Source organism: Collimonas sp. OK307 (assembly GCF_900113705.1).
Taxonomy (GTDB): Bacteria; Pseudomonadota; Gammaproteobacteria; order Burkholderiales; family Burkholderiaceae_D; genus Collimonas.
In genome coordinates this window covers 1-57,671 of record NZ_FOQI01000009.1, presented here as the reverse complement: position 1 = coordinate 57,671, position 57,671 = coordinate 1, and the positions used below count along the sequence as shown (strand labels likewise).

56 protein-coding genes (1 of these 56 running past the window's edge) are annotated in these 57,671 nt (G+C 56.3%); 6 read left to right on the top strand and 50 right to left on the bottom strand.

The genetic code is table 11. The annotated features are described in order from the left end of the window. Both secA and BM205_RS13250 read right to left on the bottom strand, forming a co-directional pair. Window positions 1-1,643 carry the 5' portion of a preprotein translocase subunit SecA gene (gene secA, locus BM205_RS13255; protein ID WP_092415175.1) on the bottom strand. Its footprint begins 1,117 nt before the window's first position, so the window shows 1,643 of its 2,760 coding nt (coding positions 1-1,643); its start codon is at window positions 1,641-1,643; its stop codon lies beyond the left edge, outside the window. A 222-nt stretch (window positions 1,644-1,865) separates the two neighbouring features. Continuing rightward, window positions 1,866-2,819 (bottom strand): M23 family metallopeptidase, encoded by a 954-nt coding sequence (locus tag BM205_RS13250; RefSeq protein ID WP_092415173.1) that lies wholly within the window; start codon window positions 2,817-2,819, stop codon window positions 1,866-1,868. A gap of 153 nt (window positions 2,820-2,972) precedes the next feature. On the opposite strand from BM205_RS13250, the gene BM205_RS13245 reads away from it, so the two are divergent. Next, window positions 2,973-3,374: a DciA family protein gene (locus BM205_RS13245; RefSeq protein WP_254783880.1), complete on the top strand. Its 402-nt coding sequence runs from the start codon at window positions 2,973-2,975 to the stop codon at window positions 3,372-3,374. A gap of 75 nt (window positions 3,375-3,449) precedes the next feature. Here BM205_RS13245 and lpxC read toward each other — a convergent pair whose 3' ends face one another. The 26 genes from lpxC to tyrS all read right to left on the bottom strand — a co-directional run bounded on the left by lpxC (window position 3,450) and on the right by tyrS (window position 31,375). Then, window positions 3,450-4,385 carry a UDP-3-O-acyl-N-acetylglucosamine deacetylase gene (gene lpxC, locus BM205_RS13240; protein ID WP_092415169.1) on the bottom strand — a complete coding sequence of 312 codons (936 nt, stop codon included), beginning with the start codon at window positions 4,383-4,385 and terminating at the stop codon, window positions 3,450-3,452. Between the two features lie 162 nt (window positions 4,386-4,547). Further along, window positions 4,548-5,054, bottom strand: coding sequence for a peroxiredoxin (locus BM205_RS13235; RefSeq protein ID WP_092415458.1), 507 nt, complete (start codon window positions 5,052-5,054; stop codon window positions 4,548-4,550). Between the two features lie 251 nt (window positions 5,055-5,305). Then, entirely contained in the window at window positions 5,306-6,481 is a 1,176-nt protein-coding gene (gene ftsZ, locus BM205_RS13230; RefSeq protein WP_092355524.1) for a cell division protein FtsZ, read from the bottom strand. Window positions 6,482-6,627: 146 nt separating this feature from the next. Beyond that, window positions 6,628-7,860 (bottom strand): cell division protein FtsA, encoded by a 1,233-nt coding sequence (gene ftsA / locus BM205_RS13225; protein WP_092415167.1) that lies wholly within the window; start codon window positions 7,858-7,860, stop codon window positions 6,628-6,630. 10 nt (window positions 7,861-7,870) lie between these two features. Further along, window positions 7,871-8,638: a cell division protein FtsQ/DivIB gene (locus tag BM205_RS13220; protein ID WP_092415165.1), complete on the bottom strand. Its 768-nt coding sequence runs from the start codon at window positions 8,636-8,638 to the stop codon at window positions 7,871-7,873. A gap of 70 nt (window positions 8,639-8,708) precedes the next feature. Further along, window positions 8,709-9,695, bottom strand: coding sequence for a D-alanine--D-alanine ligase (locus BM205_RS13215; protein WP_092415163.1), 987 nt, complete (start codon window positions 9,693-9,695; stop codon window positions 8,709-8,711). A gap of 14 nt (window positions 9,696-9,709) precedes the next feature. After that, a complete protein-coding gene (gene murC / locus BM205_RS13210; protein ID WP_092415161.1) occupies window positions 9,710-11,116 on the bottom strand; it encodes a UDP-N-acetylmuramate--L-alanine ligase in 1,407 nt (468 codons plus the stop codon). Then, window positions 11,113-12,210 carry an undecaprenyldiphospho-muramoylpentapeptide beta-N-acetylglucosaminyltransferase gene (gene murG, locus BM205_RS13205; protein WP_092415159.1) on the bottom strand — a complete coding sequence of 366 codons (1,098 nt, stop codon included), beginning with the start codon at window positions 12,208-12,210 and terminating at the stop codon, window positions 11,113-11,115. The genes murC and murG overlap by 4 nt, the downstream gene beginning before the upstream one ends. Then, window positions 12,207-13,442 (bottom strand): putative lipid II flippase FtsW, encoded by a 1,236-nt coding sequence (ftsW, locus tag BM205_RS13200; protein ID WP_092415157.1) that lies wholly within the window; start codon window positions 13,440-13,442, stop codon window positions 12,207-12,209. Before ftsW ends, murG begins: the two co-directional genes overlap by 4 nt. After that, window positions 13,439-14,965 (bottom strand): UDP-N-acetylmuramoyl-L-alanine--D-glutamate ligase, encoded by a 1,527-nt coding sequence (gene murD / locus BM205_RS13195; RefSeq protein WP_092415156.1) that lies wholly within the window; start codon window positions 14,963-14,965, stop codon window positions 13,439-13,441. The genes ftsW and murD overlap by 4 nt, the downstream gene beginning before the upstream one ends. Window positions 14,966-14,989: 24 nt before the next feature. Further along, entirely contained in the window at window positions 14,990-16,159 is a 1,170-nt protein-coding gene (gene mraY / locus BM205_RS13190) for a phospho-N-acetylmuramoyl-pentapeptide-transferase (RefSeq protein WP_092415154.1), read from the bottom strand. A 1-nt stretch (window position 16,160) separates the two neighbouring features. Continuing rightward, on the bottom strand, window positions 16,161-17,567 hold the full coding sequence (murF, locus tag BM205_RS13185; protein WP_092415152.1) for a UDP-N-acetylmuramoyl-tripeptide--D-alanyl-D-alanine ligase: 1,407 nt from the start codon (window positions 17,565-17,567) through the stop codon (window positions 16,161-16,163). Continuing rightward, window positions 17,564-19,102, bottom strand: a complete 1,539-nt coding sequence (locus BM205_RS13180; RefSeq protein ID WP_092415150.1) for a UDP-N-acetylmuramoyl-L-alanyl-D-glutamate--2,6-diaminopimelate ligase — start codon at window positions 19,100-19,102, stop codon at window positions 17,564-17,566. The genes murF and BM205_RS13180 overlap by 4 nt, the downstream gene beginning before the upstream one ends. Next, window positions 19,102-20,883 (bottom strand): peptidoglycan D,D-transpeptidase FtsI family protein, encoded by a 1,782-nt coding sequence (locus tag BM205_RS13175; protein ID WP_092415148.1) that lies wholly within the window; start codon window positions 20,881-20,883, stop codon window positions 19,102-19,104. The genes BM205_RS13180 and BM205_RS13175 overlap by 1 nt, the downstream gene beginning before the upstream one ends. Then, the gene (gene ftsL, locus BM205_RS13170) at window positions 20,880-21,152 is read right to left on the bottom strand and encodes a cell division protein FtsL (protein WP_092415146.1); all 273 of its coding nucleotides are present in this window, start codon (window positions 21,150-21,152) and stop codon (window positions 20,880-20,882) included. Before ftsL ends, BM205_RS13175 begins: the two co-directional genes overlap by 4 nt. Continuing rightward, the gene (rsmH, locus tag BM205_RS13165; protein WP_092415144.1) at window positions 21,149-22,132 is read right to left on the bottom strand and encodes a 16S rRNA (cytosine(1402)-N(4))-methyltransferase RsmH; all 984 of its coding nucleotides are present in this window, start codon (window positions 22,130-22,132) and stop codon (window positions 21,149-21,151) included. The genes ftsL and rsmH overlap by 4 nt, the downstream gene beginning before the upstream one ends. A gap of 10 nt (window positions 22,133-22,142) precedes the next feature. Further along, window positions 22,143-22,571: a division/cell wall cluster transcriptional repressor MraZ gene (mraZ, locus tag BM205_RS13160; protein ID WP_061534628.1), complete on the bottom strand. Its 429-nt coding sequence runs from the start codon at window positions 22,569-22,571 to the stop codon at window positions 22,143-22,145. A gap of 511 nt (window positions 22,572-23,082) precedes the next feature. Continuing rightward, window positions 23,083-23,625, bottom strand: coding sequence for a crossover junction endodeoxyribonuclease RuvC (ruvC, locus tag BM205_RS13155; protein ID WP_092415142.1), 543 nt, complete (start codon window positions 23,623-23,625; stop codon window positions 23,083-23,085). A gap of 61 nt (window positions 23,626-23,686) precedes the next feature. Then, window positions 23,687-25,252, bottom strand: a complete 1,566-nt coding sequence (gene purH, locus BM205_RS13150) for a bifunctional phosphoribosylaminoimidazolecarboxamide formyltransferase/IMP cyclohydrolase (protein WP_092415456.1) — start codon at window positions 25,250-25,252, stop codon at window positions 23,687-23,689. A 202-nt stretch (window positions 25,253-25,454) separates the two neighbouring features. Then, entirely contained in the window at window positions 25,455-25,688 is a 234-nt protein-coding gene (locus BM205_RS13145) for a Fis family transcriptional regulator (protein ID WP_014007929.1), read from the bottom strand. A 102-nt stretch (window positions 25,689-25,790) separates the two neighbouring features. After that, complete coding sequence (gene dusB / locus BM205_RS13140; protein ID WP_092415140.1) at window positions 25,791-26,807, bottom strand: tRNA dihydrouridine synthase DusB; 1,017 nt, start codon at window positions 26,805-26,807, stop codon at window positions 25,791-25,793. An 86-nt stretch (window positions 26,808-26,893) separates the two neighbouring features. Beyond that, window positions 26,894-28,030, bottom strand: a complete 1,137-nt coding sequence (locus BM205_RS13135; RefSeq protein ID WP_092415138.1) for a GGDEF domain-containing protein — start codon at window positions 28,028-28,030, stop codon at window positions 26,894-26,896. Between the two features lie 232 nt (window positions 28,031-28,262). After that, on the bottom strand, window positions 28,263-28,940 hold the full coding sequence (locus tag BM205_RS13130) for a histidine phosphatase family protein (protein WP_092415137.1): 678 nt from the start codon (window positions 28,938-28,940) through the stop codon (window positions 28,263-28,265). A 26-nt stretch (window positions 28,941-28,966) separates the two neighbouring features. Continuing rightward, the gene (locus BM205_RS13125; RefSeq protein WP_092415135.1) at window positions 28,967-29,602 is read right to left on the bottom strand and encodes a YbhB/YbcL family Raf kinase inhibitor-like protein; all 636 of its coding nucleotides are present in this window, start codon (window positions 29,600-29,602) and stop codon (window positions 28,967-28,969) included. 46 nt (window positions 29,603-29,648) lie between these two features. Beyond that, the gene (dtd, locus tag BM205_RS13120) at window positions 29,649-30,107 is read right to left on the bottom strand and encodes a D-aminoacyl-tRNA deacylase (RefSeq protein ID WP_092415133.1); all 459 of its coding nucleotides are present in this window, start codon (window positions 30,105-30,107) and stop codon (window positions 29,649-29,651) included. Then, window positions 30,104-31,375, bottom strand: a complete 1,272-nt coding sequence (gene tyrS / locus BM205_RS13115; RefSeq protein WP_092415131.1) for a tyrosine--tRNA ligase — start codon at window positions 31,373-31,375, stop codon at window positions 30,104-30,106. The genes dtd and tyrS overlap by 4 nt, the downstream gene beginning before the upstream one ends. A 247-nt stretch (window positions 31,376-31,622) precedes the next feature. Here tyrS and BM205_RS13110 point away from each other — a divergent pair, with 247 nt between their 5' ends. Both BM205_RS13110 and BM205_RS13105 read left to right on the top strand, forming a co-directional pair. Continuing rightward, window positions 31,623-33,065, top strand: coding sequence for a M23 family metallopeptidase (locus tag BM205_RS13110; RefSeq protein ID WP_254783879.1), 1,443 nt, complete (start codon window positions 31,623-31,625; stop codon window positions 33,063-33,065). 94 nt (window positions 33,066-33,159) lie between these two features. Next, a complete protein-coding gene (locus BM205_RS13105; protein WP_092415129.1) occupies window positions 33,160-34,335 on the top strand; it encodes an anhydro-N-acetylmuramic acid kinase in 1,176 nt (391 codons plus the stop codon). A 129-nt stretch (window positions 34,336-34,464) separates the two neighbouring features. Here BM205_RS13105 and erpA read toward each other — a convergent pair whose 3' ends face one another. The 6 genes from erpA to rplM all read right to left on the bottom strand — a co-directional run bounded on the left by erpA (window position 34,465) and on the right by rplM (window position 38,348). Next, window positions 34,465-34,827 (bottom strand): iron-sulfur cluster insertion protein ErpA, encoded by a 363-nt coding sequence (gene erpA, locus BM205_RS13100; protein ID WP_014007938.1) that lies wholly within the window; start codon window positions 34,825-34,827, stop codon window positions 34,465-34,467. Window positions 34,828-34,920: 93 nt separating this feature from the next. Then, window positions 34,921-35,316, bottom strand: a complete 396-nt coding sequence (locus tag BM205_RS13095; RefSeq protein WP_092415128.1) for a bactofilin family protein — start codon at window positions 35,314-35,316, stop codon at window positions 34,921-34,923. 12 nt (window positions 35,317-35,328) lie between these two features. After that, a complete protein-coding gene (locus tag BM205_RS13090; RefSeq protein WP_175511262.1) occupies window positions 35,329-36,072 on the bottom strand; it encodes a DUF6776 family protein in 744 nt (247 codons plus the stop codon). A gap of 82 nt (window positions 36,073-36,154) precedes the next feature. Further along, window positions 36,155-37,192: an N-acetyl-gamma-glutamyl-phosphate reductase gene (gene argC / locus BM205_RS13085; protein WP_092415126.1), complete on the bottom strand. Its 1,038-nt coding sequence runs from the start codon at window positions 37,190-37,192 to the stop codon at window positions 36,155-36,157. 325 nt (window positions 37,193-37,517) lie between these two features. Continuing rightward, window positions 37,518-37,910: a 30S ribosomal protein S9 gene (gene rpsI, locus BM205_RS13080; RefSeq protein ID WP_038493344.1), complete on the bottom strand. Its 393-nt coding sequence runs from the start codon at window positions 37,908-37,910 to the stop codon at window positions 37,518-37,520. 9 nt (window positions 37,911-37,919) lie between these two features. Further along, window positions 37,920-38,348, bottom strand: a complete 429-nt coding sequence (gene rplM / locus BM205_RS13075) for a 50S ribosomal protein L13 (RefSeq protein ID WP_014007943.1) — start codon at window positions 38,346-38,348, stop codon at window positions 37,920-37,922. Between the two features lie 531 nt (window positions 38,349-38,879). On the opposite strand from rplM, the gene BM205_RS13070 reads away from it, so the two are divergent. Beyond that, on the top strand, window positions 38,880-39,326 hold the full coding sequence (locus BM205_RS13070) for an OsmC family protein (RefSeq protein ID WP_092415124.1): 447 nt from the start codon (window positions 38,880-38,882) through the stop codon (window positions 39,324-39,326). An 81-nt stretch (window positions 39,327-39,407) separates the two neighbouring features. On the opposite strand, the gene coq7 is transcribed toward BM205_RS13070, so the two are convergent. From coq7 to BM205_RS12990, 16 genes are all read right to left on the bottom strand, one after another. Further along, window positions 39,408-40,034 carry a 2-polyprenyl-3-methyl-6-methoxy-1,4-benzoquinone monooxygenase gene (gene coq7, locus BM205_RS13065; protein WP_092415122.1) on the bottom strand — a complete coding sequence of 209 codons (627 nt, stop codon included), beginning with the start codon at window positions 40,032-40,034 and terminating at the stop codon, window positions 39,408-39,410. 48 nt (window positions 40,035-40,082) lie between these two features. Continuing rightward, window positions 40,083-40,892, bottom strand: a complete 810-nt coding sequence (locus tag BM205_RS13060; RefSeq protein WP_092415120.1) for a DUF3025 domain-containing protein — start codon at window positions 40,890-40,892, stop codon at window positions 40,083-40,085. Window positions 40,893-40,922: 30 nt separating this feature from the next. Further along, window positions 40,923-41,711, bottom strand: a complete 789-nt coding sequence (gene cobA, locus BM205_RS13055) for a uroporphyrinogen-III C-methyltransferase (protein ID WP_092415118.1) — start codon at window positions 41,709-41,711, stop codon at window positions 40,923-40,925. Window positions 41,712-41,730: 19 nt separating this feature from the next. Continuing rightward, window positions 41,731-42,543, bottom strand: a complete 813-nt coding sequence (locus tag BM205_RS13050; RefSeq protein ID WP_092415117.1) for an ABC transporter ATP-binding protein — start codon at window positions 42,541-42,543, stop codon at window positions 41,731-41,733. A 42-nt stretch (window positions 42,544-42,585) separates the two neighbouring features. Beyond that, on the bottom strand, window positions 42,586-43,383 hold the full coding sequence (gene ntrB / locus BM205_RS13045) for a nitrate ABC transporter permease (RefSeq protein WP_371326494.1): 798 nt from the start codon (window positions 43,381-43,383) through the stop codon (window positions 42,586-42,588). A gap of 174 nt (window positions 43,384-43,557) precedes the next feature. Beyond that, window positions 43,558-44,808 (bottom strand): CmpA/NrtA family ABC transporter substrate-binding protein, encoded by a 1,251-nt coding sequence (locus tag BM205_RS13040; RefSeq protein ID WP_371326490.1) that lies wholly within the window; start codon window positions 44,806-44,808, stop codon window positions 43,558-43,560. A gap of 326 nt (window positions 44,809-45,134) precedes the next feature. Further along, on the bottom strand, window positions 45,135-45,755 hold the full coding sequence (locus BM205_RS13035) for an ANTAR domain-containing response regulator (RefSeq protein ID WP_092415112.1): 621 nt from the start codon (window positions 45,753-45,755) through the stop codon (window positions 45,135-45,137). Window positions 45,756-45,943: 188 nt separating this feature from the next. Next, entirely contained in the window at window positions 45,944-46,990 is a 1,047-nt protein-coding gene (gene pyrC, locus BM205_RS13030; protein ID WP_254783889.1) for a dihydroorotase, read from the bottom strand. A 274-nt stretch (window positions 46,991-47,264) separates the two neighbouring features. Next, entirely contained in the window at window positions 47,265-47,990 is a 726-nt protein-coding gene (locus BM205_RS13025) for an amino acid ABC transporter ATP-binding protein (RefSeq protein WP_014007953.1), read from the bottom strand. Window positions 47,991-48,075: 85 nt separating this feature from the next. Beyond that, on the bottom strand, window positions 48,076-48,771 hold the full coding sequence (locus tag BM205_RS13020) for an amino acid ABC transporter permease (protein ID WP_092415110.1): 696 nt from the start codon (window positions 48,769-48,771) through the stop codon (window positions 48,076-48,078). Window positions 48,772-48,773: 2 nt separating this feature from the next. Then, window positions 48,774-49,526 carry an amino acid ABC transporter permease gene (locus BM205_RS13015; RefSeq protein ID WP_092415108.1) on the bottom strand — a complete coding sequence of 251 codons (753 nt, stop codon included), beginning with the start codon at window positions 49,524-49,526 and terminating at the stop codon, window positions 48,774-48,776. Window positions 49,527-49,662: 136 nt separating this feature from the next. Further along, a complete protein-coding gene (locus BM205_RS13010; RefSeq protein ID WP_092415107.1) occupies window positions 49,663-50,610 on the bottom strand; it encodes an amino acid ABC transporter substrate-binding protein in 948 nt (315 codons plus the stop codon). Between the two features lie 157 nt (window positions 50,611-50,767). After that, on the bottom strand, window positions 50,768-51,643 hold the full coding sequence (locus BM205_RS13005; RefSeq protein ID WP_092415450.1) for an amino acid ABC transporter substrate-binding protein: 876 nt from the start codon (window positions 51,641-51,643) through the stop codon (window positions 50,768-50,770). Window positions 51,644-51,927: 284 nt separating this feature from the next. After that, window positions 51,928-53,214 carry a Glu/Leu/Phe/Val family dehydrogenase gene (locus BM205_RS13000; RefSeq protein WP_092415448.1) on the bottom strand — a complete coding sequence of 429 codons (1,287 nt, stop codon included), beginning with the start codon at window positions 53,212-53,214 and terminating at the stop codon, window positions 51,928-51,930. 240 nt (window positions 53,215-53,454) lie between these two features. Further along, a complete protein-coding gene (locus BM205_RS12995; protein ID WP_092415446.1) occupies window positions 53,455-54,447 on the bottom strand; it encodes a LysR family transcriptional regulator in 993 nt (330 codons plus the stop codon). An 83-nt stretch (window positions 54,448-54,530) separates the two neighbouring features. Beyond that, window positions 54,531-56,411 (bottom strand): ABCB family ABC transporter ATP-binding protein/permease, encoded by a 1,881-nt coding sequence (locus BM205_RS12990; protein ID WP_092415105.1) that lies wholly within the window; start codon window positions 56,409-56,411, stop codon window positions 54,531-54,533. A gap of 101 nt (window positions 56,412-56,512) precedes the next feature. On the opposite strand from BM205_RS12990, the gene BM205_RS12985 reads away from it, so the two are divergent. Then, window positions 56,513-56,920, top strand: a complete 408-nt coding sequence (locus tag BM205_RS12985) for an acyl-CoA thioesterase (protein ID WP_092415104.1) — start codon at window positions 56,513-56,515, stop codon at window positions 56,918-56,920. A 94-nt stretch (window positions 56,921-57,014) separates the two neighbouring features. Continuing rightward, a partial coding sequence (gene dgoD / locus BM205_RS12980; protein ID WP_092415102.1) for a galactonate dehydratase occupies window positions 57,015-57,671 on the top strand: 657 nt, incomplete at its 3' end.

Sequence of the window (57,671 nt, the reverse complement as noted above, 5' to 3'; positions counted from 1 at the left end):
TCGCGCAACTTGTCGGAGCGCAGTTGTTTTTCAGTTTCACTGAGCGCAGCGTCGGCTTCGATGAACTGGATTTGTTTCTCGACGTTTCCGCCCAATACGATGTCGGTACCACGACCCGCCATGTTGGTAGCGATGGTGATCGCTTGCGGACGGCCCGCCTGTGCAATGATTTCCGCTTCGCGCGCATGTTGCTTGGCGTTCAGCACATTGTGCGGCAGCTTGGCTTTTTCCAGAATGCCTGACAGCAATTCCGAATTTTCGATCGAGGTGGTACCTACCAGTACCGGCTGGCCACGCTCGTAGCAATCCTGAATATCCTTCAGCATTGCCATGTATTTTTCTTGCGAAGTCTTGTAGACCTGATCCTGCCGGTCCTTACGCTGATTCGGGCGGTTTTGCGGGATTACCACCGTTTCCAGACCGTAGATTTCCTGGAATTCGTACGCTTCGGTATCGGCGGTACCGGTCATGCCGGCCAGCTTGCCGTACATGCGGAAGTAATTCTGGAAGGTGATCGAGGCCAGGGTCTGATTTTCGTTCTGGATCTTGACGCCTTCCTTGGCTTCAACCGCCTGGTGCAAACCATCCGACCAGCGACGGCCAGTCATCATGCGGCCGGTGAATTCATCGACAATGACGATTTCGCCATTTTGGACCACGTAGTGCTGATCCTTGAAGTACAGGGAGTGGGCACGCAGCGCAGCGTAAAGGTGATGGATCAGGCTGATGTTAGCAGCGTCGTACAGCGACGCGCCCTCTGCCAGCAAGCCCATGTTGGTAAGGATCTGCTCAGCCTTTTCGTGGCCGGCTTCCGTCAGCAGGACCTGATGCGCTTTTTCATCCTTGGTATAGTCACCAGGTACTTCAACCTTGCCCTTGCCGTCCGGTGTTTCTTCACCGATTTGCTGGATCAGCATCGGCGGCACTTCATTGATCTTGTAATACAGATCGGTATGATTTTCAGCCTGGCCGGAAATGATCAGCGGGGTACGCGCTTCGTCGATCAGGATCGAGTCGACTTCATCGACGATAGCGAAATTCAAGGCACGCTGCACGCGGTCAGTGGCGTCGTACACCATGTTGTCGCGCAGATAGTCGAAACCGAATTCGTTGTTGGTGCCGTAGGTAATGTCGGCCGAATAAGCAACTTGCTTGGCATCGTGCTCAACCGACGACAGGTTGACGCCGGTAGTCAGGCCGAGCCAGCCATACAGGCGCCCCATCCACTCCGCATCGCGCTGCGCCAGGTAGTCATTGACGGTCACCACGTGCACGCCCTTGCCGGTCAGTGCATTCAGGTACGCTGGCAAGGTTGCCATCAGCGTCTTGCCTTCGCCGGTGCCCATTTCGGCAATTTTTCCGTAATGCAATACCATGCCGCCGATCAGCTGGACATCGAAGTGGCGCATTTTCAAGACCCGTTTGCCGGCTTCGCGGCAAACCGCAAATGCTTCCGGCAACAAAGCGTCGAGCTTCTCGCCGCCCGCAATGCGCTGCTTCAGCTCCGGCGTTTTAGCCTGCAACTCCGCATCGGACAGTTTTTCGAATGCCGGTTCAAGTGCATTAATTTGTCGGACGACTTTTTTATATTGTTTGAGCAGGCGCTGGTTGCGGCTACCGAAAATCTGGGTCAGTAATGACATGCTTGGATTCTAAAAAAAGCGCCGGCGGCATTCCGTGGCATCTTGTGAATGGACACGAAACCGGGCTGTGGCTAAATAAATAATCGGAGAATTTTATCATGCAGTCCCCGACACATTGGGGTTATGCGCCAGGAAACAATAGCAAGTTGCGCAAATTGTGCCGTATTGGCTGTCGCATTGACACTGCTTCCTGACAATACTGCTTGCATTACAACAACATCCTTACTTTCCTGCCAATATTGCCGCCTTTGCCAGATCGGTGCCGGCATTCAGAAACTTGCGTGGATCCTGCGCCACGCCTTTTATTCGTACCTCGAAATGCAAATGCGGCCCGGTGGAACGCCCGGTAGTGCCGATATCGGCAATATGCTGGCCGCGTTGCACAATGTCGCCCACTTTGACGAACAGTCTCGACGCATGCGCATAGCGGGTGATGATGTCGTTGCCGTGGTCGATATCGAGCATGTTGCCGTATTGCGGGTGATATTCGGCAGCAATCACCACCCCCGCAGCAGCAGCGACAATAGAGGTGCCGACCGATGCTGGAAAATCCAGCCCTTCATGAAATGCACTGCGACCGGTAAACGGATCGAGCCGCCAGCCAAAGCTTGATGAATTGTAGTTAACGTTAACCGGCTGGTTGGTTGGCAACAGCTTGGATTTGATGCGGTCACTCATCAGCACGGTTTCAACCACGTTCAGATAATCGGCACGGTAACCGACATCGCGCGACATCGCGTCCAGCGCCTGCTGGAACTCGCTCATGCTCATGTCGTGAGAGCGCCTGTCGTCCAGGTTGCTGGATTCGGCGCCGCCGCGGCCGGGCGCCTCCTTGAAATTGAACTCTTCCGGCTTGACGCCCGCTAAACCCTGGACCCGCTCGCCCAGCGCATCCAGGCGCATCAACTGCGCCTGCATTTCACCCAGTTTGATGGCCATCGCCGCCAGGTTTTCTTTCAGGTATTTGTCTTTATCCTGCAGTCCGGCCGCAGAGCTGCTGGCAGCCTTGCCGGCAAACGGTAAACCGATCGCGTAGCGGGCCGTGAGGAAATATAACAATCCAGTCGCCAGCAATACCGCCAATAGAAAAGCGGCGATCATCAATGAGATGTGCCTGGCGCCTAAAGTGATGGATTTTGCGCGATTAAAACGCGGGTGCAACAGAATTACCTGCATTGCAGCTCCGGTGACGCCCTTAGCGGGTCACAGGTGTGATAAGGTTTCACCATCATGCGTAGACTCTCACCTTCTTCTTACCGGCCAGCGACAACGAGTTCCAGGCCTCAGACTCAAAAAGCCGCTACCGATTTTTTACGGGGAAATGACAAGATGGCGGCATTGCTGCCCGCTGTCACACGCATGGCGGCGCTGCAAAAGCAAATTGCCGCCGAATTGCCTGCCATGTTCAGTACCTGCGAAGTATTGCAATGCGAAGCCGGGCAACTGGTACTATCCGCGCCCAACGCCGCACTTGCAAGCAAATTGAAGCAGCAACTGCCACGCTTGCAAAGCCAATTGCTAGCAGGAAATTGGCAGATTAATGCAATCCGAATCAAAGTGCAAGTAAGCCAAAATCTAATGAAAGCGCCTGCTGTCAAGCAAGCCCTGCTTTCATCCAAAGCGGTTTCGGCATTCTCTTCGTTGATGGAGGAACTGGAGCCATCAGCTGCAAACGAAGCACTGAAAAATGCTATCGCAGCGATGGTCAGACGCTATAGCGAGAAGAAATAAATCATCGAATCGCTACAGGCAAAGAATAACGCTATATTGCGAAAATGACATTATACACAAACACTTAGTAAAAACTCAATTCAACGCCCACTCTTGCCCGACCTGGCGTTGGTAGGCGCCCGGCGCTTCGGCTAGCTCATCGAAGCTGACCACATCATACGCATCCGGCTGAGCCAATAAAGCGCGCAACAACTGGTTATTCAATCCGTGGCCGGACTTGTGGGCAGTGTAACTGGCCAGCAGCGGATGGCCGATCAGGTACAGGTCACCGATGGCGTCCAGGATCTTGTGGCGAACGAACTCGTTTTCGTAGCGCAAGCCGTCGCTGTTGAGGATCCGGTATTCATCCATGACGATCGCATTTTCTAGCGAACCGCCGCGCGCCAGCCCCAGGCCGCGCATGGTTTCCACATCTTGCATAAAGCCGAAGGTACGCGCGCGCGCAATTTCTTTCACATACGACTGGATGCTGAAATCGACCTCGGCGGTCTGGCCGGTGCCATCCACTGCCGGGTGATTGAATTCGATAAAGAACTTGAGCTTGAAACCATTGCAAGGATCCAGCCGCGCCCATTTTTCGCGGTCGCCCTGGCCTTCGCGGACTTCAACGGATTTTTTGATGCGGACGAATTTCTTGGCGGCGTTCTGCTCTTCCAGTCCGGCCTGCTGTAGCAAGAACACGAACGACGATGCCGAGCCGTCCATGATGGGAATTTCTTCGGCAGTCACGTCGACATACAGATTATCAATGCCAAGCCCGGAGCAGGCAGACATCAAATGCTCGATGGTCGATACCCGCACTCCATCCTTGACCAGCACCGAGGCCATGCGCGTATCGCCGACTTCGGTTGCTTTCGCCGGGAAGTCGACGGCCGGGTCGATATCGACACGACGGAAAATGATCCCGGTGTCCACGGCTGCCGGACGCAGGGTCAGCTCGACCTTGGTGCCGGAGTGGACGCCAATGCCTGTCGTTTTGACAATTTTCTTGATGGTACGTTGTTTCAACATGATGACATTATAAATCTGACTGATAATTATTCTGTAACGATGTGTAGCTACTGTGGGGTAAAAAACACGGCTTCATGTTTCTGTCCGTACAATTAAAAAGCGGCGCCAGCCCTCAGGCCAGCGCCGCCTTGCCTACAGCCGATCTAGGAGCCTGTCGGCCGTTTAAGCCAGTTGCGCCAGCAGGGTTTCCGCATTGGACACTTCAAACTTGCCACCTTGCTCAACGTTCAGCTGCGTGACCACGCCGTCGTCGATCAGCGCCGAGAAACGCTGCGAACGCACGCCCATGCCGAACTTGCCGAAATCGGCGTCCAGACCCAGCGCCTTGACGAAATCGGCATTGCCGTCGGCCAGCAAACGCACGATGCCGGTGGCTTTCTGATCACGGCCCCAGGCGCCCATGACGAACGCGTCATTGACCGAAATCGCCCAGATCTCATCTACGCCCTTGGCCTTGAATTCCGCTGCGTGCTGGATATAGCCTGGCAGATGCTTGGCGGAACAAGTCGGCGTGAAAGCGCCAGGTACCGCGAACAAAGCGATTTTCTTGCCTTTGACCAGATCGCTGACATTGAACGTATTCGGTCCAAGTGCGCAACCTTCGGTTTCGGTTTCGATGAATTCTGCTAATTTGCCTTCTGGCAGGCGATCGCCGATCTTGATAGTCATGATGTAGTCCTTGTCTAGGTAATTGATGGCGCCCCTGAAACTCTCGGCACAACGGTAAATAGAACCGCTTTGCCACATTTCAGAAACGTCGAATGTCTGTGGATCCCACAAAAGAAAACGCCGCGCCTTTCGACGCGGCGTGGAACCCGCAGTATGCCTTGTTCCGCAAATTCATGCAGAACGCTGACGCTGATAGCGGGTATTCGAATTTGCCATTGCCCGCCATCAGCGCCCGTCAGAACAACCTGGATTTAATCGGCCTGCTTGCGCAAGAAAGCCGGGATGTCGTAGGTTTCCATACCGTTCTTTTCCAAAGCCCGCACCGTGTCGGAAGCCGATTCGCGACGCCATACTGCCGGCGCCTTCATGCCTTCGAACGAAGAGCTGCCATGTCCCACCGAAGCCTGGCCATGCATCATCGGCTCGTTGTGGGTACCGGTACGCATCATTGGCGCTTGCACCAGTTGCACCGACTTGCGTGCACGGCCCAGGCCGGTTGCCACCACGGTGACGCGGATATCGTCGCCCATGGTTTCGTCGTAGGCAATCCCTTGGGCAATCGATGCATCCGGCGCCGCAAAAGCACGCACGGTTGCCATCACTTCCTTGATTTCCTTACCCTTCAGGCTGCGGCTGGCAGTCACGTTGACCAACACCCCGCGGGCGCCGGACAAATCGATGCCATCCAACAACGGCGAGGCGACGGCCTGCTCCGCTGCCAGACGCGCGCGATCTACACCGTGCGCAGTAGCAGTACCCATCATTGCCTTGCCTTGTTCACCCATGATGGTCTTGACGTCATTGAAGTCGACGTTGATATGACCAGGCACGTTGATGATTTCGGCGATCCCGGCAACGGCATTGTTGAGTACGTCGTCGGCGTGTTGCAGCCACTCCATCATGCTGTCGTCTTCATAAATCTCTTCGAGCTTTTCGTTGAGAATGATGATCAGCGAATCGACATGCTGGGACAATGCTTCCAGACCTTCATCGGCGATATCCATGCACTTCTGGCCTTCGTAGGAGAACGGCTTCGACACCACCGCCACCGTCAGCGCGCCTTGCTCCTTGGCGATCTGCGCCACCACCGGTGCAGCACCGGTGCCGGTGCCGCCGCCCATGCCTGCGGCGATGAACACCATGTGCGCACCGCGCAGTGCATCTTCGATGCGGCTACGCGATTCTTCGGCCAGCTGGCGGCCAACCGACGGCTTCATACCGGCACCCAGGCCGGTCTCGCCGATCTGGATCACGTTATGCGCCTTCGATTGCTTGAGCGCCTGTGCATCAGTGTTAGCGGCAATGAACTCCACGCCGGACACACCCTTGTTGATCATATGTTGGACCGCATTACCGCCGGCGCCACCGACGCCGACGACTTTAATCACGGTGCCCAAAGTTGCATTGTCAAGCATATCGATTTCCATGATATTTCCTCATAAAGATGCAGCATTCAGTCAATAGGCATCACGCTGTGTGAGGCCTAGCAACTGACAACTGCGTGTTGCACAAACAACGTTAAAAACAAATCTCGTATTAAAAACCGTACTAAACAAATATATTGAAAAGCGTATTAAAAATTACCCAGGAACCATTCCTTCATGCGCTGCCAGATTGCCTTCGCCGAACCTTCCTGACGTGTCACGATGTAGCCACGCAGGTACTGCTTTTTCGCTTCCAGCAACAAACCCAACACAGTCGAATAACGCGGGCTGCGGACGACGTCAGCCAACTGGCCGTGATACTCCGGCGTGCCCAGGCGCGCAGGCTTGAGGAAAATATCCTCCGCCAGTTCGATCATGCCGGGCATCATTGCCGAGCCGCCGGTCAACACCACACCGCTCGACAACACCTCTTCATATCCAGACTCGCGCACCACCTGGTGCACCAACGCAAACAACTCTTCGACGCGCGGTTCGATCACTGCCGCCAAAGCCTGACGCGACAAGGTGCGTGGATTGCGATCGCCCAGGCCAGGCACTTCCAGCGTTTCGCCCGGATCGGCCAGAATCTGTTTGGCCACGCCGTAACGCAGCTTGATTTCCTCTGCTTCATTGGTCGGCGTACGCAGTGCCATCGCAATGTCGTTGGTAATCTGGTCGCCGGCAATCGGAATCACCGCGGTATGCCGGATCGCGCCTTCCGTGAACACTGCAACGTCGGTAGTCCCGCCACCGATATCAACCAGCACCACACCCAGCTCTTTCTCGTCAGATGTAAGTACCGCATCTGCCGATGCCAGCGGCTGCAAGGTCAGGTCCGACACTTCCAGTCCACAGCGCCGGATGCACTTGACGATGTTCTGTACCGCCGATACCGCGCCGGTGACGATGTGCACTTTCACTTCCAGTCGGATGCCGCTCATGCCGATTGGTTCACGTACATCTTCCTGGCTATCGACAATAAATTCCTGCGGCACGGTATGCAGCAATTGCTGGTCGGTAGGAATATTGACGGCCTTGGCCGTTTCTATAACGCGCGAGACATCGGCTGCGCTGACTTCCTTGTCCTTGATCGCCACCATGCCGCTGGAATTGAAGCTGCGGATATGGCTGCCTGCGATCCCGGTGTAGACATTGCGGATCTTGCAGTCGGCCATCAGTTCCGCTTCTTCCAACGCGCGCTGGATAGACTCGACGGTGGCTTCGATATTTACCACCACGCCTTTTTTCAGCCCCTTGGATTCAGCCTGGCCCAGGCCGATGACTTCATGGCGCCCGTCGGACAATACCTCGGCAACCACGGCAACCACTTTGGAGGTACCGATGTCGAGACCGACGATCAAATTTTTTGCGTCTTTTGTCATAGTGTTTCGCTTATTTTTTCTTGCTTCCCAATCCGCCCGACATGCCGCTCGCCTTCAGCGCCAAGCCATTCGGATACCGCATATCTACACTTTCAATCCGGTTCTGCAAACGCGACAGCAGTTGCGGATAGATCTGCACCAGTCGTGCCACGCGGTCTTTCAGCGTGTTCTTGTTCTGCTCTCGCCCCAGCTCTACCGTCATGCCGTTATCCAGTTTCACGGTCCATGCATAACGCGTCGACAACTCCACTCCCACCGGGTTCAGCTTCAGCGGCGCAAACCATGAGCGGAAATCGGCCAGGCGCGCCGTTACATCTTTCTCGCTGCCTTTCGGGCCGGACATGCGCAACAACTCGCCGTCTTCTTCCGCTTCGTCCAGGTTGGCGGTAAACAAATCGCCATACACAGACAGCAGGCGGCCGTCATCGTCCCAGGTCGCCAGCGGCTGATGCTCTTCGATCGTCACGATCAGCGTGTTCGGCCATTCACGTTGCACCGCTGCCTTGCGCACCCATGGCACCGATTCAAAAGCGGTACGCACCGTGTCCAGGTTGGCGGTAAAAAAATTACCCTTGATGCGAGGTAGTGCGCTGGCCCGGATGATCAATGGATTGACGCGCCGCAGTTCACTCTGCCCGGCAGCTTCAATCCGAATCGTCTTCAGTGTAAACATTGGCCGCTGCGCCAGCCACCAGACGCCAGACGCCAGCAATGCGAGCGCAGCCAGTCCCAGCAAGGCGCCGGAGACCGCGTTCAACATTTTGATGTCTTGCCACATGGTTATCGACTTTATCGCTTGGATCGTTAGTTAATTCTTAAAAATATTCAACTTTCTTTCTGAACCGGGATCAATCCGGCTTCCAGTCTTTCGACGGCTTCAAATCAAGCGAGGCCGATTTCAGTATTTCGACGCACAAATCTTCGTAACTGACACCGTTCGCCTTGGCCGCGATCGGCACCAGCGAATGGCCGGTCATCCCTGGCGAAGTGTTTATCTCCAGCAGGAACGGTTCGTTATCCGATGAGCGCAACATGAAATCGACCCGAGCCCAGCCTTCGCATCCGAGAGCATTGAATGCCTGCACCGCCAGCGACTGTATGCGCTGGGTCAAGGCCTCGTCCAACGGCGCCGGGCACAGATATTTGGTGTCGTCGGTAAAATATTTATGCTGATAATCGTAATTGCCATCAGGCGCGCGAATCTCGACGACAGGCAAGGCGCGGGCATTACGCCCGGCCCCCAACACCGGCACCGTCAACTCGCGTCCGGCGATGAACTCTTCAGCCAGCACCACTTCATCGAATTTGGCGCATAACGCAAAACCTTCGTTCATGTCGGAATAACCGGCGACCTTGCTGATGCCGATGGTCGATCCCTCATGCGGCGCTTTCAGCATCAGCGGCAAACCCAGCACATCCGGCACCTGACGCAATTCTTCGCGAGTGGCGCTATGGGCATCCAGGACGATAAAACGCGGTGTCGGCAATGCCATGCTTTGCCAGACACGCTTGGTCATGACCTTGTCCATCGCAATCGCAGATGCCATCACGCCCGGACCGGTGTACGGGATGCCGAGCTGTTCCAGCGCGCCTTGCATCGTACCGTCTTCGCCATAGCGGCCGTGTAAGGCGATAAAGACGCAATCAAATTTTTCCGCCGCCAGTTCCGCCAGGCTACGCTCGCCCGAATCAAACAGATGGGCGTCGATGCCACGGCTTTTCAAGGCCTGCAACACGCCTGTTCCAGACATGATGGAGACTTCGCGCTCGGCCGAACGCCCGCCGAACAGCACGCCGACTTTTCCGAATTGATGACCTGTCATTTTTTTGCTCATGTCTTTACTCTTGCCTATTGCTCTATCAGTTGCGCCAACTTGCCAGGTACTCCGCTAATCGAGCCTGCCCCCATGGTCATCACGACGTCGCCGTCGCGCGCGATGTTCAGAATCGACGCCGGCATATCGTTGATGTCTTCTACAAATACCAGCTCGGCCATGCCGGCAACCCGCAAGGCGTGCGCCAGAGCGCGACCATCGGCCGCCACGATCGGCGCTTCGCCGGCGGCATACACCTCCGCCAGCACCAGCACGTCAACCGTCGACAGTACTTTTACAAAATCTTCAAACAGATCGCGGGTACGGGTGTAACGATGCGGCTGGAATACCAGCACCAGACGGCGTCCCGGATAGGCGCCGCGCGCTGCGGAAATCGTCGCCGCGGTTTCTACCGGATGATGGCCGTAATCGTCGACCAGCGCGAATTCACCGTTTGGCTTGCCTGCGGCATCCTGTAGTTTGATCTCGCCGTAGCGCGTGAAGCGGCGGCCAACGCCGTTAAATTCTGTCAGCGCTTGCTGAATCGCTGTGTCTGCGACGCCAAGCTCGCGCGCAATCGCAATCGCCGCGCAAGCGTTCTGGACATTGTGCATGCCCGGCTGATTCAGGCTGATCGGCATTGCCGCAAAACCTTTTTGAATCACCGTGAATTGCATGTGGCCACCCACTGCCTTGGCATCGATCGCGCGCACATCAGCATCTTCATGGAATCCGTAGGTAGTAATCAGCTTGGAAATCTGCGGCATGATTTCGCGCACATTGGCATCATCCATGCACAACACCGCCACGCCATAAAATGGCAGGCGCTGGGTAAATTCGACAAAGGCCTGCTTCAGTTTGTTGAAATCGTGATCATAGGTATCCATATGATCCGCATCGATATTGGTGATGACCTCAATCACTGGCGACAGATTCAGGAACGAAGCGTCCGATTCATCGGCTTCGGCCACGATAAAGTCGCCGGAACCCAGTTTGGCGTTAGCACCGGCACTGGTGAGGCGGCCGCCGATCACAAAAGTCGGATCCAGGCCGCCTTGCGCCAGCACACTCGCCACCAGGCTGGTGGTGGTGGTCTTGCCGTGCGTCCCGGCAATCGCGATGCCGCGCTTGAGGCGCATCAACTCTGCCAGCATGACTGCGCGTGGCACGATGGGAATATGCTTTTCACGCGCAGCAACTACTTCCGGGTTATCCGCTTGCACCGCTGTCGAAGTGACAATCGCATGTGCCTGGTCGATATTTGCCGCCGCATGACCTTTGCTGATTTTGGCGCCCAGGCTTACCAATCGCCGGGTAGCCGCATTGCTGCCGAGATCGGAGCCAGAGATCGTATAACCGAGATTCAACAGCACCTCTGCGATGCCGCTCATGCCGCTGCCGCCGATACCTACAAAATGGATATTCTTAACTTTATGTTTCATACGTCACCTGCTAATTCTTCAAGAACCTGCGCGATCGCCTGATTGGCATCGCGCCGGCCGTTTTCATATGCTGCCTGCGCCATCGTTTGGCAGTCCTGACGCGAGATCCGCGTCAACAACGCGGCCAGGCGCTCTTTGCTTAAGTCGGTTTGCGGTAAATGAATCGCCGCTTTCTGTGTCGCCATCCAGCGTGCATTGTCACGCTGGTGCGAAGTGGTCGATGCCACCAGCGGCACCAGTACGCTGGCGACGCCGGCTGCGGTCAGTTCCGACACCGTGATCGCCCCGGCCCGGCAAATCACCAGATCGGCATCGGCATAACGGCGCGGCATATCGTCGATAAACGCCACGACCTCTGCCGTTACACCCGCCGCTGCGTAGGCGCTACGCAAGGCATCGATATGCTGTTTGCCGGATTGATGCGTGACGCTTGGCCGCAAATCGGCCGGTATCAAAGCCAGGGCTGCCGGCAAACAATCGTTGAGCGCCTTGGCGCCCAGGCTGCCGCCCACCACCAGCAGACGCAACGGGCCGATGCGGCCGCTATAACGTTCTGCCGGCAACGGCAACGCCAGGATTTCCTTGCGTACCGGATTGCCGGTGACCAGTGCTTTGCTCGCCGCACGTCCGAAATCTGCCGGAAAGCCGAACAACACACGTTGCGCCAGCGGCGTCAGGGTCTTGTTCGATAACAGCAAAGCCGCATCGGCATTCACCAGCACCAACGGCACGCCGCGCAGACGCGCCATTGCTCCGCCCGGCACTGTCACATAACCGCCCATGCCCAACACTACATCGGCCTGGCGCCGGCCCAGGATACGGAAGCATGCAGGAAAACTCAGCAACATGCGCCAGGCGCCGCCCAACGTATGCGCCAAACCTTTGCCGCGCAAGCCGGAAAAAGTAATCTTGTCCATCTCGATGCCATGCTGCGGCACCAGATCGCACTCCATGCCATGGGTGGTGCCTAGCCAACTCACTTGCCAGCCGCGCGCGCGCATGGTGTCGGCAATCGCCAGGCCTGGGAATATGTGACCGCCGGTTCCTGCCGCCATGATTAGCAAGCGTTTTGCGTTGTTTTTGCTGGAGTTCATGCCCGGCCTCCGCGCATCAGAACCCGATTCTCGTAATCGATACGCAGCAAGATCGCCAAACCGATGCAATTGATCAGCACCCCGGAACCACCATAGCTCATCAGCGGCAAGGTCAAGCCCTTGGTCGGCAGCAAGCCCAGATTGACGCCCATGTTGATGAAAGTCTGGACGCCGATCCAGATGCCGATGCCCTTGGCGGTCAGGCCGGCGAAAGTCTGATCCATGGCGATCGCCTGGCGGCCGATTTCAAACGCGCGCTTGATGATCCAGTAAAACAGCATGACCACCACCAGCACGCCGGCAAATCCCAGTTCTTCGCCAATCACGGCAAGCAAGAAGTCGGTATGCGCTTCCGGCAGATAGTGCAATTTTTCGACGCTGGCGCCCAAGCCGACGCCAAACAACTCGCCGCGCCCGAATGCAATCAGCGAATGCGACAACTGGTAAGCCTTGCCTAGGGCATTTTCTTCCGCCCATGGATTCAGATAAGCAAATATCCGCTCGCGCCGCCATGGCGACAACCAGATCACCAAAGTAAACATGCCGGCCAGCATGGCGCCTATGCCGCCGAACCAGATGCCGTTAATCCCGCCCAAAAACAAAATTCCCATGGCGATGCAAACGATCACACCAAGCGCGCCCAAATCCGGTTCCAGCATCAACAACAGACCGACCAGCCCGACTGCGGCAGTCATCGGCAAGAACCCTTTGGTCAGCTTGTGCATCACTTCCTGTTTGCGCACCGTGTAGTTGGCTGCGTACAAGACGATGAACAGCTTCATCAATTCCGACGGTTGCAAATTGAACACCCGGAACGACAGCCAGCGCTTGGCGCCGTTGACGCCGCGCCCCAATCCGGGCACCAGCACCATGGCCAGCAAGATCAGGGTAATCACGAACAGATACGGCGCCCAGCGCTGCCAGGTCGCAATCGGGATACGGAACGTCACCAATCCCGCAACCAGCGAGACGCAGATAAAGATCGCCTGCCGAATCAGGAAATGGGCATTCGTGTAATTCGCATACTTGGGCGAATCCGGCAGTGCGATCGAAGCCGAATACACCATCACCAACCCGAACAGCATCAGCAATACGACCACCCATACCAGCGGCTGGTCGTACTCCATCATTTTCGAACGCTGGACGCCAGGTTTCTGGCTGTCGAGCGTGCGCGCCCGCGACGGCGCACTGGCCGCAGGCTTGGCTGAAAATGATGGAAAGGCGAATTTCATAGTCCGACCTCACCGCGCGACAGAGCCAGTTCACGTACCGCATCGACGAATACCTGCGCCCGATGGGCGTAATTGCGGAACATGTCGAGACTGGCGCAGGCCGGCGACAGCAACACGGCATCGCCGGGATGCGCCAGCTCGGCAGCGCGCGTTACGGCCTCTTCCAGCGTGGTGCAGGTAATGATGTCGAGACCGGCAGCATGGCTTTCCACTGCGGCGCGAATTGCAGGTCCATCGCGACCGATCAACAGCAGTGCGCGGCCATAAGCGGCCAGCGGCGCGGCGAGCGGTGCGAAGTCCTGCCCTTTGCCATCGCCACCTGCGATCAGCAACAACCGGCTGGCATTACCGTCGCCATCGGAACCGCGCCCCAATCCGTTCAAGGCCGCCACCGTGGCGCCAACATTGGTGCCTTTGCTGTCGTCGTAATATTCAACGCCGCCAATCGTCGTCACCAACTCGACCCGATGCGGCTCGCCGTGGTACTCGCGCAAACCATGCAGCAATGGCGCAAATGGCAAGTCAATCGCGCGGCACAATGCCAATGCGGCCAGCGCGTTGGCCGCATTGTGGCGGCCACGAATCCGTAAGGCGTCAGCCGGCATCAAGCGTTTGACTGAAACCGGCAACAGGGCAAGTTGTTCTTTCTTGCTGCGCCGTTTCTCTACTCGTTCTTCTTCGTCGCCTGGCACAGCTACCGACAGCCATTGCATGCCGTTATCGCTGACCAGACCAAAACAATCGCCTTCAATCGGCTCGTCAAAACCAAAACTGATACTGTTACCAGTCTTGAATTGCATCGTCAGAGGATCGTCACGATTCAGCACTCGTACGGTATTGGCACTGAAAATGCGCGCCTTGTCGGCCACATAGGATTCCATGTCGCCGTGCCAGTCCAGGTGATCCTGGGTGATGTTCAGGATGGTCGCGGCATCAGCATGCAGGTTGCAGGTTGCATGCAATTGGAAACTGGACAGTTCCAGCACCCAGACTTGCGGCAAGACGTCTTTCTCCAGTGCACTGCGCAATACATCCAGCGCAGCCGGGCTGATGTTACCCGCCACCTGCACCGTCAAGCCGGCGCGTTCGCACAGCAAACCGGTCAGGCTGGTGACAGTGGTTTTGCCATTGGTACCGGTGATGGCAATCACTTTCGGTGTATAGGCGTGACTCTCACGCAATGTCGCCAGGGCTTGCGCAAACACTTCGATTTCGCCCCACACCGGAATGTCGCGGTCGGTCGACGCGGACTGGATATCTTTCAGCTCACGGTTCGGCGCCAGGCCCGGGCTGGTCACAACAAAGTCGATGCCATCGAGCAGGCTGGCAGCGAAACCGCCGCCCTCGCCAGAGGCGATGAATTCCACTGCCGGGATTGCCTGTTGCAACAACGGCAGCCGTTCCGGCGCACTGCGCGTATCGGCCACGCGCACGGTCGCACCGCAATGTGCCAGCCACAATGCGGATGCCAGGCCCGATTCTCCGAGCCCTAATACCAGAACATGTTTACCCGTATAGTCCATTACCGCTTACTTTCTTCCTAAACACTACCTGAGCTTCAGCGTTGAAAGTCCAAACAACACCAGCATCATCGAGATGATCCAGAAACGCACCACGACCTGCGTTTCTTTCCAGCCTTTTTGTTCATAGTGATGGTGCAACGGCGCCATCAGCAACACGCGGCGGCCAACGCCGAAACGCTTCTTCGTATACTTGAAGTAGATTACCTGCAACATGACCGATAAAGTTTCGACCACGAAAATACCACCCATAATGAACAGCACGATTTCCTGGCGCACGATCACCGCCACAGTACCGAGTGCGCCGCCCAAAGCCAGTGCGCCGACGTCGCCCATGAATACCTGGGCCGGATAGGCGTTGTACCAAAGGAAAGCGAGTCCGGCGCCGGCCATCGCGCCGCAGAAAATCAACAGTTCACCGGCGCCGGGAATATGCGGGATCAGCAGATATTTGGCAAACGTCACGTTACCGGTCAAATAAGCGAATAGTCCGAGCGCCGCTCCAACCATCACGGTCGGCATGATCGCCAGGCCATCCAGGCCATCGGTCAGGTTGACGGCGTTGCTGGTGCCGACGATGACGAAATAGGTCAACGCCATGAATCCCCAGACACCCAGCGGATAACTGACAGTCTTGAAAAACGGTACGATCAGGTCGGCCTTCGGCGGCAGATCCAGGCTGAAACCGGATTCGACCCAGGCCACGAACAAGTCCCAAACCTGGGTATTGTTCGGCGCCGATACCGAGAACGCCAGGTAAATCGCCGCCACCACGCCAATCACGGATTGCCAGAAATACTTCTCGCGCGAACGCATGCCGTTCGGATCCTTGTAGACCACCTTACGATAATCGTCGACCCAGCCGATGGTGCCGAAACCCAGCGTGACCACCAGTACGATCCAGACGAAACGGTTACTCAGGTCGCTCCACAGCAAAGTCGAAATGCCGATTGCAATCAGGATCAGCACGCCACCCATCGTCGGCGTGCCGGATTTGATCAAATGCGTTTGCGGGCCGTCGGTACGCACCGCTTGCCCGACTTTCAGGCGCGCCAGCATCCGGATCACGCCAGGCCCCGCGATCAAGCCGATCATCAACGCCGTCAACGTCGCGAACACCGCGCGGAAGGTGATGAAGTTGAAGACGCGCAGGAAACTGAAATCCTGCTGGAAATTTTGTGCCAGCCATAGCAGCATGTTAGTGAACCCCTTCAGAACTTGTACCGACCAGATGCTGAACAGCACGTTCCATTTTCATGAAACGCGACCCTTTGATCAGCACCGTGGTGTCCGGTGTCATGGTGGCATCGAGCGCGGCTAGCAACGCTGCGATGTCGTTGAAATGTTGTGCTTGCGGACCGAAGGCGACACTAGCGTCGACCGCCATGTCGCCCAGCGTGAATAAGCGGGTAATGCCGCGTTGCTTGGCGTAGGCACCGATCTCCCGATGGAATTCGCATCCTTCGTTGCCGACTTCGCCCATATCGCCCAGCACCAGCAAACGTGGCTCGGCGGTCTGCGCCAGCACATCGATTGCCGCCCTCATCGAATCCGGATTGGCGTTATAGGTGTCGTCGATCACCAGCGCGCCGGCACAACCGGCGGTTTGCGCCAATTTGCGCTGCAGACGGCCACTGACCGGTGCGAACGATTCCAGGCCACGCTTGATCGCCGCGATGTCGATGCCGATCGCCAGGGTGCAAGCGATGGCTGCTAGAGCGTTGCGTACGTTATGCTCACCGGCGGCGGACAGCTGCACGGCAAATTTTTGCAAACCTGCTGCAGTCGCAGCGGTGATCGTCAAATCGCTGCCGAAACCATTCGCCGCTTTGGTGTAACTGGCGCTGACATCGGCGTCAGGTGTGAGGCCGAAGCTGATGCTGCCCGCCTTGTCGGCGGCATAACCACGCCATAACTCTGTATACGGATCATCTGCCGGGAACACGGCAATACCGCTGGCCGACAAGCCACGGATCACGTTGCCGTTTTCTTCGGCAACCGCCGCTACGCTCGCCATGAACTCCTGATGCTCGCGCTGTGCATTGTTGACCAGCGCCACTGTCGGTTCGGCAAGCGCCGTGAGCAGCGCAATTTCACCGGGATGGTTCATGCCCAGCTCAATCACGGCGGCCTGATGACCGGCCTCAAGCCGCAGCAAGGTCAGTGGAACGCCAATTTCGTTATTGAAATTGCCGCGCGTCGCCAGCGATTTATCAATACCAAAAGCCGCGACCAGGATCGCGGCAATCATTTCTTTTACAGTGGTCTTGCCGTTACTGCCGGTGACGGCAATCAACGGCAGCGTAAATTGCTGCCGCCAGCGTTGCCCGATCGTGCCAAGCGCAATCCGAGTGTCATCCACCAGCAATGCCGGTACAGTAAGTGTTGCTGGCGCGCGTTCCACCACTACCGCTGCAGCGCCTTGAGCAACTACCTGATCGAGAAAATCGTGAGCGTCGAAACGCTCGCCACGCAATGCGACAAACAGCGAACCTGGCGTCACCGCGCGGCTATCCGTGGACAGACCATTCACCGCGACCTGGCTGCCAGCGCCAACGACAGGTAATCCCAGCCACGATTGCAATTGCTGCAATGAGGTGTTCATGCGTGGCCGCCTTTCATCGTGGCCCGTGCGGCAAGCGCCAGCGCGGTATGGTCGGCATCTAAAAACGGCAATTTCTTTCCCTTTATTTCTTGATATGTTTCATGACCTTTACCTGCCAGCAAGACCACATCTGCCTTGCCCGCGTGCCGCACCGCCCACAGAATCGCGGCAGCGCGATCTTCCAGCGCCTGCGCGGCCTGCGGCGCTTTCATCCCGGCCAGAATCTGACTGATGATGACGCCCGGTTCCTCGTTGCGGGGATTGTCGCTGGTGACGATGACGTGATCTGCAAGTTCTGCGATAGCACCCATCTGCGGCCGCTTGCCAGGATCGCGATCGCCGCCGCAACCGAATACGCACCACAATTCGCCGTTGCGTTGCTGCGTGACTTGGCGAAGGGTATTCAAGGTTTTTTCCAGCGCATCAGGCGTATGTGCATAATCGATAACTATCAGCGGCGCATCATGCCCGCCGAACTGCTGCATTCGACCCGGCACGGCAACCAACAGTTCAATCGCGTGCACCGCGACATCCCAGGCAACACCCCTGGCCAGCAACACGCCTAGAATGCCAAGTGCATTGCTGACATTGAATTGCCCTACCAGCTGCGTCTTGACATGGGCCGAGCCGAACGGTGAATCGAGGTGGAATGCGGTGCCGTTTGCGTTGGTGCGGATCGCCGAAGCGCGCAACACCGAAACGCCAACGGGCGCTGTCAGCGCCTCGCAGGTATAGCCGATCACCGGAACGGCTGGTTGCTTTTGCGCCAAATGACTCACCAGGCGCAAGCCCATGGCATCGTCGAGATTGATCACGGCTTGTTGCAATCCCGGCCAATCGAACAATATGCGTTTTGCGGCTTCGTAATGCTGTTCGTCACCGTGGTAATCCAGATGATCGCGCGTGAAATTGGTGAACAAGGCAATGTCGACATGCATGCCGCTCATGCGCCCTTGTTCCAGACCGATCGAAGATGCTTCAATCGCCAGAGCTGCTACACCTTGTTGACGCATCTCGCTCAGCGCATGTTGCAATAACATTGCATCTGGCGTGGTATTGCCGGTTTCTTCGAATTCACCGCGCTGGCCATGGCTATATATTCCCGTGCCCAGAGTTCCGATAACACCGGTAGTCTGGCCCAGGTGCGACAGCGCGTGCCCCAGCCATTGGGTGCACGATGTCTTGCCATTGGTGCCGGTAACGGCAACCACCAGCATGTCTTTGTCTGCTTGCCGGTAATAAGTATGGGCGATCTGGCCGCTAAGCTGCTTGAGTCCGCTTACCGCGCGATGGGGAATGCTCCCGTTCCATGCGGCATCCCAGGTAAATTTTTCACTCTCGTACAGCACCGCGACTGCACCGTTTTTCAGCGCTTGCGCAATATAGGCGCGACCGTCCGCTGCATCGCCTGGATAAGCAAAAAACACGTCGCCGGTCTTTACCTTGCGTGAGTCCGACACCAGTTCAGCGCCAGCCGAGGTAACGCTGCTGAGCCACTGCTGGATGTCTTGTAATTGCTTTGCCGTGGATTTCATCACAAGCCCTCCTGCGGACCGTCGGTCGGGATGATGATGTCGGTGACGCTGGAATCCGGCGGCACGTTCAGTGCCCGCAAGGCGTTAGCGGCAACCGTTGCGAACACCGGCGCCGCGACGTCACCACCGAAGTGCGAACCGACAGACGGCTCGTCAACCATGACCGCAATAATCAGGCGCGGATCGGAAGCCGGTGCGAAGCCGACGAAATCGGCAATGTATTTTTTGACATATTTACCGCCTTCAATCTTATAGGCGGTACCGGTTTTTCCACCTACCCGATAGCCGGGGACTTGTGCTTTCGGCGCGGTGCCGCCTGGCGCGGTGACGCGCTCCAGCATCGCGCGCATGGTCAGCGCGGTCTTTTCCGAAACCACTCGCTGGCCGACTGGAGGCTCGGTGACTTTCTGGAATGACAGCGGGATCAGGTCGCCGTTGCGCGCAAAAATCGTATAGGCATGGGCCATCTGGATCAGGGATACCGAGATACCATGACCGTAGCTCATGGTCGCCTGCTCAATCGGCCGCCATGATTTGAAAGGGCGCACACGACCGGCGACGGCGCCAGGGAAGCCGAATTTCGGTTGCTGTCCAAGACCGACGGTAGTGAACATCTCCCACATTTCTTCAGCCGGCATCTGCAGCGCTATCTTGGCGGTGCCGATATTCGATGACTTCTGGATAATCTGGGCGACGCTCATGGTCCACACCGGATGCGGATGGGAATCGCCTACGGTCGCAGTGCCAATGGTCATTTTGTCCGGCACCTGAAAAGTCGTAGTCGCCTGGACCCGATTGGTGTCGAGCGCGAGCGCAACGGTGAACGGTTTCAAGGTTGAGCCAGGCTCGAAGGTATCGGTCATCACCCGATTGCGCAGCTGTGCGCCGGTCAGCACCGAGCGGTCGTTCGGGTTATAGCTGGGCAGATTTGCCAATGCCAGCACCTCACCGGTCCGCGCATCAACCACGACGATACCGCCGGCCTTGGCCTTGGTTCGCTCCACCGCTTCCTTCAACTGGGTGAAAGCGATGTACTGGATCTTGCTGTCGATCGACAACACCAGGTCCTTGCCGTCATGCGGTTCCTTGACCGCCTCGATATCCTCGACAATGCGCCCGAGCCGATCTTTGATCACGCGGCGGCTGCCAGTGGTGCCGGCCAGGGTTTTCTGCTGTGACAGTTCCATGCCGTCCTGGCCGGCATCTTCCACATTGGTGAACCCGACCACGTGCGCCGCCACCTCGCCTTCCGGATAGAAACGCTTATATTCCTTGCGGGTTTCGATACCCTCGATGCCGAGCTTGATGATCTTGTCGGAAATGTCTTGCTCGACCTGGCGCTTGAGGTAGACAAAATTGCGGTCGGAGTCGAGTTTCTTGCTCAATTCGGCGTAGCTCATGTCGAGCAGTTTTGCCAAGGCTTGCAACTTCTCTGGCGGTGCAGCCTGCACGTCGTCAGGAATCGCCCAGATTGCCTTGACCGGCACCGACGACGCCAGCACCTGGCCGTTGCGATCGGTAATCTTGCCGCGCGTGGCCGGCAACTCCAGCGTACGCGCATAGCGCGAAGCGCCCTGCTTTTGCAGAAAATCGGTGGAGATCCCTTGCAACCACAGCGCCCGCACGATCAGCGCCAGGAAGGCCGCGAACATGGCGAACAGCACCACCCGCGAGCGCCATACCGGCAGCTTGACTTTCAGCATCGGACTGGCGGAAAACGGCACGCCTTTGCCAGCGGCAATCCGTCCTGTGTGTGAACTGCGCGGGGGATTGCGCGTCATTTTTCCCCCACCGTCAGATATTGGGTACGGGCGGCAGTCAGCGGCACCATGTTCAAGTCACGCGTAGCGCTGGCTTCAATCCTGGCGTTCTTGCCCAGCGTCGACTGATCGAGCTGCAATTGCGCCCACTCGATATCCAGCTGGCGTGACTGGCTAGCGGCCCGTTCCAGTTCGATGAATAGCTGACGCGCCTGGTATTGTGAATTAACCAGCGCCAATGCGCACAGCACCAGGGCCAAGGCGAGGACGAAATTGAGGCGCCCGCTCATGCCTGGCCTCCGGTGGCAGTAGAAGTTCCGGCAGCGGCCAGACGCTCGCCGACCCGCATGATGGCAGAACGCGCGCGCGGATTTTCAGCGACTTCAGCGTCCGATGGCTTGACCCTCGCCACCAGTTTCAACTCCGGCTGCGGCAGATCGACGGCACGAATCGGCAGGCGACGGTCGGGCTGCGGCAGCCTGGCTTTGGAAGCCATGAACTGCTTGACGATCCGGTCTTCCAGCGAATGAAAGCTGATCACGACTAATCTCCCTTGCTGGGCCATCTGCCGAAATGCCTGATCCAGTACTATCTCGAGTTCTTCAAGCTCTTGATTGATGAAAATCCGAATAGCCTGAAAGGTACGGGTGGCCGGGTCTTTACCTTTCTCACGGGTCTTGACGGCGTTTGCCACGATCTTGGCAAGCTGTCGTGTGCCAGTGATGGGCTCGATTGTCCGGCTAGCAACAATCGCCTTTGCAATCTGAACAGCAAACCGTTCTTCCCCATAATCACGTACCACCTTTCCGATTGTTTGTTCATCTGCTATTGCCAACCATGCTGCTGCCGACATGCCACGCGTCGTATCCATGCGCATGTCGAGCGGGCCGTCAGCACGAAAGCTGAAACCCCGGCTGGCATCATCCACCTGCGGTGACGAGATGCCCAGATCAAGCAGCACGCCGTCAACTTGTTGAATTCCTCTTTCCTGCAACGCCTGCGCCATCGTCGCGAAGCTGTCGTGCACAATCTCGAAACGCGGATCGGCGATCGTACTTGCGGTGGCGATGGCCTGCGGATCCTTGTCGAAGGCGATCAGGCGACCGCGCGGCCCCAGGCTCTGCAAGATCTTGCGGCTATGCCCGCCACGACCGAAAGTACCGTCAACGTAAATGCCATCCGCACGCGTACCGACAATCGCCAACGCATCGACCGCCTCATCCAATAACACGGTGCGGTGCTGGAACTCGGGCACCACTGGTTCACTCATGGCCGGCCCGTCAGAACGAAAAATTGCTTAACACTTCGGGCATGCCAGCCGCAACTGCTTGCGACTCGCTTTCAGCCAGCTTGGCTGCATCCCAAATCTCGAAATGGCTTCCCATGCCTAGCAACATGACTTCGCGCGTCAAGCCGACCGCCGAGCGCAGCTCCGGCGCCACCAGAATCCGGCCAGCGGAATCGAGCTCGACATCGGAGGCGTTGCCAAGGAAAATGCGCTGCCAGGCACGCGCCGACATCGGCCATGCCGCGATTTGCTCGCGATGGCTCTCCCAGGTCGGGCGCGGAAATAACAACAGGCAGCCATGCGGGTGCTTGGTGAGCGTCAACCGCCCCTCACACTGAACGGTGAGCGCGTCACGATGCTTGGATGGCACTGCCATCCGTCCTTTTGCATCGAGATTTAATGCTGACGCACCTTGAAACACCGCACACGCTCCTTAATTTGACCTTGGAAAATTGTCTTTGCAAGCAAGTAAATTGCCCCACAAAAAAACACTTTTCCACACTTCCACCCACTTTAGAGGATGCACTATTCTAGGTCAAGCCATTTAGCAACAGGCAATTACAAAATATCCGAGTAAAGTCAATGACTTAGCGCCGGTATTTAATGATGCGCCGAGAATGTTCTTACATTGAATTACTAAATAAATGAAGGACTTAGCAGCAGTTGTAAATGTCAGCTCTTAGATATACACATGTGTTTGTCACGACTTTACTGAAACAAAGATTCACAATTGGAAAAGTCTTCGGATCAACAAAATGAGACAAATCACAGATAAAGCAGGGAGTAGGCGGCTTGATAATGCGGAATAACCTGCTGCAGATGACGAAATAGTATTAATTCTTACTGTAACAATAGAAAACAATCCTGAATAATGCACTGAAATCGGGAGCGGAAGCGAGAGCAGAAGCGCATCGAATCAAGCTACGCTTCAATTATCCGATCAGCCGGCCACCGCGTACCCGCAAACCCTTCTTGGCCAGATCCGGCGCCAGCGCACTCAGATGCGCCAGCGTATCGCCGCTGTGCGCATGACAAATCGCGACCGCCAGCGCGTCGGCCGCATCGGTGCCCGGCAGCCCGGGTAACTGCAACAACCGCTGCACCATATCTTGCACCTGCTGCTTTTGCGCCTTGCCATGGCCGGCGACCGCTTGTTTGATCTGCAGAGCGGTATATTCGGCGACCGGCAAATCTGCGCTCACTAACGCACAAATCGCTGCGCCACGAGCTTGCCCGAGCAACAGCGTCGATTGGGGGTTAACGTTGACGAAGACTTTTTCGATCGCCGAGCAATCCGGTGCATAGGTGCGGATGACTTCGGACACGCTGGCCAGAATCACCTTGAGGCGTTGCGGCAAATCCGCGTCCGGGGTCTTGATGGTGCCCGAGGCAACGTAGCTGAGCTTGTTGCCCTGCTTGTCGATGATGCCAAAACCGGTGGTCCGCAGACCGGGGTCGATACCGAGGATTTTCATATAACCAAACGATGACCGAAGCGCTTCGCCGTGGCAAGCACGAAGCGCCGGTCGTTGCTACTTAGTGACGGAAGTGACGAGTACCGGTTAGCAGCATGACGACGCCATGCTCATCGGCTGCATCGATTACTTCCTGGTCGCGCATTGAGCCGCCCGGCTGCACTACGCAAGTAGCGCCGGCATTGACCACCACATCCAGACCGTCGCGGAACGGGAAAAACGCATCCGAAGCCACCGCCGAACCAACCAGCGACAAACCGGCGTTTTGCGCCTTGATCGAGGCGATGCGGGCAGAATCCACACGGCTCATCTGGCCGGCGCCGACACCCAGCGTCATGCCATTGCCGCAAAACACGATAGCGTTGGACTTGACGAACTTGGCGACGCGCCAGGCAAACATCAGATCCTGCAATTGCTGTTGGGTCGGCTGCTTCTTGCTGACCACTTTCAGCTCGCTCAGGGCGACATTGCGCGCATCCGGCGATTGCACCAGCAAACCACCGCCGACGCGCTTGAAATCATACTGATTGATGTCATGGTCCAGCGGAATTTCCAGCAAGCGCACATTCTGCTTGGCGGCAAAAACCTGCTTGGCTTGTTCAGTGAAAGATGGTGCGATGATCACTTCGACGAATTGCTTGGCAACCGCTTCGGCGGCATTGCCGTCGAGCTCTTGATTAAAGGCGATGATGCCGCCAAACGCTGAAGTCGGATCGGTTTGCAAGGCTTTGCTATACGCTTCCAGCGGATTATTGCCGATGGCGACGCCGCAAGGGTTGGCATGCTTGATGATGACGCAAGCGGTTTCGTTGAAAGTCTTGACGCATTCCCACGCTGCATCAGCGTCGGCAATATTGTTGTACGACAGCTCTTTGCCTTGTAGCTGCTTGTAGTTGGCCAGAGCGCCTTCGACATGCCGGGTATCGCGGTAAAACGCTGCCGACTGGTGCGGATTCTCACCGTAACGCATTTCCTGTACTTTTTCGAAATGCAGGTTCAATGTCGCCGGATAGGCGCTGCGGGTTTCGTGTTGCTTGTCTTCGCCCAGCGAAGTGAAGTAATTGGTTATCGCGCCATCATATTGGGCGGTATGCGCAAACACCTTCTTGGCCAGCGCAAATTTGGCGCCGTAACCGACTTCACCCTGATTCGCCTTCAGCTCAGCCAGCACGCCGGCGTAATCGCTCGGATCGCACAGCACGATCACATCTTTATGATTCTTGGCTGACGAGCGCAACATTGCCGGACCGCCGATATCGATATTCTCGATCGCGTCCTCCAGCGAGCACTGCTCCTTGGCGATGGTTTGCTGGAACGGGTAGAGATTGACGACCACCATGTCGATCATCGGAATCTGATGTTGCTCCAACGCCGCCATATGCTCGGGGAAATCACGGCGCGCCAGGATACCGCCATGTACTTTCGGATGCAAGGTCTTGACACGGCCGTCGAGCATTTCCGGGAAACCGGTGTAATCCGCCACTTCGGTCACCTTGATGCCGTTGTCAGCCAGCAGTTTTGCGGTGCCGCCCGTCGACAGGATATTCACGCCCAGCGCCGACAATTCTTTTGCAAAATCAAGTATCCCGGTTTTATCGGATACGGAAATGAGGGCTTGTTTAATCATGATGAAAACTCTGGAAGTGAATGACAGGAAGGGAAACGGATAAAGGAAACAGACAAATACCGCATGTCGAGGAAAGCGCTGCATCCCTGGAAGGGAACCGCAACCTGCCGCCAGCATGTTGATTCTGTTGCCTGCTGATGCGGCGTCGCTCAGTTAATTATGGAAACTGCGTACCGGAACTGTCCCTACGGTTTTTACAAATTTACAAAAGACCATGCTGCTGCAATTTCTTGCGCAGGGTATTGCGATTAATGCCCAACATTTCAGCCGCATGCGACTGATTACCTTCGGCGCGCGCGATCACAGCTTCCAAAACCGGTTTTTCAACCGTGGAAATCACCATGTCGTAGACGTTCGACGGCGGTTGTTCGCCAAGATCCTTGAAATATTTTTCCAGGCTTTGCTTGACGACGTCTTGGATACTTTCTTTGCTCATTCGTTTTACTGTTCTTTTTTTTTAGGACCTGCGTAATTCCGTCAGCGGCGTTTCAACAGCTAGCTGATGCAATCGTGGCAAGCCTTTTTTTGTTAATCTGATTCAGGCCGCCAGCATCTGCTCGGCCACCCCGTATTGTAACCGCTCCCCAAACGCAAACTGCGATTCGAAGAAGCTATTTACTGCGGCCAGTTGCTGGCCGCAATCTTCCAGCAGGTTCATGCGTTGCCGAAATACCTCTCCACCAGGCAAATCGCGCACGTACCAGCCGATATGCTTGCGGGCGGTACGCACCCCCAAGTAATCCCCATAAAATCCATAGTGCGCACGCAGATGTTCATCCATCAGGTGTTGTACTTCCGTCACCAGCGGCGCCGGCAAATAGTCGCCGGTACGCAAATAATGTTCGATCTCGCGGAAAATCCATGGCCGGCCTTGCGCTGCACGGCCCACCATGATGGCGTCAGCCTTGGTGAACGCCAGCACCTGCCGCGCTTTTTCCGGGGTTGTGATATCGCCGTTGGCGACCACCGGGATCGACACTGCGGCCTTGACTGCGGCAATAGTCTGGTATTCCGCGTCGCCGCTATAACCGTCGGCCCGGGTACGTCCATGCAGAGTCAACATGGCAATGCCGCTAGCTTCTGCCAGCCGGGCAATATTCAAAGCGTTTTTATTCAAGCGGTCCCAACCGGTGCGGAATTTCAGCGTCACCGGCACGTCGACCGCGTTAACTACCGTTTCCAGAATTTTTGCCACCAATTGCTCATCTTGCAACAAAGCAGAACCGCACCAGCTGTTGCAGACTTTCTTGACCGGGCATCCCATGTTGATATCGATGATTTGCGCACCGTGATCGACGTTGTATTTTGCGCACTCGGCCAGCATCTGCGGATCGGCGCCGGCGATCTGCACCGCGCGCGGCTCCATCTCGCCATCGTGATTGATGCGGCGTGAGGTTTTCTCGGTCTGCCACAGACGCGGATTGGAGGCGGCCATTTCCGACACCGCATAGCCGGCGCCCAGCTCTTTGCAAAGCTGCCGGAACGGTCTGTCCGTGACACCTGCCATAGGTGCCACAAAGACATTGTTACGAAGGAAATAAGGGCCAATATTCACGGCGTCGTCGCTAGCTCAGGATAAAATCACAAGGGGAAAGGCGTCATTTTATCCCGATTGCCACCACACGCGGGTTTTTGCACATATCAAAGTTCGTCTTCGGACAAGGTATTGGAGCTGCGCAGATGCTGGATGGCGTAATGAATCAACTCGTCCAGTCCGCGGCCGTCCGCGCCATAAGTGGCAACCCCTATCGATAAAGCGAGCCGGATCGACCAGTTTTCAATATTCACCGGATGATTCTTGAAATGGGCGAGAAACGTCTCTGCCAGGTTGTCCGCATCTACCGTATCGGTGGCCGGCAACACGTACAGGAATTCGGTGGCGTTCCAGCGCCCGCCGCTATCTGTCTTGCGCAACTGTGCGCCGGTATCTTTGGCAAACGCCGCCAGGATATTGTCGGCTACCGCCCAGCCATACAGATCGTTGATCTTGTGGAAATCGTCCAGTTGGCAATACAGGATCGACAAAGGCGACGCCTCCTCAGCCGCAGTCGTGGCGGTAGCGGCTACCGCCTCTTCGTAGACATGCACGATACGGCGCCGTGTCAGCAAGCCGGTCAGCGAATCGAGCTGCGCCTGGCGGGTGAGCAAATGCGACAAATTGGATTGCTTCCAGATCACTTCGCAAACATGGCCAAACGCCTGAAACGAAGCAAACCCGGTTTCTGAAAAATAATCCTGGCTATCCGCATAAAACACCATCATGCCGTGCATGCGAGCCTTTTCCGAGCGCAGCGGTATGGCTAGCGCGGCCTTGACAGAACAGCGCTCCGGGTGCGATTGCCATGGCGCAAACAGCGCGTGGAAATCACTGTCGTGGCCAGCATCCCAATCCGCAACCTGGGTAAACGGCGCCGCGTAATCAAAACAATCCTTGGATAACTGCCATTGATCAGACTCGCCCAGCGCCTTGCCGACAATCGCTGCCGGCCTGATCGTGGCGTCCGAGTCGTCCTGGCAAAATCCCACCCATACCAGCCGGATATGCGGGCTGGCAGGCAAAATCATTTGGCACAGGCGCTTTACGCTTTCGCGGCCGCTATAGGCTTGAGGTAAGGTTTGCAACAGTTGATGCAGCACGCCAACCAGCGCCAGCTGCTCGTCATTCAGTGACGGGCCAGCCAAGGGCATGGTCGTGGCCGATTTCCCCGTGGTCCCTTCGACCAATGGCTCAGGGTCAGCGGCACGCTGAGCCCAGGAGGGAAAGAGATTGAGTTTCATGCTTGCAGTCCCGCTGTTGTTTTAATTCTTATCAGCAAGATTAGCACAAGCACACTGCTTTTATCGCAACAGTTTTTGCAGATGCTTAGACAGATTAATAGCGATTATTTGATCTTGCAGTTGAGCACCAACATAAGCATGAGCACAATAATTTCCGCTTGGCAACAAACATTTTGTTGATCGGCTTATTACCCGATTTATTGCTCAACTTATTACTTGGCTTAATGCGCGGTCATTGATCAATTTCATCCAGCGACAAAGTCTCCAGATGCGCCACATCTGCCCATGCATCCACCCGCAGCGGCTGCGGCCACTCAGGGTTCCATCTCAGGCGATTGATGCTGGCATTAAAAATATCGCAACTGCGCGGCTGGTCCAGCGGCAGTTTGTGCGCAAAACGGTAAATGCAATCGAGTACGCCGCCATGCGTCACGATTGCAATCCGCCGCGCATCGCCAGAACCTGACAAATTGCGCACATCGAGCAAAGCCGTCAAAGTCGCGACAACGCGCGCGGAGAATTCGCGCATGGTTTCCGCCACATGCTTGCCAGCGGGATAACGCACATCGATATCGCGTCCCTTCAACGCCGCGTAGGCCTCAGGAAAGCGTTCGGCTGCTTCCGGGTAACGCAAACCTTCCAGCGCGCCGTAACAACGTTCACGCAATCCGGCTGCGAGCTGCAGTTTCATACTGCGCGCCGCAGCCAATGGCGCAGCGGTTTGCTGCGCGCGCTGCAGGTCGCTGCAGAAAATCGCATCCAGCGCGACGCCATCCAGGCTGGCAGCCAGTGCCTCGGCCTGTCGCTGGCCGACAGGATTGAGCTGGATGTCCAGATGGCCTTGCAAACGGCGCTCCAGATTCCAGTCGGTTTCGCCGTGGCGTATCAGTAATATTTCAGTAGTCGACATAAGTTTTCTGCAAAGCCTGCCAATGCTTACAAAGCGGGATTCAAAGTGTAAATGGTGACGATAGATTCTTCCGCCAGAATGTGGCCGCGCATAGCTGCCAGCACTTGCGGTCCGGTGAATTTGCCATCAACCGGCAGACGCCCGATATCCAATGCGTACAAAGTAAAAATATAACGATGCACGACCTCGTCATTCCATGGCGGGCATGGGCCGTCGTAGCCGAAATAGTCGCCGCTCATCGCTGCATCGCCGGCAAACCAGCCGGTGTAGTCATTCAAGCCATGACGCGCGCCGGCAATCGGACTGCCATAGATGTCAGGACCTGGCTTGCCATGGGAGGTGACCCTGTCGCTGAAACTCCCGGCTTCGATCGAGGCGGCATGCGGTGGCAGGTCGACCAGCACCCAATGAAAGAAATCGACGCGCGGCAGATCGGCCGGCACGATCTTGCCTTCCTGGTTGACATCGTCGCCGCGCGACGGCACATCGGGATCATGGCAAATCAGCGCCAGCGATTGTGTGCCGGCCGGCGGTTCGCCCCAGCCCAGATGCGGGTTGTGGTTGGCTGACAACGTGATGTGAGTCTCGGGATTCACCACTGCGAAAGCGAATTCGCCGGGGATATAGGCACCGTCGTTGAATGAATGGCTCCAGAGTTTCATGGTCAAGCTCCCATCGGTAAAGTTATCAGGCTACAGCAAAACAGACTTATGTTTTAGGCGCCGGCGGTTTTACCTGCAACCAGAAAGTCACCGGACCGTCATTGGTCAAGGACACTTTCATGTCGGCGCCAAAGCGGCCGGTAGCCACCTGGGCGTGCCGGCTGGCAGCTTGCCCTGCGAAATAATCGAACAGACGGCGGCCTTCTTCCGGCGTCGCCGCCGGTGTGAACGAGGGGCGCGTACCTGATTGCGTGTCCGCCGCCAGCGTAAATTGCGGCACCAGCAGCAAGCCGCCGCCAATGTCGCTCAGGCTGCGGTTCATCTTGCCGGCGTCGTCGGCAAACACCCGGTAAGCCAGCAACTTGGCCAGCAGCGCATCCGCTTCTTTTTCGCGGTCTCCGCGTTCAGCGCACAGCAGTACCAGCAAGCCGCCATCGATGGCGCCGACCGTTGCGCCATCCACCACTACGCTGGCATGGCTGACTCGCTGCAACAGCCCGATCATGCGCTCAGGGTGACCCGGGCAAACTTGCGCTTGCCGACTTGTATCACGAAGGTAGCCGCTTCAACTTTCAAGCCTTTGTCGCTGACCACGGCACCGTCGATCCGCACACCGCCCTGCTCCACCATGCGCAGTGCTTCCGAGGTGGACGGGCACAGGTTGGCTTGCTTCAGCAACTGGCCGATACCCAGCGGCGCGCCGCTCAGGCTCAGTTCCGGAATATCGTCCGGAATGCCACCCTTGGCGCGATTGTTGAAGTCACTCAAGGCATCTTCCGCCGCCTGCTGGTTGTGGAAGCGCGCCACGATTTCTTGCGCCAGCGCAACCTTGATATCACGTGGATTCTGCCCGCCTTCGACTTGCGCCTTGTAGCCGGCGATCTGCGCCAGCGACTTGAACGACAACAACTCGTAATAACGCCACATCATGACATCGGAAATGCTCATCACCTTGGCAAACATGGTGTTGGCCGGTTCCGTGATACCGATGTAGTTACCCTTCGATTTCGACATCTTCTCGACGCCGTCCAGGCCTTCCAGCAAAGGCATGGTCAGGATACATTGCGGCTCCTGGCCGTAATCCTTCTGCAGCTCGCGACCGACCAGCAGATTGAATTTCTGATCGGTGCCGCCCAGTTCCAGATCTGACTCCAACGCCACCGAATCGTAGCCCTGCATCAGCGGATACAGCAGCTCGTGTACTGAAATCGGGGTGCCGGCCTTGAAACGCTTGGTGAAATCTTCGCGCTCCAGGATCCGCGCCACCGTATATTTAGCCGACAGCTGAATCATGCCGCGCGCGCCGAGCTTGTCCGACCATTCCGAGTTGTAGCGGATTTCGGTACGGGCCGGATCTAGCACCAGGCTGGCTTGGGCAAAATAAGTCTTGGCGTTTTCTTCGATCTGCTCGCGGGTCAGCGGCGGCCGCGTCACATTGCGTCCGGACGGATCGCCGATCATGGAAGTGAAGTCGCCGATCAGGAAAATCACGTTGTGTCCCAGATCCTGCAGTTGCCGCATCTTGTTCAGCACCACCGTATGGCCGAGGTGCAAATCCGGCGCGGTCGGATCCAGGCCCAATTTGATACGCAGTGGCTTGCCACTTTGTTCGGAGCGCTGCAGCTTGCGCGCAAAGTCACTCTCGATCAGCAGTTCGTCGACGCCGCGCTTGGTGATCGCCAGTGCTTCCCGGGTCCGGTCCGACAGAACCAGTGGAGTGTTTTCAACAGCAGCGGCTGCCTTCGGTGACGTATTTTGAGAATCGTGAGCCATATAGGGAATAAGGGAATAAAAATCCAGCGAAAATGAAATCTAAAAAATTGCGCTTGTGCCTGCACGGAACGGCTGTAACGAGAGGAAATATAGAGCAATTACAAAGGGTTACCAGAAATCAGATTATTCCTACAGCCGTCCAATATAGGCTACGTTATAATCCATGATCCTTTTAATCCCGCCGCAAGTCGTTCAATCAAACAACAACACAAGAATCGGTAGCAAACGGCAAATTTTAACGTATTGCATGTCTCTTAAAGATAAATTCATTAACTTGCGGTCCAGTATCAAGCCGTTTTTCACGCAGATACCCGTCCGAGTCTATGCGTCTTTTGCTGATTCCACGCCTAAAACCCGTGTTGTCACCGCTTCCGCCGTAGTGCTGACGCTGCTTGCCTTTGGCGCGGCTGGCGTTGCTCCGGTGTCAACAGATCCGGACGAAGTCTCGGTCAAGGCGATTTCAGCAGAACTGGAATTGCCCAGCCTTGGTGAGCAAATTGCAAAACTTGAGGCTCAGCAACAGCTTTATGTTGCCGAGGACAAAATGCGCGCCGGCGACACGCTGGCAGCTTTGCTGACCCGGCTTGGCGTGGACGACGATCAGGCTAGCAACTTCATCAAATCCGACAGCCGCGCACGCGCTATGCTGCGTCTCAAGAACGGTACTTCCGTGCAGGCACAAACCAGCAACGACGGCGTACTGCAGATGTTGCGCGCGACGATTGTCGACGGCCGTGAAGATACTCCCCGCAACCTGGTGATCCAGCGCGACGGCGATAAATTTACTGTTGCCGAAGAAACAGCCACTGTTGAACGACGCATCGAGATGCATACCGGCGTGATCCGCTCCTCGCTGTTCGCTGCGACCGATGCCGCCGATATCCCCGACAGCGTGGCTTCGCAAATCGTGGCCATGTTCGGCACCAACATCAATTTTTCCTCCGACCTGAAGCGCGGCGATCATTTTAATGTCGCTTACGAAACATTTTGGCAAAACGGCCAGTTCCTGCGCGCCGGACGCATCCTCGCCGGCGAATTCGTGAATGGCGGCAAACCGTTCCAGGCAGTCTGGTTTGATGATCCCGCCAGCAATGGCCAAGGCGGCTACTACGGTTTCGACGGTAAGTCGTTGAAAAAAGCCTTCCTGAAATCGCCTATCGCCTTTACCCGTATTTCTTCCGGCTTTTCGATGCGGATGCATCCGATCCTGGGTAAATGGAAAAAACATAGCGGCGTCGATTTTGCCGCCGCCACCGGCACGCCTATCCATGCCACGGCAGACGGCACGATCAACTTTGCAGGCGTCGAAAGCGGTTACGGCAACGTTGTCATCATCAAGCACGATGGCAAGTATTCAACTGTATACGCCCATATGAGCCGGATTGCTCCGAGCTCGCGCAAAGGCAACAAGGTTAGCCAGGGCGATGTCATCGGCTACGTCGGCATGACCGGTTGGGCTACCGGCCCGCATTTGCACTATGAATTCCGGGTCGATGACGTACCGCGCGATCCGCTGTCGGTAGCGGTGCCTACCGTAACTCCGCTGGCCGGCGCCGAATTGCAGCGCTTCAAGACGGTTGCAGCCGATATCACCCACCGCTTTAACTTGTTGAGCGGCAGTGAAGTAGCAACCGCGAAAAACATGGCGGCTGCCGCAGCGGCCCCAGCCGCCAAACTGGCGTCGAAATAAGCTTCAGCGGATCCCTGTCTCGCTGAAGCTCGAATAAATATAGAACCGTTGCTGGGTCGTTGATAGAATCAGACGATCTCACAACGGTTTTATTATGCCTACTCCAACCACTCCAACGATTCACAGCGGCTTGTTCATCGGCTTGATGTCCGGCACCAGCCTGGACGGCGTCGACGGCGTAATCGCAGCATTTCCCAGCGGTCCGGCGCAGCATCCGGTGGCTACTCTGGCCTCGGCCTACGTACCATTCTCAGCTTCGCTGCGGGCCGAGCTGATGGCGCTGCAAACTGCCGGCCAGAATGAGATCGAGCGTGAAGCGCTGGTTGCCAATACCCTGAGCTCACACTACGCGGCGTGCGTCGAACGTTTGCTGGCGGATGCCGGCTTGCGGCCGGATCAGATCCGCGCCATCGGCGTCCACGGTCAAACCATCCGCCATCGTCCTGAGCTTGGCTTCACCCGCCAGGCCAACAACCCGGCGCTAGTGGCCGAACTGACGGGGATAGACGTCATCGCCGACTTTCGCAGCCGCGACATTGCCGCCGGCGGCCAGGGCGCGCCGCTGGTGCCTGCATTCCATCAAGCGGTATTCGCCGATCCGACGCAAACCCGGGTGGTGGTGAATATCGGCGGCATTGCCAACATCAGCGTGTTGCATGCCCGTACTGAAGCAGCCCCAGAGCAAAGCCGCGATGTCATCGGTTTCGATACCGGACCGGGCAATGTGCTGATGGATCTGTGGATCAAGCGCCATCATGGCAAGGATTACGATGAAAACGGTATGTGGGCGGCCGCCAGCCAGCCTGTGCCATCCCTGCTCGACGCCATGTGCAGAGACGAATATTTTGCCGCCGCACCGCCCAAAAGCACCGGCCGCGATCTGTTTCACGCCGACTGGCTGGCACGCCATCTGAGCCATTTCCCGCGACAGCTTTCTCCTGGCGATGTGCAAGCAACCCTGGCGCAGCTGACCGCCACCACCATTGCAGACGCCATCGCCCAGCATGCCCCGGCAACGCAAACCGTGTATGTCTGCGGTGGCGGCGCCTATAACCCGTATCTGATGCAACAACTGGCACACGCGCTACAACAACGACATCTGACAGCAGCAGTGCAATCCACCGAAGCACTCGGGATTGCTCCCAATCACGTTGAGGCAGTGGCTTTCGCCTGGCTGGCACTGCGTTTCGACCAGCGCTTGCCGGGCAACTTGCCGCGGGTGACAGGCGCGCGGGATTTACGGATTCTGGGGGCGCTTTATCCGGCGTAACTGAAACAGGCTGGAAGTGGAATCGACATCACAGCAAACACTCAAAACATGCAATAAAAAAAAAAAAGGCCGCCCGGGGATTTCTCCCCGGCGTCCTTTTTTAAAGAACCGCTTGTCAGTTAAGTTTGATCAGGCCGAGAACGAAGAACCGCAGCCGCAGGTAGTCGTCGCATTCGGATTCTTGATCACGAATTGCGCGCCTTCCAGGTCATCCTTGTAGTCGATTTCAGCGCCGACCAGATATTGATAGCTCATCGAATCGATCAACAACTGCACACCATTTTTGCTCATGGTGGTGTCATCTTCATTGACGATTTCATCAAAGGTGAATCCGTACTGGAAACCGGAGCAACCGCCACCCTGCACGAAAACGCGCAATTTGAGGTCTGGATTGCCTTCTTCTTCGATCAGCTGCGCAACCTTGGCGGCGGCGCTATCGGTAAACACGATCGGAGATGCGACTACATCTTGAATTTCAGCGACAGCATTCATTTTTGGCTCCTGCGGGATACATACAATACTGCATTATAGGCTCTCGCCTAAATTCATGCAGACTAAGCCCGAAATCCTGGTGTAAGTGTTGTTTTAGGCAGATTGCGACATGGCAAGCTTCAGCACCGGCTCAGCGACATTCTGTTCATGGGTCAGTTTGCCGCTTACCAGTGCGCCGCTATGCATTTCCAGCGCCTTGTAATTGACATCACCGGTTATGCGGGCTTTCGGCTGCAATTCAAGCAGTTCGGCAGAATAAACATTGCCGCTGATCTCGCCGTTGACCACCAGATGCGCGACCCGCACATCGCCCTCTACCTTTGCGCTTTCGGAAATCACCAGGACACTGGTTACACCCGCTTCGGCCACCACGTTGCCTTTTACATGGCCGTCAATACGCAGGCCGCCCTTGAAGTGAACATCGCCCTCGATGCTGGTGGACGAGCCGATCAAGCTATCGATAGTGCTCTTTGCTTTGCGGTTGAACATGATGTTTCCTTTTTACAAATTAGAGGTTTGCTGCGCACGCATCTGGCCTTTTTCCATCACCTTGGCCTGGATCGCCTTGACCACGGCGCCTTCCGGCAAAGTCAGTTCAGCCTCGACCCGCTGGTAATACTTGAAATCCAACTGGGAGGTAGCTTTTTCCGTAGCCGTGGCGTTGGCGCCGGGGAAAGTCAGCACAGTGCTTTTGCCCGCCACCGTGGCAGTGACTAATAGTTGCACATTCCCAACAAAATTGGGACCCTTACCGCCTTGCATGATCAGCATCCGATAGCGCAATTGTGTCGGCGTCAATAATTCGGCGGTCAGGCGCTGAATGGTGATGCCTTGTTTGCCTGTAGCATTTGGCAACAGGCCTTCGAAAAACGCCAGATCCTCTTTCAGCTTGGCATTTTCGGTTTCCAGCACCTTGATCTGCTGGCCCAGCTGTTCTTGCGCCGCCTTCTCGATATTGAGCCGGCTTTCGGCGGCGTTGACGGTGCTTGAGAAACGATCCCTTTCAGCCGTCAAGGCCTCCACTTTCTGATTCAGATCTGTCAGCTGCTGCTGTTGCTGCTTATTGGCCGCCGGGTTGTGGCCCGTGAAATCGCGCCCCAGGTCGTAGATCCACATCGCGACGGCGCCGCCAAATCCCAAAACCAAGACCAGGAAAAGCGCCTTCAATGGCCATGGGTAATGGCTTTTAACCGTCATTTTCGGCGCAGAAATCGACATGCGCCGGACCCACAACTTATATTTCATCGCGGCCGGCTCCGTCGCTCAAGGACGGCTGTCGATGAACGGATGCCGATAACGGGAGCCGATGATACAACGGCGGACCACGTCATGGCATTACTGGCACGTGCAGCAAACCGGTAGTCTCTTCCAGGCCGAACATCAGGTTCATACATTGCACCGCCTGGCCAGCCGATCCTTTTACCAGATTGTCCTGAACCACCAGCACCACCAGGGTGTCGCCGTTGTCAGGACGGTGCAAGGCGATCCGCAACATGTTCGAACCACGGGTGGAACGGGTTTCCGGATGCGAGCCGAACGGCATCACGTCGACAAACGGCTCATCCTTATACGCATCTTCAAACAGCGCCTGCAGCGCCGCATTGTCGATATCCTTGGTCAGACGCGCGTAAATGGTCGAATGCATGCCACGAATCATCGGCACCAGATGCGGCGTAAACAACAGGCCGATTTTTTTATCGGTCAACTTGCCGAGTTGCTCGACTGTTTCCGGCGAATGCCGATGGCCGGATACGCCATAAGCCTTGAAATTGTCGCTGGCTTCGGAGTACAGCATGCCGATTTCCGTCTTGCGGCCACCGCCCGATACGCCCGATTTGCAATCGGCGATCAGGTGCGAGGTATCAACCACATCGGCCTTCAGCAACGGCGCCAGGCCGAGTTGCATGGTAGTCGGATAGCAACCTGGATTACCGATGATGCGCGCGTTCTTGATCGCGGCGCGGTTCAGCTCCGGCAAACCATATACGGCTTCCTTCAGCAGTTCAGGGCAGCTGTGCTGCAGCTTGTACCACTTCTCGAACACCGCGGTATCTTGCAGGCGAAAATCGGCGGCAAGATCGATCAGCCTGACGCCGGCTTCCAGCAGCTCTGGCGCTTGCGCCATGGCGACGCCATGCGGGGTGGCGAAGAACACCACGTCGCATTCTGTAAGGCGCGCTTTCTCAGGCGCCGAAAATGCCAGCGCAACGCGGCCGCGCAATGACGGATACATATCGGCAATCGGCATGCCGTCTTCTTTGCGCGAAGTCACCGCCTGCAATTGTGCATGCGGATGGGTTGCCAGCAAACGCAGCAACTCGACCCCGGTATAGCCCGTACCACCCACAATCCCGACTTTGATCATCTTATTTCCTCGCATGGAGCTGTATTTTTTTAACCCGATTTTCAAGCAGGATTTTCGACCCGGCTTGCCAAATCCGATATGAAATTTATACGATGTTGGACCCGGTGTTTTGGGTAAATTGCCGCCAAGAGCTGGCTATTTTATCAGCCTATGAATTGCTTAGGGCTGCTTAACATTCAAATCGGAAAACCCTTGCAATTGCAGGCTCCGCGGCGCTTTTCCGAATGTTGATCTTTCGCAAAGAGATGCCACAAAAGGAGCGAACAAATGACAAAAAGCCGCCAGGCGCGAACCTGGCGGCTTTTCGATATTCTGAAAGCGTAGATTAGCGCTTGGAGAATTGTTTTGCGCGACGTGCTTTGCGCAAACCGACCTTCTTACGCTCAACTTCACGTGCATCACGTGTAACGAAGCCGGCTTTCGACAGTTCCGATTTCAACGTTGCATCGTAGTCGATCAGAGCACGAGTGATACCGTGGCGAACCGCACCAGCCTGGCCGGACTCGCCGCCGCCGCTGACATTGACTTTGATGTCGAAAGTTTCGACATGGTTAGTCAGTTCCAGTGGTTGACGAATCACCATCAAACCGGTTTCGCGCGAAAAGTATTCATTCGCTGGCTTGCCGTTGACGATGATCTGGCCGGAGCCGGACTTGATGAAGACGCGAGCCACTGCACTCTTGCGACGGCCGGTTCCGTAATTGTAGTTACCGATCATGTCTATTCCTTAGAGTTCGAGTGCTTTAGGTTGCTGCGCAGTGTGCGGATGGCTGCCATCTGCGTACACTTTGAGCTTCTTGATCATGGCGTAGCCAAGCGGACCCTTAGGCAGCATGCCCTTGACCGCTTTTTCCAGCGCACGACCTGGAAAACGCTGTTGCATTTTCTGGAAATTTGTTTCGTAGATGCCGCCTGGGTAACCGGAGTGACGGAAATACGTCTTGTCGGTTGCCTTGGCGCCAGTGACGCGCAGTTTACCTGCGTTGATGACGACGATGAAATCGCCGGTATCAACGTGAGGAGTAAATTCGGGTTTGTGTTTGCCGCGCAGTCGGAGTGCCACTTCGCTGGCAACACGTCCGAGGACTTTGTCCGTCGCGTCAATCACGAACCAATCACGCTGGACTTCATGGCCCTTAGCGGAAAAAGTTTTCATGTTGACTTCCTAACTAGTTTAATTCGCTCAAATGGTGGTTCCATCGCTATCGAAAACCGGCTTTCAGACCAGATCTTTGTCTTGCATTAGCGACAGACTCTGCCTTGTTATCTTTTCCTGAGCAAACGGAAAAGCCGTAAATTATAGCCTTTTCAAGGACTTGGCGTCAAACCTATTGAATAAAAATGCCATTTACGCTAGGAATTGTTGTAAATGCGGTTGTAAATGCGACGGCAAATCCGCCCGGCTACCCTAGCTGCGGATAAAAGAAAACCCGAACTGCGCCTGGCATCGGGTTTAAATCCACTCCAGTGGAGGGGTGGAGGAGACATTGCATCGGTTGCCGGCAATCAACAAGCCCGTAATCGTTAGATTGATCTTAGCAAACGGAATTGTGCGTCGCAAGGTGGAAAGCCGCGGTATTTACCAAAAATGTTGGCCCGGTTTTCTTTTTGCCAAGGAAACCAAGCGAAACCATAGTCGACAAGAGCAGTTAGAATATTGCGACACAATCACTTCTCACGAGATCCTATGGAATGCACAGTTCGCTGGACCGGCTTGTCCGGCATGACGTTTTTAGCCGAAACCGGCTCCGGCCATATATTAACGATGGATGGCGCACCTGACGGCGGCGGCCGTGACCTGGCGCCACGGCCAATGGAAGTGGTGCTGGCCGGCACCGGCGGCTGCACCGCCTATGACGTGGTGCTTATCTTGCGCAAAAGCCATCAGGACATCCGCGGCTGCGACGTTACGCTGAAATCGGAGCGGGCCGAGAAGGAGCCCAAGGTATTTACCAAGATTCATTTCCACTTCACGGTGCGCGGCCGCAATCTGAAACCTAACCTGGTGGAACGTGCGATCAAGCTGTCGCATGAGAAATACTGTTCGGCTTCGATCATGCTGGAAAAGACCGCCGAGATCACCCATTCGTTTGAAATCGTCGACGACCTGGCGGAGCCAACAGCCGGTGCATGACGTTTTGCAGGGTGGGCAGGATTTTATGCCCCCCGCTGAAGCGCAACCGTCCGCGTGGGCGCGGTTGCCCACCCTACAAAATCAGATGTAGTAGGCGACTGTCGTCATCACCTTGGACATCGCCTGCATGACCTTTTGCGCCGGCAGCGGCATATCGGCCGCTCCCAATGCGCGCGCCGCCTCGCCATGGGCGATTTCATCGTCGCGCATCTGCTCGACAATGGCGCGCGACTTGGCGTCTTGCAGAGGCAGCTTTTCAAGATGGCTGCTCAGATGTTTTTCCACCTGGCGCTCGGTTTCCGACACAAAACTCAGGCTGCGCACGTCGCCCAGCCGCGCCGCCAGCGTTCCCAGCGCGTAAGAACCTGCGTACCACAACGGATTCAGCAAGCTGACATGTGAGCCCAGCTCGCGCAGCCGTTCTGCAGTCCAGGCCAGATGGTCTTCCTCTTCCCTGCCCGCTGCGGCAAACTGTTGCTTGATCGGCTCGCCTTGGGCAAAGCGTCCCTGGGCGTCATACAGTGCCTGGGCGCAGACTTCACCGACATGATTGATGCGCATCAGACCGGCGCTGTGACGCTGCTCGGCGGCGTCCAGCACACCGTCAGGCGCTTGCAAGGCCGGATTCGGCCGCGAAGCCGAAGCTTGCCCGGTAATCACGCGCAAGGCGTTGTCGAAATCGGCGATGACTCTGTCTATGAATGGCATGCTGGGATCGTTTATCAAATTAAGTGGCTGAATTTTATCAGGCCGGCATCATTTGTTGCGCTTTGGCCGGAATACTGCGGTATCCGCGTAAAAAGCCTGATCCTGACCACCGCTCCAGCCCGGCACACCCAGCACCGGCAACGGCGTCAAACGGCCGATCAGGGCATCTTGCTGCGCCAGATCGGCGGCGATACTTTGGTCGATCCAGTCACGCTTGGCATCATCTGCCAATGCGAAATACGATTCGGGCACGCTCAGCACCAAAGTATGCGCGGTAATCGCCTTGTAGGGCTGCACCAGCTTTTCCAGCAAGGCGTGGCCAAACAGCCAAACCTCGACCTCTCCGGCAAACATGTAGCCCCGTTCGACAAACACTTGCTGCCATTGATGTTGGCGCAGAGCGGCAATCAGCGCTTGCCCTGCAGCATTGTCCGGCACCAGCAGCAAGGCGGCATTTTCATCAAAGATGGTGGCGGCATCGCGCGCCGCGCCGCGTGGTTTGCGGCTGCCGGAGAGCGTCCCGGCTTTGGCAAGTTCAGCCGCTTGCAGCGCGTTCAGGCGCGCTTTGATAGCAGGAAATGACAACCAGATCAGCGCATTCAGGAAATCGTGGAGATTGTCGCGTGTCGGCACTTTGCCGCTGTTGCCGATAAATGCTTCGTAGGCGGTCGCTGCCGGCAGTTCGGCTTGCGCGACAAAGCTGATCGGCAAACCCTGATAATTGCAGCTGCCGAGCTCTTGCGCGATAGTGTTCAAGGTCAGCCGCCAATCATCGGCTGCGCTCAAGCGCTGACCGAGAACGCGAAACGGTTTGAGCCAGGGTCGAGACCAATCAATGAGGGCGGCGGGAGTAGACATTTGCCGCGCATTTTACCTCGCGCAGGCAATTCAGCCCAATGCTCCCTGTTGCAGAAAATTGTCGAGGTCGATCTCAGCGAAAGCATCGGCACAGCGCACGACTTCGCCGATGACAATAATGCTGGGGCTGCCGAGGCCGCTGTCATGCAGCGCTTGCGGCAGCTGATCCAGGTTGGTCAGCAACTGCGCTTGCGCGGCCAGCGTCGCAGACTGGATCACCGCAACCGGCATCGAGCCGGCCATGCCCGCCTCCAGCAGACTGCGCTGCAACTGCCCGCAACGCGCCACACCCATGTACACCACCAACGTCATGCCGGCCGCCACCAGCGCCTTCCAGTTCGGCTGGGTGACCTCGTTCTTGCCATGGCCGGTCACGAAAATCACGCCCTGACTATAGTCGCGATGGGTCGCTGCGATACCGATACTGGCCGCTGCCGCCATGCCGCTGGTAATTCCCGGCACTACTTCGACTGTCACGCCTTGCCGGCGCAAGTGGGCACGCTCTTCGCCACCGCGGCCGAACAGATAGGGATCGCCGCCTTTCAGGCGGACCACGCAATGCCCGGCCTGCGCTTCCACCACCATCAGGCGTTCGATGAATTCTTGCGAGGTCGACTGGCAACCGCCACGCTTGCCGACATGGATCACGCGGGCACTATCCTGCGCATGCACCAGCACCTCCGGATTGACCAGGTCATCCACCAGCAGCACATCGGCCTGGGCGATTGCCTTTACGGCCTTCAGCGTCAGCAAATCGGGGTCGCCTGGTCCAGCGCCGACCAGCATCACTTTGCCTGCTTGCTTTACAGCTTGTTTCATATGGGCTCCTGTTTGAGCATCACGCCGCTTGGGCGACCGGATGAGCTTGCTTGCGATACAGGAACTCCAGCACCGAGGTCCGGTATTCTGCATAAAGCGGATCCTGCGCCAACGCCACACGTTCGCGCGGCCGGGCCAGCCTTACCTGGACAATGTCGCCAATGGTGGCGGCCGGGCCGTTGGTCATCATCACGATACGATCCGACAACAGCACCGCTTCATCGACATCGTGGGTCACCATCATCACCGTCGATCCGGTCTTGGCGACGATCTTCAGCAATTCATCCTGCAGGTGGGCGCGGGTCAACGCGTCCAGTGCGCCGAACGGCTCGTCCATCAGCAATACTTTCGGCTCCATCGCCAAGGCGCGGGCAATGCCGACACGCTGTTTCATGCCGCCGGAAATTTCATGCGGCCGTTTTTGCCCGGCCGCCGTCAATCCCACCATCGCCAACGCCGCTTTGGTGCGTTCCTTCAAGGCGCTTTTACTTTCCGTAGCGGCAAATACACGTTCCACGCCGAGATAGATATTTTCGTGACAGGTCAGCCAAGGCAAGAGCGAATGATTTTGAAACACTACCGCACGTTCCGGCGACGGTCCGGCAATTTCACGGCCGGCGCAAATCAACACACCGTCGCTAGGCGACAGCAGGCCGGCGATCAAATTCAACAAGGTCGATTTTCCGCAACCGGAATGGCCGATCAAGGTTACGAACTCGCCCTTGCGTACAGTCAGGTTGATATCGCGCAGGGCATGAAACTGGCCCTTGCTGGTGTTGAACACCATTTCGGCTTGATGGATATCGATGAATCTGGCGTCACGTTGTTCCATAATTTCCCCCGTCATTACCCGACTATTTCGTTTTGCAATGGATTAACTTGAAACCTGTTCGTAGGTGAACGCCTTCGCCAGCGCCACCAGCAATTGCTCCAGCAGCAAGCCAACCACGCCGATCACCACAATCGCGATGATGATATGCGGCACGTTGAGATTGTTCCATTCGTCCCAAACCCAGAAGCCGATGCCGACACCCCCGGTCAGCATTTCAGCGGCGACGATCACCAGCCAGGCAGTGCCGATCGCCAGCCGCACTCCGGTCAGCATGTACGGCAATACCGATGGAAAAAGAATCTTGGTGATGATTTTCCACTCCGACAGGTTCAGCACGCGCGCCACGTTCATGTAATCCTGCGGCACTCTCTGCACGCCAACCGCGGTGTTGATGATCATGGGCCAGATCGAGCAAATGAAGATGGACCAGATCGCTGCCGGATTGGCCGATTTGAACACCAGCAAGCCGATCGGTAACCACGCCAGCGGCGATACCGGTTTCAGCAGACTGATGATGGGACCGAACATGCTGGACAGGAATTTGAAGCGGCCAATCATGAAGCCCAATGGAATCCCGACCAGCGCCGCCAGGCCGAAACCGACAGCGACTCTTTGCAGCGAAGCCAGGATATTCCAGCCTATGCCCTGGTCGTTGGGACTGGTCCGGTAGAACGGATCGGCAAACAGTTTCAGCGCCTCCTGCAAGGTCACCATCGGCGTCGGGAACTGGCTGTTGCTCATCGCAATGAGCTGCCAGATCAGCACCAGGAACGCCAGGCCGAGCAGCGGCGCAATGATCTGCATCAGCCAGGACGGCATGCTGCTGCGACGATTGGTCATTTTCAGGACTGGCCGAGGAGTGACGACAGCCGCGTCGACCACGGCCTCTACAGTAGCACTCTCCATCGTTGCCGCCTGACGATTTGCATTTGCCGCAGTATCCATGATTGCACTCATATAGGCTCCGAAATAAACCGCGCTTCTGCTTGGTCTGGATTGACGGTCTGGCTTTATCTACGCACGGATCTTGAAAGACGCGGCATAGGCTTGCGGATTCTTGCCATCCCACACCGTGCCATCCATCAGTTTAGAGGTCCTCAACACATCTTTCGGCACCGGTGTTTTTGTCATCGCCGCCGCATCTTTGTAGAGATCGATCTGGCTGACGGATTTGGCTACCGCCAGGTAATCCGGATCGGTTTTCAACAAACCCCAGCGCCGGTGCTGCGTCATGAACCACATGCCATCCGACAGATACGGGAAATTCACCAGGCCGTCGTTGTAGAACTTCATGTAGTTAGGATCGTCCCAGGTCTTGCCCAGGCCGTTCTGATAGCGTCCCATGATGCGTTGGTCGATCACGTCCTTGCTGGTATTCACATAGGATTTATCGGCGATCGCTTCGGCCATCTTGTTCTTGTTGGCGAGCGAGGCGTCGATCCACTTCCCCGCTTCCAGCACGGCCGCAATCAAGGCGCGGCAGGTATTCGGATTCCTGGCGGCAAAATCGGCGGTGGTGCCGAGCACTTTTTCCGGATGATCTTTCCAGATTTCCTGGGTGGTAATTGCAGTGATGCCGACACCGTCGACAATCGCCCGATGACCCCATGGCTCGCCGACGCAAAAGCCGTCCATGTTGCCGACCCGCATATTGGCCACCATCTGCGGCGGCGGTACCGTGATCACCTTGGCATCCTTGAGCGGATTGACGCCGTTGGCGGCCAGCCAGTAGTACAGCCACATGGCATGCGTACCGGTCGGGAAAGTCTGGGCGAATGTGTATTCGCGCTTGTCGCTGGCCATCAGTTTGGCAAGCGAAGCGCCATCCACGGCACCCTTGTCAGCCAGTTTTTTCGACAACGTAATTGCCTGGCCGTTATTGTTGAGCCCCATCAGGATCGCCATGTCTTTTTTCTGGCCGCCGATGCCCATCTGCACGCCATAGATCAAACCCGACAGCACATGCGCGGCATCCAGCTCGCCGTTGGCGAGTTTGTCGCGCACGCCGGCCCATGAGGCTTCCTTGCTGAGGACGATCTTGATACCGTATTTTTTATCGAAACCGAGCAGCGATGCCATCACTACCGATGCGCAATCCGTCAAGGGAATGAAGCCGATCTTGACCTCGGTTTTTTCCGGTTTGTCCGAGCCTGCGGCCCATGCCCCGGTTGCGGTGCTAGATAATCCCAACATGCTGGCTCCTGCCGCGAGAGTTGCGGTTTGTAGTATTTGACGGCGCTTGCCGTCGACAAGCGTGTTCGGCATGTCACTCGGCAGTGCTTTTTTTGATCCCATCGCATGGCTCCACAGTGTTTCGGCAACAAAAAAGGTGTCGTCCCGCGATGAACAAGTCAATGCGGAAAGACACCTTTGTCTTATGTGGAAAGGACCGCCGTTAGTCGATTCCAGCAGCGCCAGCATTGGCGCCTGGAATTAACTATGCAAACCACGTGCCAGGAATTTTTGTTGGGGGAAATGGCCTTTCGCACCGGCTTTTCGCTCAAAAAAGTGCACCTGATTTGTGCATTGCACCAAACGAGCTCGCAACTATTGGGCATTTCTGCTTGCAGGTTCGCACGGCCGTGACCGGATCAGCCCAGCAAATCGGCAGCATCGATGATGCGTTGAGCAACTTCGGATAATTTGAGGTTCTTGTCCATCGCCAGCCGCCGCAGCTTTTGATAAGCCTCCTGCTCGCTCAGTTTGTGATGCTCCATCAGCAAGCCTTTGGCTCGCTCCAGCACCTTGCGTTCGGCCAGCTTGAGCTTGGTATCGGACAACTCCGCCAGCAGCTTCTGCTCTTGCCGGAAACGCGCCAACGCCACCTCCAGCACCGGCTTGATACGCGCGGTCTGCAATCCCGCCACGACGTAGGCAGAGACGCCGGCCGCCATCGCAGCATCCATGCTGGAGGTTTTGGCATCTTCGGTGAACAGGACGATGGGGCGGCGTGCATCGCGGGTCGCCACCACCACATGCTCCAACACGTCGCGGGCGTCGGACTCGGCGTCGACGATGATCATGTCCGGTTGCAGTTGAGCAATTCTTTCGGGCAGATAGAGATCGGCCGGAAGCGAGGCGATGATGTTATAGCCGGCTTCCAGCAAACCGATACGCAAGTCCTTGCCGCGCGCCTCCTGCGCCTCGAACGCAGGATCGTCGTCGCCCTCGATGGCGACCGGATTGACAACAACTATTCGTAGACTTTGCATGCTTGAAACCCGCGTCCGGAGACGAATCAGTGAACTACGGTTAGACAGGATGGAAAGATGATCGATCCATCGCTATCGAGCATGCAAGCAAAAATCGCACCATGACGATGCGAAAGGGTGATAACAGTGCGCTTAAGCAATCACTTATGTAAGCGTTTATGTAACTCGCCCATGTAACTCTTTGCACACTACGCCATTTGCCAATCTATCGTCTCGCCGCCGTTCAACGGTACCAGCGTAGTATCTCCCAGCGGCAGTTCAACCGGCAGGGTCCACGTTTGGCGTTTCAAGGTGATGGTGCCTTGATTGCGCGGCAGATTGTAGAAAGCCGGACCGTTAAAGCTGGCGAATGCTTCCAGCTGATCCAGCGCACCTGCCTGATCGAAGGCTTGCGCATATAACTCCATCGCATGCAGCGCGGTATAGCAGCCGGCACAGCCGCAGGCATGTTCTTTCAAACCCTTTGGATGCGGCGCCGAATCGGTACCGAGGAAGAACCGTGTGCTGCCCGATGTCACTGCGCGCACCAGGGCCTGGCGATGCTCTTCGCGCTTCAAGACCGGCAAGCAGTAGTAATGCGGCCGGATCCCGCCCTTGAAGATCTCGTTGCGGTTGTACAGCAGGTGATGTGCGGTAACGGTGGCCGCCACCGGTCCTTGGGCGCTCTCAACGTATTGTGCGGCGTCCTTGGTGGTGATGTGTTCGAACACCACTTTCAGCTCCGGCATGTCGCGTCGCAGCGGTTGCATTACGCGGTCGATGAAAACGGCTTCGCGATCGAAAATGTCGATCGCCGGATCGGTCACTTCGCCATGTACCAGGAACGGCATGCCGAGCTGCTGCATGGTTTCCAGCGTCTTGTAGCACTTGGTCAGGTCGGTCACGCCGGCGTCGGAATTGGTGGTAGCGCCGGCCGGATACAGTTTTACCGCGTGGATGAAACCGCTATCCTTGGCGCGGCGGATTTCGTCGGGCGGCGTATTGTTGGTCAGGTACAGCGTCATCAGGGGTTCGAACGCCAGGCCGGATGGCAAGGCTGCCAGGATACGGTCGCGGTAGGCTGCAGCTTGCGCGGTGGTCGTCACCGGCGGCTTCAGGTTCGGCATCACGATGGCGCGGCCGAACTGGCGTGCGCTATGCGGCAGCACGCTGGCAAGCGCAACGCCGTCACGCAAATGCAAGTGCCAGTCGTCGGGGCGGGTGATGGTCAAAGAATCGGTCAGGGTATCAGTCATGTCAGGATTGAGTTTCAGGCTAAACAAATGAGGGTTGGTGCGGCAGGAGTTCTGATGACGCCATTTTACCGCAGTCAGCAGGGTGGCCACTGCCCACGCGTTACCGCGATATCCGGAGTGCGGGCCCATGCGGTACCCAATTGGGCGCGTACGTGGTGTGAGTTCACGCGTGAGCACAAAGGCGTGCCTACCCTACGCGCAATTGACACACGCAAATAAAAAAGCCGCCTGGATATTATCCGAAGCGGCTTCTTGCCCTGCAAAAACACATCGATCAGTGGATGATTTTCGCCAGGAAATCGCGAGCGCGATCGGAACGCGGGGCGCCGAAGAACTCGTCTTTGGTGCAATCTTCCACCACTAGGCCCTTGTCCATGAAGACCACGCGATTGGCAACCTTCTTGGCAAAGCCCATTTCATGCGTCACCACCATCATGGTCATGCCTTCTTGCGCCAAGCCGACCATTACGTCCAGCACTTCATTGATCATTTCAGGATCGAGCGCCGAAGTCGGTTCATCGAACAGCATCGCGATCGGATCCATCGACAACGCACGGGCAATCGCCACACGCTGCTGCTGACCGCCCGACAATTGACCCGGGAACTTGTCTTTCTGTGCGATCAGGCCGACGCGATCCAGATACTTCAAGCCTTTTTCGTTCGCTTCGTCCTGGCTCCGTCCCAACACCTTGACCTGACCGATAGTCAGGTTTTCGCGGATCGACATGTGCGGAAACAGCTCAAAGTTCTGGAACACCATGCCGATGCGCGCGCGCAGTTTCGACAAGTTGGTTTTTGGATCGCCAACCGAGATGCCGTCGACGGTGATATCGCCCTTCTGGAATGGCTCCAGGCCGTTGACCGTCTTGATCAACGTCGATTTACCGGACCCCGACGGGCCGCACACCACCACCACGTCACCCTTGGCGACTTGCGTGGTGCAATCGGTCAGGACTTGAAACTGACCGTACCATTTGCTGACGTTATTAAGCTTAATCATGAGTATTTCTCCTAATTCCTGAATTCTGTTTTACAGGCCGGGCGCTGTCCGAATATCTTCGATATCGCAGACAACGCACTGTCCTTTATCGAATGATCGCAACCTTGTTCTGCAGTTTCTTGACCAGCGTCGACAAACCGAAGCTCATCACGAAGTACACCACTGCGACAAACATATACATTTCCACCAGACGGCCGTCACGTTGCGCGATCTTCGATGCCACGGTAACGAAGTCTGGCACCGATCCCAACACATACACCAGCGAGACGTCCTGGAACAGCACGATGGTTTGCGTCAGCAAGATCGGGATCATGTTGCGGAACGCTTGCGGCAGCACCACATTGCCCATCATTTGCCAGTAGTTCATGCCCAGCGCGTAGCCGGCAGAAACCTGGCCGCGTGGAATCGACTGGATCCCGGAGCGCATGATTTCGCAATAATAAGCTGCTTCAAACAAAATGAAAGTGATCAACGCCGATGAGAACGCGCCGACCTGGACCGGCTGTTGCGCACCGATGATCCAGGCGCCGATATACGGCACCAGGAAATAGAACCAGAAAATCACCAGCACCAGCGGTACCGAGCGGATCAGATTGACATAGCTGGTGGCGATCAGGGAAATCGTCTTGTTATGCGACAAGCGCATCATCGCCAGCACGGTACCAAACAAAATACCGCCGATCATTGCCACCACTGTCAGCGTCAGCGTGAACTTCATGCCGGTGGTGAACAGGTAGAACCAGGAACGCTGGATTACGTCAAAATCGAAATTCGAAAACATGATTAATGCCCCCCTGTATTCGCACTACCGGCGGCAATAAATCCTGGAATCGCGATCGCTTTTTCAAGCCAGCGCGCCAGCAACAAGGCAATCCCAGAAATGACCACGTAGATCACCGTGGCACCCGTCAGGGATTCGAAGGTCTGGAACGTAAATTCGCGCATCGAGTAAGTGGCTGCGGTCAGTTCGACCAGGCCAATCGTCAGTGCGACCGAGCTGTTCTTGATGATTGCTGCAAATTCGTTGGTCAGCGACGGTACGATGATCCGGAACGACATGGGCAACAATACGTAGCGATATGTTTGTGGCAACGTCAGACCAAGTGCAGTACCCGCCAGCTTTTGGCCACGGGGCAGTGCATTAATGCCAGCGGAGACTTGTACAGCGATCCGCGACGACGTAAAAAATCCCAACGCCAGGAAGGCGGTGATGAATGATGCGTTCGGCAGGCTCTTGAGCCAGCCACCGATGCTCGCAGGGACGATTTCCGGCATCACGAAATACCAGAGAAACATTTGTACGATCAGCGGGATATTACGAAATAATTCAACGTAGCCATTGGCCAGGCGCACTGCCCATTTGTTCGGCATGGTACGAATCGTACCAATTACCGTGCCAATCACCAGCGCCATGATCCAGGCCGATGCGGACAACGCAAGCGTCCACTTCAGACCGGTCAGCAAGGTGTCCATGTAAGTACTGACACCGTCAGGAGACTCTTGCCAGAAGATGCCCCAGTTCCAGTTGTAATGCATGTTAAGTCCCCTCTATTACTCTTTGTCTCATTGCTGCTACCTGCACCCGGCACACGCATTGTGCGCCGCAACAATTCAATTCCAGAAACAAAACGGGAGGCTTGCGCCCCCCATCCCGTTCTTTATATTGCCAGTCTTATTTTTTCTTCGAAGATTGTTTTTGCGCTTCAGGCACGGCAGCGTAGGCAGCCGGATCACCCGAGTCAGTCGGATGAGCGAATGCGGCCTTCAATTGCGGGCTCATTGGCACGTTCAGATTGATACCCTTAGGTGGAATTGGTTTCAAGAACCATTTTGCATAGATGTCATTGATCTGACCGGATTTGTACACATTGGCCAGTGCAGTGTCGACAGCATTTTTGAATGGCAGGTCGCCTTGACGTTCAATGATGCCGTATGGCTCAACCGACAAAGCTTCGGCTGTGATTGCGTAGTCGGCAGGCGCTCTGGAGCTAGCCGCCAGCGACGCCAGCAGGATGTCATCCATTGCAAATGCTACTGCACGGCCGGTTTCGACCATCAGGAAAGCTTCAGCATGGTCTTTGGCTGCCAGGATGTTCATGCCCAGGTTACGCTCGGCATTCAGAATGGTGATTTGCTTCAGGTTGGAGGTACCGGAAGTCGACACGATGGTCTTGCCCTTCAGGTCTTCCAGCGACTTGACGTTGGAAGATTTCTTAGCCAGCAAGCGGTTCGCTGTCACGTACATGGTCGGCGCAAAGGAAACAACCTTTTGACGCTCGGCATTGTTGGTGGCGGAATCGCAAGACAGGTCGATAGTGCCGTTGGAGATCAGCGGGATACGGGTAGCTGAAGTTACTGGAACCATCTTGACGTTCAATGCTGTCATGCCGAGTTGTTTCTGAATGGCGGTCGCAGCTTTCAGGCACAAATCGATCGAGTAGCCTTGATAGGACTGCTTGTCATCAAGGTAAGAAAATGGGATAGAAGAATCGCGCACACCCAGCGTAATGGTGCCGGTATCTTTGATTTTTTTGAGTGTACCGGTGAGTTCTTGCGCTTGCACGGAGCCAACCATTACTCCCAAGCCAACCAATGCGACAACTAATTTCGATGACATCATAACAACTCCCGTAAAAAAATTATTCGTGTAGTTTAACAAACTCGCTGCCTGAGCAGCAGACTTAAACTCATGCTTATTTATTATTATCACCTCTTCTACTAAAATCCTTGTCTCCACCTTTGCATAAATCAATAATTACATCCGAAATTTTTTACTTCTAGTTGCCAACCTGATCCGACGGGAAGCGCAATGATTCTCTGAAAAGATAGCCCATCGGCATGTTTAACGTAAGGTTATTTTTTGCCGGAATCGGGCTCAGGAACCATTTGGTGTACAGCTTGTAGATTTCGCCATCGTGGATAATGCGCCCCATTTCACGGTCTACCACTGCTTTGTATGCGGCATCGTCTTTAGGCAGCATGATTGCGTAAGGCTCGGTTGTCAAAGGATCCCCGACCACGGCATATGCTGCCGGATCCTTGGCGGTAGCCTTCAATCCGTAAAGCAGCACGTCATCCATCACGAATGCATCTGCCGTCTTGTCTACCACCATCTTGAACGATTCGTTGTGATCGCGTCCTTCTACGATGGTCATATTCAGCGAACGGACCTGGCCACGGTCTACCAGCGATTTGACGCTGGTGGTACCCTTGGTCGTCGCCACTTTTTTATCGCGCAGATCCGGCCAGTTCTTGATCTTGTCGTCCGCGCGGACCAGCATGCGCGAAGACGCCATGAAATGCGCAATAGTAAAGTTGACCTGCTTGCGGCGCTCCGCATTGTTAGTGGTTGAACCACATTCCAGGTCGATTTTTCCGCTTGTAACCATTTCGATGCGATTCGAAGACGTCACTGGAACGTAGGCGATATTCAATTGCTGCAGTTTCAAATTCTGCTTCACTGCATCCGCTATCTTGAGACACAGATCGATGGCATAACCGACCGGCTTTTTATCCTGATCCACGAAAGAAAATGGAAATGACGCTTCCCGATAGCCAATCGTGATGGTCTTGCTATCACGTATTTTTGCCAGTACATCTTCTGCGTGGGCAGCTGTCGCGCCGACGCTCAGCATCAGCATCAGCATCAGCATCAACGCCAGGCCGAAGCCCGAATTGCGCCGCGCAACATTCCAGCTACCCTTAAATTCCCTAGATACCACTTTATTCTCCCGAGTGTTGCGCTGTCGATATGATTTTTTACAATGAATATTCTTAATGCAATATTCAAGCCAGCCGTTTGATTACCTGCGGTGACTGCTTTCGCGTCACTCTTTTGCAAACAAATCCCCGATTAAGTCCGGGGCCGGACGACTTACGCGCAACCGGCTTACCGGTTGCGCGTGAGCAAAACATTTCGACTATAACGCAACATCAATCAAGGATACAAACCGCGCATCTCACGCGCCTGCAACACACGGGTACAAGCGACGATAAATGCCGCGGTACGCAGCGATACTTTCTTCTCTTCAGCCAGTTGCCAGACTGCGGTAAACGCTTCGCGCATGATGCGGGTAAGGCGCAGGTTGATTTCATCTTCGGTCCAGAAAAAGCTGGAGAAATCCTGTACCCATTCGAAATAACTGACTGTCACGCCGCCGGCATTGGCGATCACGTCCGGCACTACCAGCACGCCCTTCTCATGCAGGATGTCATCTGCTGCCGGGCTGGTCGGACCGTTCGCACCTTCGAGAATGATCTTGGCGCGGATGGTCGGCGCGTTCTCCACTGTGATTTGCTGCTCCAGTGCCGCAGGCACCAAAATATCGCAATCCACGGCCCAAAACTGCGCACGGTCGCTGACTTCTTCGCCGCCGCTGAAACCGGCGACGCTGCCGGTAGCATTGACGTGGGCTTGCAACGCCGCCACATCCAGGCCGCTGGAACGCATCACGGTAGAAATATGATCTTGTACCGCCACCACTTTGGCGCCGGCTTCCGAGAACAAGCGCGCAGCGATGCCGCCGACATTACCGAAACCCTGCACGGCAACCTTGGCGCCATGGATGTTCAAGCCACGCTTGACCGCGGCTTCGCAACCCACCACGAACACGCCGCGGCCGGTAGCTTCGCGCCGTCCGAGGCTGCCGCCCAATGAAATCGGCTTGCCGGTGACAACGCCCGATGAGGTGCTGCCCTGGTTCATGGAATAGGTATCCATCATCCAGGCCATGATTTGTTCGTTGGTATTGACGTCCGGCGCCGGGATGTCTTTGTTAGGGCCGATGATGATGCCGATCTCGCTGGTGTAGCGGCGCGTCATGCGCTGCAACTCACCTTGCGACAGAGTCTTCGGATCAACCCGGATACCGCCTTTGGCACCGCCGTACGGCACGTTGACAGCCGCGTTCTTGACCGTCATCCAGGCCGACAGGGCCATCACTTCGGACAGCGTTACGTCTTGGTGGAAGCGCACACCGCCCTTGCCTGGGCCGCGCGATGTGTTGTGCTGGACGCGGTAACCTTCGAAGTGGGCAATGGTGCCATCGTCACGTTCGATAGGGACGTCGACGATCAGCATCCGCTTCGGACGTTTCATGGTTTCAACCCAACGGGCCAAATTACCAAGATAAGGTGTTACGCGATCGATTTGTTCGAGATAGTCGCCCCATGGGCCAATGCCATGTTGCGTGAGATAGGATGGAACTTCGTGCTTGATAGTCATATTTTTGCGCGCTCCTGGAAGTTGCAGATCGGCCCCCATGAAAGACTGCAGCGGGGCAAAATCGATCTAGTGGCGAATCGTAGGACAACGGCATAGGGCAAAGCCAATGCTTTGTGCGCATGCAACTATGCGTTTTTTGCATTAATATTAAAAATGCAACTTCATTGTGATAGATACGACTTTTCCGCAAGCATCGGAAAATGCCGAGTAACTGGCCGACTCAGCTGATCGACTCGAAATTTAAGCGAGGGCTTGTGGAGTTTTGCGTTTTGCGTTTTTTGCAGCCTCTTTGGCCGCTTCTTTGGCCGCATCTTCCTGCTGTTGCAACAGGTAGGCCCACAATCGTGCCACCACCGGCTTACCCGGCCGTTGCACGGTAGGACGCTCGCGATACAAACGGATTTCCATGGTGGCTTCCCACTCAGGCGCGCCCTCGTCGACACTGGCCAGTTGCTTCAACTTGACTTCGCGGGTCACGGCGGACTCTGGCAAAAACGCCACGCCATGCCCTTCCAGCGCCATCATTTTCAAGCCTTCCGCCATATCTGTTTCATAGCGTTTCTCAAGGTAAAGCGGTTTCTTGGAGTCGGCCAGAATCAATTCCACCATGCGCCCGAGATAGGCGTTGCTGGTATAGGACAGGAACGGCAGAGGCGCGCTGGCGCTGCCGGGGAAGACATAATCGGGTACGCCGGCTTTGTTGCAATGGGCATAGGCGCGCAGTACTTCGCTGCCTAGCGTGATCAGATCGTAACGACCGGTATCGAGCTGTACCGGCTGGCGCGGATGGTGGTAGCACAGCAGCAGATCGCAACCGCCGTCCACCATGGCCATCACGGCATCGTGCACGTTCAGGGCCAGCAGGCGCGTGTTGAGCGGCCCGAAACCGTTCTCCAGCACGCGAATCCAGCGCGGCACATAGGTCAGCGATAAGGTATGCGGCACGGCGAAATCGACGGTGCTCAAACCGGTCGGGCGCTTGCCGCGCATCAGCGCACGGGCGTTGTTGATCTGGCCCAGCATCTCCAGCGCCTGCTCGTAAAAGACTTCGCCGGCGGCTGTCAGGCGCGTCGGGTAGGAAGTGCGGTCAATCAGATCGGCTCCCAGCCAAGCCTCCAGCGACTGGATGCGGCGCGAAAAAGCCGGCTGCGTGACATGACGCAATTCTGCAGAGCGGCTGAAACTATGCGTTTCCGCCAACGAAATGAAATCTTCTAACCATTTGCTTTCCATGCCGCTATCGTAACGCGAGTCGGTAATCGCGGCATAGGAAATTGCTGTGCACCGGACGAACAATCTGCATCGGCGTTGTACGCTTACACCATCCGCACGACGTTTTCAGGGTAATCGTCATCGACGCCAGGCGACGGGCCCGCCGCCTCTTCAGGGTGCGCTTGCTGACGCAGCCACATCTGCGCATAAGCGCCGTCCGCCGCCAGCAGTTGGGCATGCGTGCCGCGTTCAATGATATGGCCGTGATCGAGCACCAGGATTTGCTCGGCGTCGGCAATGGTCGACAAACGATGGGCAATCACCAGTGTGGTGCGATCCTTCGCGATTTCTTTCAATTGCGCCTGGATCGCCTGTTCGGATTTCGAATCGAGCGCCGAGGTGGCTTCATCGAAAATCAGCACGGCAGGATTTTTCAGCAAAGTGCGAGCAATCGCCACCCGTTGTTTTTCGCCGCCCGATAATTTCAAGCCGCGCTCACCCACCATCGAGTTATAACCGTCCGGCAGGGATTCGATGAAATCGTGGATATGCGCAGCCTTGGCGACCGCAATGATTTCCGCCTTGGTGGCGCCCGGCTTGCCGTAGGCGATGTTGTACTCGATGCTGTCGTTGAACAGCACCGTATCCTGCGGCACGATGCCGATCGCCTGACGTAGCGAGGCTTGAGTGATGTCGCGCAAATCCTGGCCGTCGATCGTGATGCGGCCGCCGTTGATATCGTAAAAACGGAACAGCAGGCGCGATAAGGTCGACTTGCCCGAACCGCTGTGGCCGACTACCGCGGTGGTGGTGCCGGCGGCTATCGTGAAATCCACGTCAAACAAAATCTGGCGCTTGCTTTCGTAGCTGAAATCCACGTGCGAAAAACGCACCTGTGCGCCGCCGGTCAACAGCGGCCGCGCCTCCGCGGCATCAGCGATCTCGCGATTTTCATCCAGCAAATGGAACAGCCGCTCCATGTCGGCCAGGCTCTGTTTGATTTCGCGATAAATAACGCCGAGAAAATTCAGCGGTATGTACAACTGGATCATGAAGGAGTTAACCAGCACGAGATCGCCCAGGGTCATCTTGCCGTCAATTACGCCCTGCGTAGCGCGCCATAGAATCAGCGTCACGGCGATAGCGATGATCAGCGATTGTCCGGTATTGAGCAAAGACAGCGAGGTCTGCGATTTCACCGCCGCGGTTTCGTAGCGCATCAAGCCATCGTCGTAACGCCGCGCCTCGTATTCCTCATTGCCGAAATATTTGACAGTTTCGTAGTTGATCAGGGAATCGATGGCCTTGGTATTGGCGCTGGAATCGAGCGCGTTCATGGTGCGCCGGAAGTGGGTGCGCCACTCGGTGACGGTAACAGTAAACGTGATATAGCTGACCAGCGCCACCACGGTAATTCCGGCGAACCAGATATCGTAATGCAGCACCAGATAACCGAGCACCAGCGAGATTTCGATCAAGGTCGGCAAGATGCTGAACAGGGCGTACGACACCAGCGACGAAATGCCGCGCGTACCGCGTTCGATATCGCGCGTCATGCCGCCGGTCTGGCGATTCAGGTGAAAGCGCAGCGACAGCGAATGCAAATGACGGAATACCTGCAAAGCAATGGTGCGCACCGCACGCTGGGTGACACGAGCGAAGACGAATTCGCGTAGTTCGGTAAACAAGGTGGTGCTCAGGCGCAGCGCACCGTAGGCGACCAATATCCCCAACGGCAGCACCAACATCGCCTGTGGATGGCTGACCGTGATGGTCATGCTGTCCACCAGTTTCTTCAATACCAGCGGTACACCGACATTCGCCAGCTTGGCGCCCAGCATGAACAGCAGCGCCAGCGAGACCCGCCACTTGTACGTCCAGAGATAAGGCAACAAGGTCTTGAGCGTGGCCCAGTCGCTGCGCTTGGGCTGAACGCCGTCGGTGGCTGCGCCGTCTGGCGGCGGGGTGGAGGAATGGTGGCGCATGAGATGACAATCTTAAGGAATAGTTTAAGCTACGAACTATACGGATAATTCCGAATAGTTTTAGGTATAGCGCTAATTGTAGCTCTCAGGGAAAATAACAGATGACTGATCAAAACAACAACCAATTACTTCCCGACACCATGCCGCAACTGCGCGTGATGCCGATGCCAGCTGACGCCAATGTCCACGGCGACGTCTTCGGCGGCTGGATCATGGCGCAAGTCGATATTGCCGGCTCACTACCGGCCACGCGCCGCGCCAATGGCCGGGTGGCGACGATTGCAGTGAATTCCTTCCTGTTCAAGCACCCGGTATTTGTCGGTGACCTGCTGTCGTTTTACGCGGAGATCGTCAAAGTCGGCAATACCTCGATCACCGTCAATGTCGAGGTGTATGCCGAGCGCAACCGGTTGCAGACGGAAATTGTAAAGGTCACTGAAGCGACGCTGACTTATGTCGCTACCGATGAGCAGCGCAAGCCGCGCCAGTTGCCGCCGCTCTCGACTTGATTCGCTCCCGGGCTCCCCTGCGATTAGTTTGCGCCAAGTTCGCCGAAGATGCCGGCGGCAGTGGCTTGCACCATGCGATCAGGAGACGAGATTAATGAAGATCACCAAACTGACCACTTACATCGTACCGCCGCGCTGGTGTTTCCTGAAAATAGAAACCGATGAAGGTGTAATTGGCTGGGGCGAACCGGTAGTCGAAGGCCGCGCGCATAGCGTTGCTGCCGCCGTCGAAGAATTGTCCGGCTACCTGATCGGCAAGGATCCGCGCCATATAGAAGACCACTGGACAGTGCTGTACCGCGGCGGATTTTATCGCGGCGGCGCCATCCACATGAGCGCATTGGCCGGCATCGACCAGGCGCTGTGGGATATCAAGGGCAAGGCGCTTGGCGTCTCGGTCAGCCAGTTGCTGGGCGGCCCGGTGCGCGACAGCATCCGCGTGTATTCCTGGATCGGCGGCGATCGTCCTGCCGATACGGCAGCGGCGGCCAGGGAGGCTGTAGCACGCGGTTTCACGGCAGTGAAGATGAACGGCACCGAAGAACTGCAGTTCGTCGATTCGTATGAAAAAGTGGAAGCGACGCTCGCCAACGTCGCGGCAGTGCGTGAGGCGGTCGGCCCGCATATCGGCATCGGCGTCGATTTTCATGGCCGGGTGCACAAGCCGATGGCAAAGGTCCTGATCAAGGAACTGGATCCGTACAAACTGATGTTCATCGAAGAACCGGTGCTCAGTGAAAACTACGAAGCT

Coding starts and splice junctions, on each gene's coding strand:
- BM205_RS13005 (WP_092415450.1), bottom strand. CDS start 51,643: ATGCTGATGCTGATGCTGATGCTGAGCGTCGGCGCGACAGCTGCCCAC.
- murG (WP_092415159.1), bottom strand. CDS start 12,210: ATGAACTCCAGCAAAAACAACGCAAAACGCTTGCTAATCATGGCGGCA.
- BM205_RS13025 (WP_014007953.1), bottom strand. CDS start 47,990: ATGATTAAGCTTAATAACGTCAGCAAATGGTACGGTCAGTTTCAAGTC.
- murF (WP_092415152.1), bottom strand. CDS start 17,567: ATGAACACCTCATTGCAGCAATTGCAATCGTGGCTGGGATTACCTGTC.
- erpA (WP_014007938.1), bottom strand. CDS start 34,827: ATGAATGCTGTCGCTGAAATTCAAGATGTAGTCGCATCTCCGATCGTG.
- argC (WP_092415126.1), bottom strand. CDS start 37,192: ATGATCAAAGTCGGGATTGTGGGTGGTACGGGCTATACCGGGGTCGAG.
- BM205_RS13175 (WP_092415148.1), bottom strand. CDS start 20,883: ATGACGCGCAATCCCCCGCGCAGTTCACACACAGGACGGATTGCCGCT.
- ftsW (WP_092415157.1), bottom strand. CDS start 13,442: ATGAAATTCGCCTTTCCATCATTTTCAGCCAAGCCTGCGGCCAGTGCG.
- BM205_RS12985 (WP_092415104.1), top strand. CDS start 56,513: ATGACTGATCAAAACAACAACCAATTACTTCCCGACACCATGCCGCAA.
- purH (WP_092415456.1), bottom strand. CDS start 25,252: ATGATTAAACAAGCCCTCATTTCCGTATCCGATAAAACCGGGATACTT.
- BM205_RS13035 (WP_092415112.1), bottom strand. CDS start 45,755: ATGCAAAGTCTACGAATAGTTGTTGTCAATCCGGTCGCCATCGAGGGC.
- BM205_RS13135 (WP_092415138.1), bottom strand. CDS start 28,030: ATGAAACTCAATCTCTTTCCCTCCTGGGCTCAGCGTGCCGCTGACCCT.
- BM205_RS13015 (WP_092415108.1), bottom strand. CDS start 49,526: ATGCATTACAACTGGAACTGGGGCATCTTCTGGCAAGAGTCTCCTGAC.
- murD (WP_092415156.1), bottom strand. CDS start 14,965: ATGGACTATACGGGTAAACATGTTCTGGTATTAGGGCTCGGAGAATCG.
- BM205_RS12995 (WP_092415446.1), bottom strand. CDS start 54,447: ATGGAAAGCAAATGGTTAGAAGATTTCATTTCGTTGGCGGAAACGCAT.
- ftsA (WP_092415167.1), bottom strand. CDS start 7,860: ATGACAAAAGACGCAAAAAATTTGATCGTCGGTCTCGACATCGGTACC.
- dtd (WP_092415133.1), bottom strand. CDS start 30,107: ATGATCGGGCTGTTGCAGCGAGTCAGCCATGCCAGCGTAGTGGTGGAT.
- pyrC (WP_254783889.1), bottom strand. CDS start 46,990: ATGACTGATACCCTGACCGATTCTTTGACCATCACCCGCCCCGACGAC.
- BM205_RS13110 (WP_254783879.1), top strand. CDS start 31,623: ATGTCTCTTAAAGATAAATTCATTAACTTGCGGTCCAGTATCAAGCCG.
- ftsZ (WP_092355524.1), bottom strand. CDS start 6,481: ATGGAAATCGATATGCTTGACAATGCAACTTTGGGCACCGTGATTAAA.
- BM205_RS13010 (WP_092415107.1), bottom strand. CDS start 50,610: ATGATGTCATCGAAATTAGTTGTCGCATTGGTTGGCTTGGGAGTAATG.
- cobA (WP_092415118.1), bottom strand. CDS start 41,711: ATGAAACAAGCTGTAAAGCAAGCAGGCAAAGTGATGCTGGTCGGCGCT.
- tyrS (WP_092415131.1), bottom strand. CDS start 31,375: ATGGCTCACGATTCTCAAAATACGTCACCGAAGGCAGCCGCTGCTGTT.
- BM205_RS13220 (WP_092415165.1), bottom strand. CDS start 8,638: ATGTGGCAAGACATCAAAATGTTGAACGCGGTCTCCGGCGCCTTGCTG.
- BM205_RS13070 (WP_092415124.1), top strand. CDS start 38,880: ATGGAATGCACAGTTCGCTGGACCGGCTTGTCCGGCATGACGTTTTTA.
- ntrB (WP_371326494.1), bottom strand. CDS start 43,383: ATGACCAATCGTCGCAGCAGCATGCCGTCCTGGCTGATGCAGATCATT.
- lpxC (WP_092415169.1), bottom strand. CDS start 4,385: ATGTTGAAACAACGTACCATCAAGAAAATTGTCAAAACGACAGGCATT.
- rpsI (WP_038493344.1), bottom strand. CDS start 37,910: ATGATCGGTAACTACAATTACGGAACCGGCCGTCGCAAGAGTGCAGTG.
- BM205_RS13125 (WP_092415135.1), bottom strand. CDS start 29,602: ATGAAACTCTGGAGCCATTCATTCAACGACGGTGCCTATATCCCCGGC.
- BM205_RS13040 (WP_371326490.1), bottom strand. CDS start 44,808: ATGCCGAACACGCTTGTCGACGGCAAGCGCCGTCAAATACTACAAACC.
- BM205_RS13245 (WP_254783880.1), top strand. CDS start 2,973: ATGGCGGCATTGCTGCCCGCTGTCACACGCATGGCGGCGCTGCAAAAG.
- coq7 (WP_092415122.1), bottom strand. CDS start 40,034: ATGCCATTCATAGACAGAGTCATCGCCGATTTCGACAACGCCTTGCGC.
- BM205_RS13250 (WP_092415173.1), bottom strand. CDS start 2,819: ATGCAGGTAATTCTGTTGCACCCGCGTTTTAATCGCGCAAAATCCATC.
- BM205_RS13050 (WP_092415117.1), bottom strand. CDS start 42,543: ATGGAACAACGTGACGCCAGATTCATCGATATCCATCAAGCCGAAATG.
- ruvC (WP_092415142.1), bottom strand. CDS start 23,625: ATGAAAATCCTCGGTATCGACCCCGGTCTGCGGACCACCGGTTTTGGC.
- BM205_RS13095 (WP_092415128.1), bottom strand. CDS start 35,316: ATGTTCAACCGCAAAGCAAAGAGCACTATCGATAGCTTGATCGGCTCG.
- BM205_RS13235 (WP_092415458.1), bottom strand. CDS start 5,054: ATGACTATCAAGATCGGCGATCGCCTGCCAGAAGGCAAATTAGCAGAA.
- BM205_RS13215 (WP_092415163.1), bottom strand. CDS start 9,695: ATGAGCAAAAAAATGACAGGTCATCAATTCGGAAAAGTCGGCGTGCTG.
- BM205_RS13105 (WP_092415129.1), top strand. CDS start 33,160: ATGCCTACTCCAACCACTCCAACGATTCACAGCGGCTTGTTCATCGGC.
- rsmH (WP_092415144.1), bottom strand. CDS start 22,132: ATGAGTGAACCAGTGGTGCCCGAGTTCCAGCACCGCACCGTGTTATTG.
- murC (WP_092415161.1), bottom strand. CDS start 11,116: ATGAAACATAAAGTTAAGAATATCCATTTTGTAGGTATCGGCGGCAGC.
- ftsL (WP_092415146.1), bottom strand. CDS start 21,152: ATGAGCGGGCGCCTCAATTTCGTCCTCGCCTTGGCCCTGGTGCTGTGC.
- rplM (WP_014007943.1), bottom strand. CDS start 38,348: ATGAAAACTTTTTCCGCTAAGGGCCATGAAGTCCAGCGTGATTGGTTC.
- BM205_RS13090 (WP_175511262.1), bottom strand. CDS start 36,072: ATGAAATATAAGTTGTGGGTCCGGCGCATGTCGATTTCTGCGCCGAAA.
- BM205_RS13020 (WP_092415110.1), bottom strand. CDS start 48,771: ATGTTTTCGAATTTCGATTTTGACGTAATCCAGCGTTCCTGGTTCTAC.
- BM205_RS13060 (WP_092415120.1), bottom strand. CDS start 40,892: ATGTCTACTCCCGCCGCCCTCATTGATTGGTCTCGACCCTGGCTCAAA.
- mraY (WP_092415154.1), bottom strand. CDS start 16,159: ATGCTGCTATGGCTGGCACAAAATTTCCAGCAGGATTTCAGTTTCCTG.
- BM205_RS13145 (WP_014007929.1), bottom strand. CDS start 25,688: ATGAGCAAAGAAAGTATCCAAGACGTCGTCAAGCAAAGCCTGGAAAAA.
- BM205_RS13130 (WP_092415137.1), bottom strand. CDS start 28,940: ATGTCGACTACTGAAATATTACTGATACGCCACGGCGAAACCGACTGG.
- BM205_RS13000 (WP_092415448.1), bottom strand. CDS start 53,214: ATGACTATCAAGCACGAAGTTCCATCCTATCTCACGCAACATGGCATT.
- BM205_RS12990 (WP_092415105.1), bottom strand. CDS start 56,411: ATGCGCCACCATTCCTCCACCCCGCCGCCAGACGGCGCAGCCACCGAC.
- BM205_RS13180 (WP_092415150.1), bottom strand. CDS start 19,102: ATGAAATCCACGGCAAAGCAATTACAAGACATCCAGCAGTGGCTCAGC.